The sequence below is a fragment of the Arachidicoccus ginsenosidivorans genome (genome assembly GCF_007971385.1).
Taxonomy (GTDB): Bacteria; Bacteroidota; Bacteroidia; order Chitinophagales; family Chitinophagaceae; genus Arachidicoccus; species Arachidicoccus ginsenosidivorans.
The window spans coordinates 5,594,131-5,651,801 of the sequence record NZ_CP042434.1 but is presented as its reverse complement, the minus strand read 5'-3'; the positions used below and the strand labels follow the sequence as shown (position 1 = coordinate 5,651,801).

Genomic DNA, 57,671 nt, shown 5'->3' with positions numbered 1-57,671 from the left:
TAGCATTAACTAATTTTAGATTTTTGCCTTTTCTTTCCAACTCGTCCAAAAACTCATTGATGATTGTATCGTCTTTGTGTGCCTTTTCATAACTTGTTACAATAATAAATGTTAATGGAATATCTGCATTTAAATAGGCAGCTATACTATTATGATAACTGCCACCTCTTCTTATGTCATTATGGTTTTCCCCGGAAGTTTCTAAAAAAGTTAAGTTAATGGGAGGGATCTTTTTTGACTTATTGTTAGGCTCAAATAAGAAATCGAGTCGGGTAACCTGATCTCGGGTGGTTCTATTTGGTAAGATTCCTTGACGGATATTTTCAAAAAAGTCTGATAGCAAGACCTGGGCTTCTTTTGTATTCGGGGTTCCTTGTTTTGGCCGTAAGACGCCAACTTGTGAACTCAAATAATAGAGCATTGATGATAGAATGACTGATTTGCCTGAGTCAGCTGTGCCAAAAAAGAAAATAAAGTTACTTTCCTTATTTTTAATTTCTGGCGTGCTTAATTGAGAAATTGGGATATAATTATCCTCATTGTCCTTATGGTTAGGTTCGAAGGCCAATGGTTTTAATTGTTCTTCTTCATTTTCAAATGAAAGGGGTTTTAATTCTTCATTATCTATGTTCATATGCTTAAAATTAATTATTAGGGATTAGTGTCTTGCCCCTGCGCTTGTTATTAAATACGCTGCCATTATTATTACTGTTTTGGTCAACAGGCATTAGTAATATAATCAACATAATACCAAAATCTAATAGGATACAGCCAATTAATACCACAAATTGATACATGCCGAAATTGGCAATTGCATGATCAAAGGCATACCCAATTTTACCAATCTCCTGTGTCTGTGAGATGGCTGGTTCAAATTTTAATTTTTGATCACCTAAAATAGTATGCGCTCTTAAGCCTAATTTGTTGTATGCTGTTAGAGATTCATCAATTAACCCTTGTGCCGTAGCATCTTTATCCTTATTTGGAAGGAGTAAGAATGCCTGAATCTGTTTATTCCATTTTACAACCTCCTTACTGAGGTCAGTTTTTAACTGGGATTCTTCTGGCGATAGATTTTCCATCATTTGGGTTATCTGCTGGGCATATCTGTCCGCTAAATCACTATAGCCATTTGCGTCTTTACTTATAGGCGTTAGTGGGGTTATTTTTTTGCCCAGTGATTTTTCTAATCTCCCGATTATTTGGTTGGCATATTGGCCTCTCCCCTGATTTTTTGGATCTGTGATTTGGATTTTTAATTGATTGATATCTCTTGATATATCTTGTCTAGTTTTTGGATCTGCCACCTCATAATTCAAATTTGCATCTACATTTGTTTCCAGATTATTAAATTTTTTGTTGATATCTCTTAGTTCTGTATTATAGATGTCTGTTTTCATAAACCTGGTATACAAGGCATTGAAATTGGCAATAAAACAAAATGCTGCGAAGAAGAGATATATGGCGCTTAGGGCGGTTGCTGATTTACCTGCTTTCTTGGCCATTCTGATTTGCCACAGCAGAAATAATAGTACTAAAGCCAATACCAGTGCAATTATTAAGGCACTGGTCCCGAAAATCTGTTCTAAGCCTATCCATGTTTGGTAGAAGCTAACACTAACCAGTAATATTGCTAGTATTGCAAGAAACAGGTCAGTTGGTGTGATCTGATTTTTCATAAAAAATCTTTGTTTGGGAAGTAAAATAGTAAAAAATGATGAATTCTAAATAAGTGTCCTTTAATTAATTTTTATACAGATGGGCAATAAAAAATTATTCTATAGTTCCTGTTTGCTTTACGAAAATGGATTTGCAGGCATCTTACACTTTATGACCATTTATTTTCAGGTTGAATTTTGAATTATTTTTCTGGTTTATTTTGGAAATTCATTATGTCAAATTGGTTAAATGTTTAATGTTTTTTAATTTACTTACGCTATTGAATAGTCCCTGTTTTATAAAGATAGGGCTTTGTATAATATTGTTTTGAAATTTTTCTCCTAGTTAAAGAATCTTTAGTGAAGGATATATGCAATTAGAGTTAACCTTTTTTGGTATATAATTATCGCTTTTTGGAATATGATAGCGTGTGTTAGTTGTTTTATTGTTTGAAAATCAGATAATTGTATTAGAGGTGGCGAAAGGTAGGATCGTTGAATTCAATCTACCACGTTTATATTTAGCAATTATTGTATAGATTATATTGATTGCACGTTAAATTTAGGCAAGACGTTTAATAATTGCTCCTGGGAAATATTGCGGTAATGATATGTTCTAATAATTTTAATCCTTGGTTGAAGTTTGGAATGAATTATTTTCAAGCGCATCGCACTCATAATTGTTTCATAAACACCCAATTCACGAATGAATACTATTTCTATATTCGCTGGGCTGCATGCCTTTCATTTTTTTAAACAAACGGTTAAATAGGGTAATGTTGTTAAATCCGCTTTCATAACAAATCTCCTTAATACTTTTCTTACCTTCTGATAAAAGCTTACAAGCATGTCCGATCCTTAATTCATTAATGAATTGAGAGTAGCTTTTGCGGGTACAGGATTTAAAATAACGGCAAAATGAATTCTCCGTCAGATTCGTTTTGTCGGCAATGTCTTTAATATAGATTTTGGATCTATAATGCTCAAGGGTATAGTTGTAGATGGTGTTTAACCTTTCAGACTGGGTGAATAAGTTGTCACTATGATAGGCTGAGGAAATACTGCAAGATGGTTTGATTTCTGCTATACTGGTCAGTAGCTCCAAAAGCATATAATCCGCCTGGTTCCCGTTGCTTCAATTAATGCGGATAATAGTTTTTTTGCTTCTGCGGATTGCTTACCATTGAATACTAATCCCTTTTTACACTTCTCTAATAAGAAAGCTAATTTTTGGTTCTCTGGAATGCTCAAAAATCCTTACCCCAGAAATCCTCCCTGAACTGTGTTAGTTCAATATAAGATTTTGCCGTTGGTTCTTGAATATATTGCTGATCAAATTTCCAATAATGTGGTAGATAACTACCGATACAAATGAGATCTCCTCCTTTGAAATGATGGATTCCATCGCCAGCGAACAGCATCCCTGCACCTTCAATTACATGGATAAATTCAAACTCCGGATGATAGTGCCAGCTATTGTGTTTATAAGAATAATGGTCGGATCTTGCACTAAATGAGATGGCAGGACCGGCTGTTATTTTAAGTAGGACAGGTTTCATAAAGTGATTATTTATTCTTTGTTTCGATAAAAATATGTAATATTTGATAGAATAGTGTATGTATTGGAAGAAATTAGCGCTTTTTTACCCGTAACAATTCTTTTTCTTTGTTAGCATTAAATCGAACATTATGCTACTTTCTGACAAAGTGATCGTCATTACAGGGGGCGCCAGTGGTATTGGATATGCTTGTGTCAAGGCATATATCAAGGCAGGGGCGCAAGTTGTGGTTTTGGATATTCAACAAGGAGCAATGGATCGACTAATTGCGGAGATCGGCCCTGATCATTTGGCCATAGACTGTGACGTAACAAAAGAGTCATCCGTTAAATTAGCCATTGAGCAGGTCAAAGACCGATATGGTCGAATTGACGCTATACATAACAATGCAGGAATCGCGACGCCTTCAAAATCACTAGATTTAACCACGCCTGGTGAGTGGCAAACCATCATGAATGTCAATCTATTCAGTATTTATCTGACCACAAAATTTGGCTTGCCCTATTTAAAGCAGTCTGCAGGTTGCATCCTGAATACCAGTAGTATGGTGGCGAGTATCGGTCAACTGAACCATGCGGCCTATGTAGCATCAAAAGGTGCTGTCGATGCCCTCACTAAAGCAATGGCACTGGACTACGCGCCTTATAAAATTCGGGTTAATGCAGTGGCCCCGGCAGGCGTCTGGACGCCTACTTTGGAAAAATGGGCAGCAGAGCAGCCTGATAAGGAAAGCATTGAGCAGTATCTGGACGATATTCATGTATTAGGATATTGCCCTAAGGGGGACGTTGTGGCGGACGGCTGTACTTTTTTATTGTCAGATAAGGCGAGGTTTATTACCGGTCACATAATGCCGATAGGCGGTGGTGCGGAGTTAGGTTATCGGCGTTAGGCAATCAAATTCATTTTAAAAAATAGAAAATACAAAATGATCCGGGAAATAAGGATTAAAGATAAGCGGTTTCCACTTAAAGGAGGGGCTGGCAGTGACGCCGTCCACCAGAATCCCGTATATTCTTACGCTGTAGTTGAGTTGGTGGATGATAGTGGCCTAGTAGGTTCTGGTTTTGCTTTTACTTTAGGGGCTGGTAACGAACTTGTTTGCCAGGCAGCTGCTTTTTATAGTCAGACCTTAAAAGGCAAAGATATAGAAGATGTAATGGTAGATTTTGGAGGGTTGTTCAATAGGTTGTCTAATGAGCAGCAATTCAGATGGTTAGGGCCACATAAAGGCGTCGTACATTTGGCCCTGGCCGCCGTAACCAATGCTTGTTTTGATCTTTGGGCCAAAAAAAGAGGCGTACCACTTTGGAAATTACTAATTGAACTTTCTCCAGCAGAGATCATAAGCACCTTGGATCTTAGTTATTTAGAAGATGTCCTGACCAGACAGGAGGCTTTAGCCATTTTGACGGGCCAGCAATTGTCAGCATCTTTAAGAATGCCCATACTAAAGGTAGGCTATCCTGGATATGACACTTCGATTGGTTGGTTTAATTACAGCGATGATAAAATCAGAGAATCTTGTAAAAAGGCCATGGATGAGGGCTTTTCTGCTGTTAAATTAAAGGTGGGATCTACAGACACACAAAGAGATATCCGCAGGGCTAGTATTATACGGGAAATCGTAGGCAGTGACATCAAAGTAATGCTGGATGCGAATCAAAAGTGGACCTTGCCCGAAGCTTTAGAGGTATGCCAAGCGCTAAAATCTATGAACCCATATTGGATTGAAGAACCTACGCATCCCGATGATATTTTTGCCCATCAAGTGCTGGCAAAAGCCATTCAACCTGTAAAGCTCGCTCTGGGAGAACATGTGCCAAACCGAATTGTATTTAAAAATTACCTGCAATCAGGTGCGGCTAGTTTTTTACAGGTTGATGCCGTGAGAGTGGGCGGGGTGAGTGAATTTATTACCATAAGCCTAATGGCCAAGAAATTTGGTGTGCCGGTAGTGCCGCATGTGGGTGATATGGGGCAATTACACCAGCACCTGGTTCTTTTTAATCATATTTGCCTGGGACATGAGGCCTTGTTTTTAGAGCATATCCCGCATTTAAAGGATCATTTTATACATCCCGTTCTAATTGATAATGGTGTATATAAAATACCACAACAGCCAGGAAGCTCCTGTGAACTAAAAGATTAAGGATAGGTATTGGAAGTCTACATCAACTTAAAACCTAGAACATTATGAAACGCTTTTGTCTAACGCTGGATTTAAAAAATGATCCAGAATTAATCGCAGCCTACGAATTTTACCACGCTAAAGAAAATATCTGGCCCGAGATCGCTAATGGGATTAAGGCTTGTGGTATTCTGACAATGGAAATATACCGGGTAGCAACAAGACTTATGATGATCCTTGAAACAGAAGATAATTTTGAATTGAAAACTGGATTTGATAAAATGCTTCAGAAGCCTCGTCAAAAAGAGTGGGCAGCGTTAATGGAAAAGTTTCAACAACGACTTGCATTTGCAAAACCAGGCGAATTGTGGGTGGAGATGAAAAGCATTTTCCAATTGAATTAAAGGGCTTCAATTTACTTAACTTAAAGCAAAAGCTGTGGACAGTATAAAACATAAAGCCAGGCAATACCTGGTTCCTTTACTGGTCGTAATGAGCCTTATGTTTCTATGGAATATGAGTCGCAATATTAATGATATATTGATACCTCATCTAAAGAGAGCTTGCCAGTTGACCGATTTTCAATCTTCATTGGTTCAGTCGGCATTTTTTGGTGCTTATTTTTTGATGGCCTTGCCAGCAGGCTTATATATTCACCGAAAAGGTTACCGCGCTGGGATGATTACCGGTTTATTGGTCGCAGCTTTAGGTGCAGCTCTATTTTTTCCAGCAGCAGAAATCCGGTCCTATCCATTATTTTTACTTGGACTTTTTATAATGGCCGCTGGTTTTACCTTTCTGGAAGTAACTGCGACGCCCTATATTGCCATACTGGGTGATCCCAAAGAGGCTTCCAGTCGATTAAGCCTGTCTGCAGCGATAGGGTCTGTGGGGTCAACCGTTGCCCCTTATATCGGTTCTCTTTTACTGATGCATAAGGAAGATATACCTGAAAAGGTGATTCAGGGCTATTCAAGTACGCAGTTACAGACTTTTTTGTCCGGTGAAGCAAATATGGTCAAACTCCCTTATTTGACACTTGCTCTATTATTTCTGGTCATGTCCATTGTTGTCTTGCTTATAAAAATGCCCGTTATAAAAGAAACTTCTGACCCGTCTGCAAATAAATATTCCTTTAAAAACGTTTTTAAATTCCCTCATACGATGTTGGGCGTGTTAGCAGTATTTAGTTATTTAGGCGCCGAAGTAGGCATTGTCAGTTTTATGATCCGGTATGCCCAATCCTTGCATATCCCCGGTCTGAGTGGCCAAAAGGCCGCTTTATTTATTTCGCTTTATATGGGCCTGGTGCTGGCCGGTCGCCTGGCAGGAGCCTTGCTACTTAAAAAGATAAAACCCTCGAATGTTTTGTTGATTTCATCGGTGGGGGCAATTGTATTGGTTGTGCTGGCAATTCTGACTACAGGTTATTTTTCCTTGTTTTCCCTAGCCTTGGTTGGGTTATTCACTTCAGTGATGTATCCTGTTATATTTACCCTAAGTATCAAAGGATTGGGTGATTATACTAAAACGGCTTCTTCCTTACTCATTATGGGGGTGGTTGGAGGGGCAGTCATACCACCACTGATGGGGCTTGTGTCTGATCAGGGGGGTATCCGGCTGGCCTATGTATTGCCGGTTATATGTTATATATATGTCACGTATTATGCTATAAAAGGCTTTAAAATAAAAAACAAACTATGAAAAAGTTGATTCTTTTGACGGCCATTTCTTTTTTGATGGTCTCTTTTACCCAGGCCCAAAATACTGTAAATGGAACCGTAAATACAACTGTCCAAAAGACGAGTCCACAAATACTTCAAGATTTTATGGATCTTCGTTTTGGCATGTTTATCCATTTTGGGCCAGTGACACTCAGAGGAACAGAAATAGGTTGGTCCAGAAACAACCAAGTAACTCAAGACGACTATGATAGCTTGTATAAAGAGTTTGATCCGGTGCTTTTTAATGCAGACGACTGGGTAAAAACCGCCAAGGCGGCAGGCATGAAGTACCTGACGATTACAGCAAAGCACCATGATGGATTTTGCCTCTGGCCCACTAAATACACTGATTATAATATTAGCAACAGCCCATTCAAAAAAGACATCGTTGGGGCGCTTGCTATGTCGTGTAAAAAATACGATGTCAAATTTTGTATTTACTATACAGTACTGGACTGGTATGACAAAAGATATCCCTTACATAATGATGGGAAAGGGCCTGATCCTGCAGCCAATATGCCTGCATTTGTGCAGTACATGAAAAACCAGCTCAGGGAATTAGTGACAAATTATCATCCTTATATGCTGTGGTTTGATGGAAATTGGGAAAAGCCCTGGACACTGGAAGATGGCAAAGAGATATACCGTTATCTCAAAAGCCTGGATCCGGACCTTATTGTAAATAACCGGCTGGGTAAGGGGGAACATCCGGCCCTTAGTAGTGAAACAGTCGGTGATTATGCAACACCTGAACAAAAGGTAGGCACCATGAATATGGATTATCCCTGGGAATCCTGCATAACGCTTTGCTCCCAATGGGCCTGGAAACCTAATGATAAGATGAAATCCTTAAAAGAGTGCTTACAGACACTAGCCAGTACGGCAGGAGGGAATGGCAATCTCTTATTTAATGTAGGACCCATGCTAGACGGCAGAATTGAAATGCGGCAACAAAAACGACTTCGGGAAATCGGGAACTGGCTTAAAACCTATGGGGAGTCTATTTATAACACAAAGGGCGGTATTTATACCCCCACCAAATCTATGGTCTCGACAAGAAAGGGGCAAAAGATCTACCTACATCTTTTTAAAAGCCCTGGCAGTAAATTGGTTTTACCTGCAGTGCCTGGTTGTCACATCAAGGCTGCCGCCTTCTTAAAAGGAAAGGAAATTCAGTTTCAGCAAAAGGATCAGCGGGTAATCTTAAATCTTCCAGACACACTGCCAGACGAGAATGATGCGGTTATTGAGCTGCAAATGGATAAAAATGTAGAGAATTTACCAGTTATTGACCTTAATGAAAGTTACGAAGACGTTTGAGTGTATATGCATAATAACAATTGAAATTGTCCTGTAATTATAGATTACAACTACACTGAATCAATTAATTAACGAAATTTGGCAACACTTTTTCGAAGCTTTGCATTGCCAAATTCTCGAAATTGAGTATTTGGCTTTTTAAAAACTGAGCAATTTTGTAGATTGCTGATGGAGCCTTGTTTGATGGGCTGAAGCTTCTTAAATTAATCAATTTTATCAAAGCGGTTAATAACATTATCTACATATGTTTAAATGGGAAGGCATTCATGTTTCTTAAGGGTAGTCCTTAAGGAGCCTTTTTACTAATTTAAAAATAGTAGTGCTTGATTCCTCATTTGCAGGATTAGAATGATCAAGTCTATTATAAATTTTTTCTGCCCTAATAATGGCCAGATCCCGATGAATTTTATTTGTCTTGGGCTCTTTGGATTCTAAGACATCAAATAACTCTGTAGTTACTATTTTTGAACTGTTTCCGTCATATTTACAGTTAAATGGCTTTAAACTCTTATTTAGCTTTGTGTTATACTCTGTTCGAGGAAATTTTCCTCCTTGATGATCTAGAAAGTGAAGGATAAGCCAATATTCAAAAGCCTGATTGGAGTATGCTACCTCAATTTTTTCCTTTTTTGCTAATTGGATTGCCTTATTGAAATTTTGTGCAGTATGGCCAGTTTTGTTAGACGTGGCCGGATCCCTATCAAAAACACACCATATTTCATCATAAGGCTTATTAAGATGTATCGCCTTATCACGAAGTTACATTGCTCGCTCAATGAGTGACAATGTATTATGACCTTCGCCAAAACTTTTAACATCTGTATTTGACAAGGCAAATTGATTGAAATAAGAAGGTTCTGTATTTTCTCCTTCGCAATAAATTAAAATTCGCTTTCTTCTAGGTTTTTCAGGTTTCGCTCTTTCTAAATTAGGCTCAATTTTGTGCTTTTTTTTTGCTGCATTCTTTTGAGCTTTATGAGAAGCTCTGGCCGCAGCTTCCTTTTCTTTTTTATTCTGCATTTTCATTGGAAGAAGTGGATTTAATTAGTTGCTCAAAATTACCCAAATATGGTATGCCCCCATAATTTCCTTGCAAATAGTTTTTTTCTAAATTTTCATTTTTCCGAGGACTATAATCATTTAGAGAGTACAAAATACTGGCTCCATATCGATCTTTTTCAGTAAACCAAATCTGATCACGGCGAAGGAGACCTACATTTAGCAAATTAGTATCATGTGTGTTAAAGATTAATTGTGCAGACATAGGATTGTGCAATTTTGAATTGAATAATTCAATAATTTTACAAACTAAATTGGGATGTAACCTTGCATCTAGCTCATCAACGATCAAAATACTGCCATTTGCCAGTACGTCTAATACTGGGCCAGAAAGGGCTAAGTATTTTCTAGTTCCAGCAGATTCATGTTGATCAATTTTAAAATCTTTGTTTGCAACTCGATTCCCATTCTTGTCATAACGACGGTAGGTGGCGATGTCTTCAACTAAATAACCTTCTTCATTAATAATTTCTTGAATAATACGTTCACGAATTTCATTGGACAATTGATCTGGCAGATCTTCTATTCCAAGATTGACTATGGAGATTTCTTCAAGTCCGATACTTGCTGCTCGTACGAAGTTTGTGATGGCACCACGCATTTTACCCGTTTTGATCTGATTTAATGTGTATGCCATGTATGATCGATCATTGAGCCCAGAAAGAATATGTAATTTTTGAAACCACTTAATAATAAATTTTGAGAGGTCATCATTCCATTTTGCTGCAGCGGTTAGCCATAGTGTCGTACTTTTTACCATTTGGTCTTTTGCGACCTTTCTGCCGATTTTAAATTCAGGAATACGCCCGTGAAATTCAAATTCTTGTTTGGTTCTATAAAAAAGTTCGATTTCAGTATCTTTTTCCTTTTTGAAAAGCCACTCTGCGACAATAAGTTGGGGTAGAATTTCGAAGCCATAGCGATAACGGATGCCATCTCGAATAAAGATAACTTCAAATTCACTACTTTCTGATTCACTATAAGTGTCGAGTAGAAATGGTTCAACCTTAATCTTGTCATTTGGTTGCTCGTCAGCTGATGATCTGACAAATTGTTTCATGAAGTATAATGCCTCCACAAGCTTCGTTTTTCCACTTGCATTTGCACCATAAATAACTGCACTCTTTAGCAACCGTAATTCCTTGGTTGAGTGGGACAGAGAGGTTACATTTTCAATTTCTCTTGTTGTTTTATCATAACCAGAGGCAACTAAACTTAAGGTTGCCTTTTCTCTAAATGATTTAAAATTACGTACTGAAAATTGAATAAGCATAATAAAAGCCTTTTTTGCAAAAAAAATGCATATAAGTGATATAATATGCAAAATGTGAAAATTTAATAGGAAAAATTGATTTTTATGGTTTTTGTGTTCATGACTTAAATTAATCTTTTCCGATCTGCCTTTGAAGGTATGTCATACATTTTTTTTGAAAGAAAGTGTTATCAAATTAATACTTCACATATTATAAGGATGCGCTTACGGGTTAGATTGAAATTGCGCATTTAGACAATAAAAACCAGCAGGATGGCTAATCGCAGTGGGCATTAATTTGCGAAAATATACGGGTCGTGCCTGGGCCTCATTAACTCTATGTTTATGTTTTGGCGTTTATCAAAAAAAGTAATTGTTATTTATGTAAAATATTCGCATGGGCTAATAATGTTTATTATCAATAGTTTGCGAAGGTATGAATTCGTTGTGAAAATAAGGTAAGACTCTGTTTTATGCAGTTTAATCTTTTATTAATGTAAATATCATTAAGTGCATTCAATTTTGTGGGTAATCATATATCTGTAGTATCAATTCTTTGCTTTCGAGCCGGGAGCGAACATGTTATTACTGTAATTAATGTCTTTATTGGATTCAAGAGAATTGACAGCTAAAGGTTTACGTTTAAAATATTTAATAGTTTGGCATAAATGCAAATTCAATAGGAAATCAGGCAACCCTGTTTAATGAAATTTGCCAGTTAATTTAAAAATGAATAAGCGTAAATTTGATAAACGAAGACCAATAATTTCCAAAATAGTTTAATAATGAAAAAATGAATCGGTGGTTAAAACCTGACAGATTGTAATTGTTTTTTATAATCACTAGGAGATATGCCCGTTAATTTTTTGAAGGTATTAGAAAAGTAAGACAGGTGCTCAAATCCTGTTTGATCGCAGATTTCAGATAGACTCATCCTGCTAGTGGCCATCAAATACTGAGCTCGTTCAATGCGTTTTTCATTGATATAAGCAATGGGTCTTAAGCCTGTATACAGTTTAAATTGCCTTGAAAAATAATCTACATTTTGGTGGACCATGGTGGCAAGTTTAGACACAGAAAGGGGCAGTTGAAGGTTAGCTAGAATATAATTCAGGGATTCTATTATCTTAATTGGTATGACATGTTCATTGGGTGATGCACTTGTGTCCAATTGAAGGAATCTGGAGACCAACTGCATCAAAATTCCCTGGGTTTCAATATAAATGGCTAAGCTTTGTTTATTATTCAGCTGCTGATATTCGTCATAATATATTTCTTTCTCGTATACTTTAGGATTATCGGAACGGTTGATGCCTCTACCGGGATTAATTTCCAGGAGTCGTTTAAATAACTGAACATCTACATCGGATGCCTTAAGTCTTAAAACAGCTCGTTTATTGGCAAACATGGAAATACCATGTGAAGATTGTTCAAAAAATTGAACAAAATATTGCCCCAGGACGTTTTTGCAACAAAGATTGCACATGGTAAAGCTAGGGATAATATAAAGATACCCAGGTTCCAATTTTACGGTTCTGTTGAAATCAGAAATTTCCCCCTGACCTTCATTGATGTAGTAAATTCTATAGTAAGGGCTTAGGACATTGCGGTAGTTCCAACTAGAGGTCAATTGAACGTAGTCCACATTCAAAAGAGAAAAGCTATATTGTAATACCCGTTTAACCATATAATCAAATATAAGATAAAAGAAGCAAAATGTTCTAATCAAAAGTCGGATTTGTATAAGAAAAGGTCTATTTAATTTAAAATATGACGCCTTATTTATTATAATTTTGATATGAAATGGTTAGTGAAGATTTACTAGGTTTATTCGAACACCTGCTCCTAATGGGTAGTCCTTTAAGGAGCAACCTTAGATGCGCTAAAAGGCTTAAAAATTGCGCAGTGATATTGGATTAGTATATATTAATAAAGTGGAAGATAAATATCCTTTTGTTTAACATTAAATTTAAATTCCTTGCAAAGAAGAACTGTCCTTAAAACCCTGGCAGCTGTACTTCCTGGGCTTTATATTAAAAAGGTGAGCCAACCTTTTAACCTATTTTCCTCCCTTGGACAAGAGCTAACAGAAAACGGTCCATTCAAGCCCACCTGGGGTTCACTAGGGAATTATCAGGTTCCTGATTGGTTTCGGGATGCCAAATTTGGGATATGGGCGCACTGGGGGCCACAATGTGAGCCAGAACGAGGCGATTGGTATGCCCGAGGCATGTATGAGGAAGGCTCAGATCAATACAAATACCACTGTGAAAAATATGGACATCCTTCCAAATTTGGCTTTAAGGATGTCATCAATATATGGAAAGCTGAAAACTGGAATCCAGAAGCGCTGGTTGCCTTATACAAAAAGGCAGGCGCCAAATATTTTATGGCACTCGCCAATCACCATGACAATTTTGACTTATTTGATAGTAGCTATCAATCCTGGAATTCGACTAGGATTGGTCCCAAAAAGGACCTTATCGCTGGGTGGGCCAAGGCAGCAAAAAATAACAATCTGCATTTTGGTGTAAGTGTTCACGCCGCCCATGCATGGAGTTGGTATGAAACGGCGCAACGCGCCGATACCAGGGGACCATTAAAAGGTGTTCCTTATGATGGAAAGGTAAATAAGCGGGAAGGTGTCGGAAAATGGTGGGAAGGGTATGACCCTCAAATGGATCTTTATGCTCAAAATCACCCACTTAGTAAAGATAGTCTGAATAACGGCTCCATCCATCGCCAGTGGAACTGGGGCAATGGGGTAACCCCACCTTCAGCCCCTTACACAGAGAAGTTTTATAAGAGAACGATTGAATTAATTAACAAGTACCACCCTGAACTGGTGTATTTTGACGATACCGTACTGCCTTATTATCCTATTAACGATGTCGGGGTACGTATTGCTGCTCATCTATATAATAAAACGATTAAAGATAATGGTCAGCTGACAGGGGTGGTTACTGGCAAAATATTGGATGCACAACAACGCAAATGTATGATATGGGATATTGAAAGAGGTCAGAGTAATGAAATTGTTCCCAGCCCCTGGCAGACAGATACCTGCATCGGTAATTGGCACTATGATCGCCGTTTATTTGATAATGATGGTTACAAATCTGCCAAAACTGTCATTCATACTTTAATTGATGTGGTCAGTAAAAATGGCAACCTAATGCTCAATATTCCTGTACGTGGGGACGGCACAATTGACGACAAGGAAAGAGCTATAGTTGAATCAATAGGGGAATGGATGAAAATAAATGGGGAAGCTATTTATGCCACCCGTCCCTGGATTAGTTTTGGAGAAGGACCGGCCTTAGTGTCTGCGTCACCTTTAAGGGCACAGGGTTTTAATGAAGGTAAAGGCAAACCACTCGGCCCAAAGGATTATCGCTTTACCTGCAAAGGTCCTATACTTTATGCCTTTATGTTTGGCTGGCCGGACGATGCTACTGCCTTTATAAAAAAACTAGCCAAAGGGCCCTTAGTAGGTGAGATTAAATCCATTCGGTTATTGGGGAGCAATCAAACCATTCAATTTGAACAAAAGGATACTGGTTTAAAAATTAATTTACCCCAACAAGAAGCCTTATTAAATGCGTTTGTTTTTAAAATTGAAGGAGCTATTGTTTAAAAGGGTCATGATTTATTCAACCCTTAAAAAACGCCGGCTAAATCATTTGTAGGAGATTTTGAAAACGGTAAAGGGCAATCGGGCCAATATATTTTTATAATAAGCGCTTTAAAAGGAAAACCAGTAACCATCAAAAATATAAAAAGCACCAAATAAAATGAATGCATTAGAAATTCCGGAAGTAATATTTGGAACAAGTGGACTCGGCAACCTTTATGTCGCGCTGTCAGCGCAGCATAAAGCAAACATTATACAGCAATGTGTTAAATACGGGTCACATCCCACTGTATTTGACAGCGCAGGTAAATACGGAGCCGGACTGGCCCTTGAATCATTGGGGAATGGTCTTCGTCAGGCAGGAATTGATCCCAAAGATGTTATTATCAGCAATAAGCTAGGATGGAAGCGTACGGCGCTTAAAACCAAAGAGCCTACGTTTGAACCGGGCGTCTGGAAAGAACTAAAACATGATGCTGAGCAACAAATTAGTGGGGAAGGAATCCTTGATTGCTATGAACAGGGTAATGCACTGTTAAATGGATATGAAGCAAAATGGGTATCCGTACATGATCCGGATGAGTATTTAGCAGCGGCAAAAGGAGAACCGGATTATCGGAATCGATTTAAGGATATACTGGCAGCTTATGAAGCGCTGGCGGACTTAAAGCGCCAAGGTAGGGTACAAGCTGTGGGAATTGGCGCCAAAGACTGGAAAGTTACCAGGGAGATTATTCAGTATATCCCGCTGGATTGGGTCATGATTGCCAATAGTATGACAATTCACAGTCATCCAGAGGAGTTGCTTGATTTTATGCAACAGCTTCGGAGCCAAGGAGTAAAAATTATTAACTCCGCCATTTTTAACGGCGGTTTTTTGACTGGAGGTGATTTTTATAATTATAAACCAGTATCGCCAGCACTTAATCCAGATCTTTATCATTGGAGAGCTGCATTTTATGCAGCTTGCGAATCCTTTAAGATTCGGCCAGAGGCGGCTTGTGCGGTATTTGCAAGACACGCCCCCGGCGTAAATGGCGTTGCCTTAAGTACCACCAATCTAGACCGGGTTAAATCTAATGTTGAAATTACCAGGTCGACCATTCCAATTGATTTTTGGCAGTCGCTCGTGACAAAACAATTGATCAGTGGGATTTATGCAGAAAATTATTTATACGAATAATCGAAAATATGAAAAGATTATGTTATGCCTTGGATCTGAAAGATGACCCGGAATTAATAGCGAAATACGAATTTTGGCATAAGAGTGAAAATGGTTGGCCGGAAATTAGAAAAAGCATCATAGGGGCTGGTGTCATTGATATGCAGATTTATAGAACAGGCAATAGGTTGTTTATGATTATGGAAACCGAAGATGGCTTTCGTCCGGAAGAAAAGAAAGCCATGGATGCCACCAATCCTAAAGTTAAAGAGTGGGAACGGTTGATGGCACGATTTCAAAAGCCATTGCCCTGGGCAAAAAGAAATGAAAAATGGGTATTGATGGAACAGATTTATGGGCTTTGGTAGAAGAATAATTATGACTAGGCCGTTAAAAGTGGATCCAATTAGAAAATGGATTAAAATCGGCACAAATAGGCAGTAGCGATGGATGATTATTTTTATTTCTCCTAATCGCTACTGCCCTGTTATGCTGGATAATATATTAAGTGACTACTGCGTTATCTAAGTAGTTTGTTTACGATTAATAGGTAGGGTGGCCGATTTGGTATCACTTAGCCGTTACATTTTGTGCTGGGCTCGTTGAAATTAAATCAGATGGAATCACGCCAATTTGCATCAAAACGCCCAATCTGTCCCCTTGTAACCAGGCGTTGATTACTTTTCCTTCCGCCAACTGATATATGACAATGGCGCTGTCTGTTACCTTATTATTGCTGGCTGGAATACCCCTAAAATTCCCGGTATTCGTACCCGTCCAAGTCCATCTAACAACCACTTTATCACCTTCCGCCATCAGGTCAATAATATGCCACTGAATATCTGGAAATGCATTTATGACGGCTTGAACTGTTTCTAAAAATGAGGTTACACCCTTTTTTTCACCGTTGCCTATGCCTATATAGTCTGGAGAAATAACGCTGTCCAATAAGTCATACTTTCTGTTGTTTAGGATGTTCTCATAAAGGTTTTGGATAATTTTTTTGTTGATTAGTTCCTCCGCTGTCCATGTTTTGGTTGCTGGTCTAGGCTGCACTTCCCTGACTTCAACAATGCCTTCTTGTTCTAAAATCGGACATTTTTGGGCTAATTGTATTGCTTCTTTAAAATCTGAAGCCCTTATAATAATCGTGCTGATTACTTTAAGTTCATTGGAAACAATGTCTTTTTGGGTAACGCTGTCTTTACTAGCTACGATATAACTTTCACCTGGGAAAACAAAACTGCTAACAAAGATGCCGTTTGCCTTCCACTGGTCAGTGAGCGCTGTCCACTTTTCCCTTACTGCTGAAGCCTGAACTGCTCCATAGCTCAATGGCAAGTGGATTAATAGCATGTACTCTTTCATTTTTTTTGAGTTTAATGGGTAAATAAAATGGTCTGTCCTTTGTTGAGCAAATAAGGAGTAGGAGAACGACAAAACCATTAGAACAAGTCCAGTCCTTGTTTTATATTGCTCAATAAATGGATTTTTAAGTTTCATAAAGCAAAGTTGATGCTTTGTCCCTTCTGAAACTTGTAAAAAATCATTGATTTACCAGAATTTGCCAGATTTGAAAAATTCCTTTGGAGTTTGGCCAGTAAAAACCTTGAAGTCTTTGTTGAAGTGTGGTTGGTCGTAATAACCATTTTCATGGACAATATCCATAAATGAGGTATCTGATGGGTTTTGGCGAATAAGGGCGTTCAATTTTACAATATGCGCAAATTGCTTTGGCGTGGCGCCTGTTAATTTTCTGAACCTTTTTTCAAAGGCGTCCTGACTGATGTATAGACTATTGGCCAGACCTTTTATTTTGAGGTTTCCATTAACGGCATGGATATTAGCAATCGCTTCTGTGATGAGCGGGTCAGTTTTTGAATAACTGATTTTAGACAGTAAGAACGCTTCAATGAGGGCAATCGTTTCAGCGGTATTTTTGGTTTCTGCCAGGTGCTGCTCCAATAAAGAGATTTCGGCAATTGGAAAGAAATTAGCTAATGGGACGCTCTGTTCAAATAAAAGTTGAGGTGGGGTTGGGAAAAAAGCTGCAACACCCGTTTCCTTGAACAGAACAATAATAGCTGCCGAGTTAGCTTCATAATTAATGAGCCTGGCAGATTTTTTTAACCCTGTAAAAGTGGTCCTTGGTAATAAGCTGGTGTGACTATTATGGATATAGGATATTTGACCTCGCAGACGAAATGCCAGGGCAAAAGAGGTCGTCGGCAAAATCCTGTTTGTTACTGTTTGCTCACTTTCTATAAAAGTGTAGGATTTTACAAATGGTTGAAGCGCCTCAGAGGGAATATAAGTTGCAAAATTCATCAGCTATTGTTCACTTAAAATCTAACGAAGACTTAGCTCCATTGGATTTTCCTCCAACTAATTTATTTATAAATCAAATATACTTTATTTGTACAATGTAATTGTTTTTTTGGTTGAAAGGTATAATTAGGGCTTCAACGGCAGTTTTTAGTTTGTGAATAAATTCGAGGATATTGCTATAAATACAAAGCAGCGTTGTTGATTCTTTTTTATAGTAGGCAAAAAGTAGTGCTAAATAGTAAATTTAACCTTGCAGCTGCTTGAAATCATCCAGTTATCGCCAAAGAAGGTGGGGTAAAAAGCCGGCAGTTTTACAACACATGGACTGTTACTAAGCAAGTTTGCTTGCATGTTTAGTGTCAAATAAATAAATTTCCCAGTGATATTAAATGTATATGTTCAGCAAGTTAACCGTATTTTTCCGGGGTAGCGTATGCAATGTGTGGGATTTTACACATACTTCTCTGGATTTTTTTTGTCCAATTAATCTAAAATTACATTAGATTTGGCTAGCTTTTTTTATAAAATAGCTTAAGGTGGTTTTTTTGTGATCATTTTCTAAAACTGTAATTATTGTAGTCACTTATATGTTACCACAGGGGGATGTCATATTGGTGGAAAGATTAAAAAACAAAGACTTTAGTGCTTTTGATGAACTTTATCTTAAGTACTTCAAATTGCTGTGCACCAGTGCCTATTTTTTCTTAAAAATGAAAGTGACGCTAAAGACGTGGTGCAGAATCTGTTTGTAGATATATGGGAGAAAAAATTGTACAATAATTTCCATAATGATGTAAAAGGCTACTTATTTTTGGCTGTTAAGAATCGGTGCCTGAATAGGATAAAAAGCCAGGCAGTACAAGACAAGCGAAATGAAATAGCCATGTCAGTTGGAGCAGCCTTGGAGCAGGAGCAAGATCCGCTGCCCCAGCCAGATGTTGAAGCAGCATTAAGGGAGATGTTACATACCATGAAGGGGCAAAAACTGACAGCCGTCAAAATGGTTTATCTGGAAGGGAAAAAGTATAAGGACGCAGCCAATGAAATGGGCATTAGCGTCAATTCATTAAAAACACATTTAAAAAGTGCATTGAAAATGTTAAGGTTAGGCCTGAAAGAGAAAAATCATTAACCTATTTTGACATTTTACTGTTACCTATTATGATGGTGATTGATTACGATAAAATATTGATGCTGTATTTAGAACGCTTAACTGGGACCATCAGCCCGGAAGAGGATGCGTGGCTCACTGGACGACTGTTGGCTGATCCAGAGGTTCAACAGATTTGGGCACAAATAGAAAGGGAGGGGCATGCTATTGATTTACAGCTATTTACTGAGAGTTTATCTGCTAGTCAAAGTCTAAACTTACTCAAAGAAAGCATAAAGACGGCAGAACCAGAGGTACGGCGTTTTCAAAAAATCACCTGGAAAAAACGCTGGGCTGCTAAACTCTCTATTGCCGCCTCCATCTTATTGCTGTTTGGTTATGGTTGGTTTTATTATAATCATCATAAAAAGATCACAGATACGAATGCAATTGTCTCACTAATCACCAGCGGACAGCAGCCCGTGAGCCTGCAATTAAGTACTGGTAAGAAAGTCTATTTAAATAATAAGACACCACAAAAAATTGCTGTAGGGAAGACCGTACTTGCGGCCAGCGATCAAAATTTAGCATTTTCCCCTGGCCAAGATACCAGCAGTAATTTACTTGTCATTCCCAAAGGGGAAAATTATCAAATTACCTTATCTGATGGCACCGAGGTTATATTAAATGCCTCCTCCTCGCTAAAATTCCCCTTCCATTTTGGCCGAGCCACCCGGGATGTATATTTAACAGGAGAGGCCTACTTTAAGGTAGCCAAAGACAAACAACATCCCTTTATCGTCCACACACCGCTCACCCAAGTGCAGGTAGTAGGAACGCAGTTTAATATCAATAGCTATGAAACCAATAGGGTGACTACAGCCCTGATTGAAGGAAAAGTCTTGACCAGTACCAAAGGGGAGTCGCCAGTGGATTTAAATCCCGGCCACGCAGCCGTATATACAACCACTAGGGGCTTCACGGTTAAACCAGTGGACACACAGGACGTCATCTCCTGGATCAAAGGGGTTTACTATTTTCATGACCTTACATTGCAAACGCTAGCTGGCAATATGAGTCGGATCTATAACGTGGAAATTACCATTGACAATGCATCGATAGCCGCCAAATCAGTATCCGGAATATTAGACCGGTCAAACCTACCTGCATTATTAGAAGATCTTAAAACCACTATGGGCATACAGTATTATTATAGCCAGGATAAACTGCATATAAAGTAAAGCATATAAAGTCCTTTAAACAACTGAGTATTCATAATGCATGTAGTCTGTGTAGTATGTTGAATATAAGGTAATTGGGTGGCCTGTGAGCCTGCTTAGTGCAACCCGTTTATGGCGCTGCAGACCAGAATTTTATTGACAGCTTCTATTTTTACTTTCGGCCGAAAAAAATAATTTCATTTTGCTTCACCCTTTTTCGCAGATGGGTTGCCCTAGTAAGAAATAGGCTAAGACCAAATGAATATTCAGTTAAAAAATTTTGGCGGCGCAATTGATATATTCACCGATTTATCTTTAAATTGTGTGGCAAACGATAATATTGATCAGTATATCGATATGCCGCAGCAAACATCATCACAGGCAGCTACTTTTGAGCAGGAGTTCAAAATGCATTATAGTTTTCTATGCACCATCGCTTACAGCATCGTGGAAGATCAAAATGCATCAATGGATATTGTTCAGGAGTTTTTCCTTTACTGCTGGAAAAAAAGAGACGTTATTGAAATTACCCATACATTTAAAAGCTATGCCGTCAGAGCCATTCGCAATGCTTCTTTGAACTATATTAAAAAACAAAATAGAGTAAAACTGGCACAGATAAATGACCTGGAATTGAAGGCAGATATAGCCGATACAGAAATAGATCTGAACGATGAAGGCAAAAATGCCGCCTTATGGAAAGCCGTGGGCCAATTGCCTGAGAAACGCAAGCAGATTTTTCTTTTAAGTAATATTGAAGGCCTAAAATATCAGGAAATTGCTGATAAACAAGGCGTTTCTATAAATACCGTTAAGACCCAAATCCGGTTAGCCTTACAGTATTTACGAACAGAGTGCAGCTGGATGATCAACTGCCTGCTGTTAATAATTTCCATTGAATTTTCAATTTTATTCACCCTATTTTAAAGTTACGTTGCCTTTTGTATAAGTAATAAAGATGGAAAATAAAGACAACCATATTGATTGGGACAAACTACTTGACCTCATGGAGCGCGAGATAACCCAGCCCGCCTCGCTTACTAAGGACGAGAAAGCACTACTGGATAACGCCCGGGAAATGCGCCTGCGCCTAAATATGGATCGCTTCCCGACAGATCAGGGGTGGGAGCGGTTTGTAGCCACTACCAAGCAAGAGGCAATACACACCAAAAGGCGCAAACTATATTTTTGGCGCTGGGCAGCCGCAGCAGCCGTACTACTTAGCGTTGGTGTCAGCCTTTGGTGGCTAAATACAAAAAAACAGGCGGCGCAAAAAATCGCAAAACAAAACACAAACCAGATAATGCTCAGGCGCGCTACAGGAGCAATAGTTGTGTTGGGGAAAAATACCCAAACAATTACAGACAGCACAGTCCATATTCAGGCAGACATACACGGCGCAGTTTATACCGCATCAGCAAAAAATAGCAAAATTGCACAGGGCGTGCTCAATATTTTTGATACCCTGGAAGTTCCCAGAGGAAAAACCTATGCATTACAGCTGCCAGACGGTTCCAAAGTGACCTTAAATGCAGCATCCAAACTTATTTTTCCAGAGGCCTTTGAGGGAAACAAAAGACAAGTTTATGTTGTGGGAGAGGCCTATTTTGACATAAAACACGATCCGAGTAAACCCTTTGTCGTCCATGCCGCTCAGGCTGAGATGACCGTGCTTGGAACCACTTTCGACATCAATACCTTTAATAAGGGTTTGAAAACCACGCTGGTAAGTGGTAAATTAATGGTGAGTACCGCTACAAGTAAAGTCCTGTTAGCTCCTGGCGATCAGGCTATTTGTGATGAAGCAGGTAGTATTAGCACCCAAAAGGTGGATGCCAGATTAAGCACCGCCTGGTATCATGGAGACCTGTTTTTTGACAACGAAACTCTAGGCACTATCACCAGAGCGCTGGGTCGAACTTATAATTATGATTTTGAATTTAAGGACGCTGACTTAGAGGGGATTAGGTTGACCCTTGATATGGCTAGACCCAGCTCCATTGAAGAAGTATTAAAGCAGATAAGATTGACCGGTACAAAGTTAAAAATAAATATTAATGGTCGTACGGTAACTGTTCAGGACGATCACTAGCCACAAAGCTTAAATAAGACAAACTATTGTATTAAAAAATACACATGACAAGCCGCGTATTTGACTGGGTATAAAGTCAAATAAGAAGGGCAGCCATTCAAAAATCCTATTGATTATACGTATGCAACAAAAATTATTACGACCATCCATTACAGAGGGTTCAGGAGGCGGTGTGTTTAAAGTGCTGATCTGGATCTGCCTTGGCTTATCTTGCTTTGGGACGCTTAAAGCCCAGCAAACGGATACCAAGCAAATATTAAGTGAGAAGATCACCTACCAAGCAGACCATACACCACTGGAAACCGTATTAAAGGAACTCAGAGCTGAGACCAATCTGCGTTTTACATTTAATACCGCCCTTGTCCGTAAACAACGCAGCGTAACCGTCCGAGTAAAGCAAGTAACACTAAGTTCTCTGCTCAAACAAATCCTTGCAGGTACGGGGCTTAGTTTTGCCGAGTCCATGGGGGCGTGGTAATTTTTGAGGCACCCAAAAATAGTGAACAGAATCAGGAAGAAAAGGATTCAAAAGCGTCCTCTGACAGCAAGGTTAGCATCATTTTAAAAGGCCAGTTGGTGTCTCTGACCGGAGAAACCCTGTCAGGAGTCACCATCACTGCCCCTGAATCCCATTATATGGCCATTACTTCTTCCAACGGCTTATTTGAGTTAGCCGCGAGACCTGGAGAAAATGTACATTTTAGCATGGTCGGGATGAAAACCCTAAATTACAGGGTAACACAGACCGATAACAATACATTTTTGAAATTGAAAATGGACAGCAGTGTTCATGAAATAGCGGATGTCGTGATCAACGGCTATCAGGCCATGGACAAAAGAATGGTCGTTGGATCCACCACTGTTTTAAATGCAGATGAGTTTTTACAAACAGGGGTTGCTTCATTGGATCAGATGTTACAAGGTAAGGTGCCAGGACTTATGGCTATTAATAATTCCGGGAGCCCAACCGCTTCTCCCAAACTCAGAATAAGAGGGACCTCAACCATTATTGGGAATGCGTCACCTATTTGGGTGGTGGACGGCGTTGTTCGCCAGGATCCGGTAAACCTAACACCCCTTCAGATCAATGCGGCCCTGGAAAACACAACCAGTGCAAATTTAAATATCGTAGGCAATGCCATCTCCGGCATTAATCCATATGATATAGAAAGCCTGACATTTTTAAAAGACGCCTCTGCTACTGCCATTTATGGGGTAAAAGCTGCCAATGGCGTCATCGTCGTAAAAACAAAAAAAGGAAAGGCGGGGCCTGCTGTTGTGCATTACAACACACAATTAGGCCTCACAGGCCGGCCAACCTATAGTAGAATTGATGCCATGAATTCTGCTCAGCGTATTGACGTTTCCAGAGAAGCCATTTCTAAAGGCATCTATTATGCTTCCATGTCTACTCCAGCTTCCTATGAAGGATTGTTGCAGCAACTTTTTAACCGGCAAATCACTCAGGAAGTCTTTAGTGATAAAGTCAGCCAACTTGAATCCATGAACACAGACTGGCTTAAAATCCTTGCCCGTAACCAGTTTAATCAGGGGCATACACTCAGCGTATCAGGAGGTGCCGGCAAAAGTACTTATTATGTTTCCGGTGGTTACCAAAACTTGAGTGGCACTTATACCGGCGACAACGTTAAATTATATACCATGATGGCTAATGTGCAGGGTGATATCAGCAAAAGACTGAGTTATCGTGTGGGTATAAATGCCTCGCTAAGAGAGGCAAATGGTTTTTTTAACTCTGTCAATCCTAGCGATTATGCACTAAAGACTAGTAGAGCTATATCTGCAGATTCACCCTATGTTAAAACGTACTCGAAGCAAAATGCTGTCATGGGCGTTTATCCGTTCCACTATTCAATATTAAACGAACTGGCGCAGACCGGTAATAATAATGAAACACAAAACTTTCAGGGGACCGTTAGCTTAAGTTATAAAATTTTGCCTGGTCTGACATACCAAGGCCTCTTTAGTGGATCTATGAGTGGTAAGCGGTCCTTTCAGTTTGCGGCTGATGGAAGTTATTTTGCTTCCGTATATAGAGGGTACGATATTGATGAGCCTGTAACTAGTGCGATACAGGCAGCCTCGAGCCTTCCTTTTGGGGGCATCGCTTATCCTGCAAATACAAGTGTGGTCTCTTACACGTTACGCAACACACTTGGGTACATTAGAAGTCTTTTTGGTAATCGGGATCAACTGTCGCTAACAGTAATCCAGGAATTATCTTCTACCAAAACAAAAGGCAATAGCTCATTGGAGCTTGGTTATTACCCAGATCGAGGCGAGACTTACTTCTCCTTGTATTACGAAGCCGACCGAGACGCGATAACTAATTTGTACCATACTGTTAGTCAAACGAATACCTTAATCAATACAATAAGTTATATTGGGACTGCTGCATATATGATTAATAATAAGTATGTTTTTAATGCCAATGTTCGAACAGATGGCAGCAACCGTTTTGGTCAATATGCAAATCAGCGTTTTTTGCCAAACTGGAGTGTAGGGTTTCTATGGCATGTAGGAGACGAGGCATGGTTTGATAAGACCAATATTGTGAACCAGTTGGACTTAAGAGCAGACTATGGCACCCAGGGTAATGTTGTGACAGCAGTTGGTCCTGAATTAATAGCCACTTATCCTAGTGTACCGCTCACCAGGGTCTCCAATGAATATTATTTAACTCTGGGTTCCTTGCCTTATCCTGATTTGCGTTGGGAGAAAACGGCTAGTTGGGATCTGGGCATTGATATGACGCTCTTCAAAGGCCGTTTAATGATCGCAGCCGATGCCTATCATAAAAAAAGTTCCAATCTGCTCATTACAAAAAATATTCCCGAAGAATATGGGATTGTGTCCATGTATCAAAACTTCGGCAAAATGAAAAACTACGGCTGGGAAGGGACTTTGACGGTAAAGCCAATAAAAACAAAAAAGTTCACGTGGACACAACAGTTTGTGTATAGTCAAGTACTTAATGCTGTAGGACAATCTGATTTAAAATATACTTATAAAGATTATGTAAGAGGAAATGCGATTGTTCAGGGTAAACCACTTGGCTCTTTTTATTCTTTTAAATTTAAAGGACTCAATCATGATTATGGGTTTCCTGTGTATGATTTAAATGGTGCTGATAATCATCCTGTTTCTAGCCCCGCTGATTTTTTAGTGTATTCTGGAAGACAGGATCCTGCGTTTAGTATTGGGACCTCAACCTCGCTTCAATATAAAAATTTTATACTGACCGCCAATTTTTATCTTGCATTTGGCAATTATCATCGACTTAATCCTATTTATGATGGCTATTCCAATAATTTTGGTACAAAAGCGAATCCAGGCATACCAAAAGCCGATGAAAATCTGCCCAGAGAGCTGGCCAATAGATGGCGTGTTCCAGGAGATGAGTTAAAGACAAATATCCCGTCGAATACAAACTGGTCTGATCAGGGCGGATATGTAAGTTTTTATGCATCGGGTGGTGGCAGTGACAATGGCGCAGCTATTCTTAATAATGTATCACCCTATTCCATTTATGATTTATCCAACATTAGGGTGGTTAATGCCAGTTATTTACGGTGCCAGTCCCTTATGTTGAATTATATACTGCCAGCATCCTTTTATAAAACTTTGGGTATTAAAGGCGGCAATCTCGCTTTTACAGTAAATAATCCCTTTGTTATTAAAAGTAAAAAGATGCTTTGGCAAGACCCTGAAAATGCAGGTATTGGCACGGGGTCTATGCCAACCATCGCTTCCTATTATTTAACCATGGGCATCACGTTTTGATCAAAATAAATGATGATAAAATGAATTATAGAAATTTAACCAAAGACCGCATTATAACAAGCACAAGTAGCCTCCGTAAGAACATGGATTTAGGGGTGCTTTTTATGTTGGGTATCATTTGTTTATTAAATTTTAGTTGCAAAAAGTTTTTAAAGGAGTCCAGTCAAAGTGAATTTACCCCTAAAACAACAAAGGCCTTTAGCGAATTGTTAATGGGGTCGGGGTATCCGCTGCTTAATGCTGATGCACTTAATATCGCTGTTTGTTTTTTCGATGACGATATCCAACAGTATTCTTCTCCTATCATTAGTTCAATCCCTGATGTTATATCGACTAGATGTTTACCAGCTTATAGTTGGCAACCAGATTTTTTCGAAGGACTAAAATCCAGCGGGTTTGATGCTGCCGGAACCTCTATTGATGGATATAGAAATTATTATAAGCATATTATCGGAACCAATATTGCCATCCAATATGGAGAAGGTTCTAATGGTACTCAGAAAGATAAAGATTTTTTATTGGGGCAGGCCTATGCCTTAAGGGCTTATTATTATTTTCAATTGGTCAATTTATATGGCAGACCCTATAATGATTCCACGACCACGCCGGAAAAGAGTCTTGGGGTGCCCTTAATATTGTCAGCCAACGTATCAGACAGCATGCCTAAAAGAAACACGGTAGCTGAAGTGTATAAACAAATTGTCAGTGACCTAAATAATGCATTTGAAAAACTGGATCAGGAGAAAAGATCAGATGATATTCATCGCATTGATCATGTAGCGGCACATTTTCTAGCCAGCAGGGTGGCACTTTATATGGGGAAATGGGATAGCGTGATAAGTGATGCGAGTTATGTCATCCAATATCACCCTGCTTTAATGGATTTAAATGATTGGTTTCCAAGAGTATTACAGCCTAATGGCCAATATCGATTTTTGCCTATTGTCGGCGATGACAATGTCGAATCCATTTGGGTGTATGGTAATGTTCAGGAAACCTTTCCGTTTGGCAACGAGACCCAGTATAACATGTCGCAAAGCTTAATACAGGCATTTGATGAAAAAGATTTAAGGGCGCAGATTTATTATACGAAAGTGCCCGACATTATTTTGCCTTTTGTTACAACACCTGCGCAAGCAAAAAAATGGACGTCGATTAATGGAGGTTCAAGGGATGCTTTCGGCTGTGCATTTAGAAGTTCCGAGGCTTATTTGAATAGGGCAGAAGCCTATGCTGAGAAATTTATAATGACTGGCGAAACGACCTTTGAGCAAAAGGCACTGGACGACTTAAATGCGCTTCGTGTCAAACGCTTTAAACCAGAAGATTATGTACCACTAGGGCCAATGCCTCCAGACTCACTTTTGCAATTTTGTAGAAATGAACGTAGAAGAGAGCTCTTTATGGAAGGCCAGCGCTGGTTTGATTTAAGACGATATGGGATGCCAGCAATAACCCATACTTATAGTGCCATTAAGGGGCAATCAGTAACTTATATACTAAATAAACACGATCCTCAGTATACCTTACAGATACCACAAACAGCCACAGATTTAAATCAAAATTTGAGTCAAAATGAAGCTGGCCCTAAAAGGGAGCCTCAATAGGGAGGCAAATCATAAGGGAAGTTTGTAGTACACTGATTATTAAATTGATTAAAAATTGAGTTTATGCATCATAAGTTTTTATTAAAATATTATTTGCTTGTGCTTTTTATGGTAGGGCTTTTTGCCTGTCATAAGGAAGAGCCACTAGTAGTGTCAAAGCCCGGTACTAATTTATTGTACAGTTTACCGCAAGGTGATCATCCATATGATAACGATATTGTTCAGTTTTATCATAAATATAACTGTTTTATTTTATATAAATTTGACAGCGTGGATTATAATTACAATATGACAGGCATTGTAAGAAGTAAATTATCTATAACGCCTGCTGATTCAAATTATATCGCTCAGGCATTAACCTTCATGCATAAGAATTTATTTGATGTGTATCCGGAAAGTTTTTTACAGAAAACCATGCCTTTTTCTATTTTACTCTCCTCTGAGATCATGATTGACACTTCACAGGTGTTTACTCAAAGGTATTATTTTGATGCATATTGCAGTCAGCGTGGAATAAGCTTTGGACTCGTCAATGATTCGTTTCCAGAATTGACTACTCAACAACTTAATCAGGCCAGAGGGTGGCTAAATATGGTGTATTGGCAAGCGGCTTTGGCAAATGGTCATTTATCCTACCCGGATGGGTTTACAGCGTTATCTGTTCCGAATAATCAGTATGATTTGGTGCTGGCAAATCAGCATAAATATGGAGTTCTGTCATCATTTTTTAGTCATTATTTTGGTCCTTATGATTATACGGCGGATTTTTTAAGTTATATTATAGAAATCACTTCCACTGATTCTACCACCTTTGCTAATACGTGGTTAACTCCCCAGGTGGATATTAATGGACTATACAAGAAAAAATACGAGCTAATTATTAATTATTATAAAACGAATTATGGCATTAATCTTCAGGCTATTGGGGATTTAAAAAATTAATGGTTCTCTGAGTAAATATCCTGTTTAACCAGGACGCGATATTGTTGCGGTGTTGTGGGGTGCAATTTTTATGTAGGTTTTATTTTTTTCTTTGAAAGGATCGAAAAAATACCTACACAAAAATTCACCCTTTTTTTATTTTGATTGCCTTATTGATATAACGACATAATATTTCTTCCATTTAACTTCTGAATTAAGTATGACTCTTCCGCATAAAAATAATAATTTCACCAATGGCACCCTTCCAAGGCGCCTGCCCCGTTTATTGACTCATTTAGGGCTAAGGCTATTGTCAGGCCGTTTGCCGCGTTTAAGTTTGACGCTGTTCCTAAGTTTATTTTTGGGCCTATTAAGCAGTGTGCATGCTCAGGCGGTTGTGCCAGACAGTACAGTCAGCTATCAGGACGCCATTATTCAAGCCACCATCAATAGAATCGATAAATTACATTATCACCCCAGAGCGCTTGATAGTACGTATAGTGCACGCGTATGGTCAAATTATTTAAATCAACTTGATCCAGAGCATAGCCTATTTATGCAGGCGGATATAACCACTTTTACCCCTTATAAGTATATTATCGGCCGGGAACTAATGCAAGGTTCTTCCAAGTTTTTCAATGTTGTATATGCTGTATATTATAAGAGAATAAAAGAAGCAGAAAATGTTTTTAAAAATATTATTAGTCGCCCCATTACCTTTAATGAGCAAACAACCTTTACAGTCAATAGAAAGAAATTACCTTTTCCAAATAGTAATGAAAGGCGAGCTGAGGTGTGGAAACAGGTGATTAAATATGCTGTTCTGAAACACTATATGGAAGCAGATTCAACAGGAAGTTCGCTGACTAAAAAGCAGCTGGGTCTGGATCCGGCACTAAAAGCTGCCTCCATTGATTTTGTCAACAAATGGTATAGTGATTATTTTAGAAACGCCATTTTGGGAAGTGCCATCAGCAATAAGTTCGCTCTTTATCTAAACACTGCTGTCAGTGAAATTGATCCCCACACGGCATATGTAGCTCCAAGGGATAAATCCTTTGAAGCACTGATTACAAAGCGGTTTTATGGGATTGGCGTGGAACTGGGACAAAAAGGGGTAGATCTATATATAAAAAGAGTGATGCAGGGCGGGCCAGCTTATAAAAGTGGCCAGATTTTAGAAAATGATGTTATTGTTGCTGTAGCCAACCAAAAAGGTGAATTGCAACCCATTAGTGGGATGGCGCCTACGCAGGTAGCCAATATGATCAGAGGAGAAAAAGGAACATCTATCAGCCTTCAGGTGGCGCAACCAGGGGAGTCACCCAGAACGGTTAATTTACAAAGAGGTGAGGTGATTGATACCCATAACAAAGCCAAAAGTGCTATTATAGATATAAATGGCCAAAAACTGGGCTACGTATATCTGCCTTTATTCTACCTGGATCCTAAAAATGATGGCAAGGGTGGGGCAGGATTTGATGTCGCCATGGAAGTCATGAAATTACAGGAAAACCAAGTAGATGGTATTATAGTGGATTTAAGAAATAATCTGGGTGGCTCTTTGCCGGACGTGGTTAAAATGTGTGGCACGTTTTTGCCACCAGAACCAGCCGTTACCTATTTAAAAGATAAGGATACGCTCAGTGGCATGGGATTTACCCAAAATGGCCTGGTTTATTATACAGGACCGCTGGTGGTACTCGTAAATGAAAACACCGCCTCAGCCTCAGAAATATTTAGTGCAGCCATGCAGGATTTTCACAGAGCCATTATTGTGGGAACGACCTCCACCTTTGGTAAGGGTACCGCTCAGACGGTCTTAAACATGGGCAAACTAGGAGATCCGGAAAAGGGAATCCAAAATATCAATTACGGATCTATGCGACTAACAGAAAAGAAATTTTATCGGGTAACTGGTGTGTCAACACAGTTAGCAGGGGTAAAGCCAGATATTGTCCTGATCGATGAAATGTTGATAAATGCGCCCCGGGAAAAAAACTATTATTCAGCCTTGAAATCTGACAGTATAAAATTGCCTAACTATACACCACTAAAAAACAATTATAATTACAAATATGTGGTAGCGAATGCTGAAAAAAGGATAAGTCAGAATCCTGCCTTCAATATAATCACCCGTGATTTGAAGAGCATTGGCGAATTAAGCAAACTGCCGCAGTCCTTAAATGCAGCCACCTTTAAAACGCAGTATTTAAAATTGAAGGCCATTAATGACAAATTTAAAAAAGACAACCAGCTGCCCCAAAATGAATACTTAACGATTCAAGGGGCACAGTATCAAAGCATACGTCCTGATCAATTCAAACCAGATCCAAGAGATGCGAAAGACTATCAAACGTGGATCGACGGATTAAGTAAGGATGTATACCTAAAAGAAACCGTAAATGTTCTATTGGATGTTATTAAAAGTTCAAATCACTAATCTCTTTAAAATATTAAGTTATGATTAAAAGACTGTTGTTTTTGTTTGTTGGTTCTGTGGCCATGCGTGCGATGGGACAAAATGTTGGTCGGGTAAGTAGAGTCAATCCTCAGACTGTTATAGAGGGGACACTTGAGGAAATGCCCAATGATACTTCAATCCGGGTCTTGGATATGTTAAGCCAGTCGTGGGATACCACTACGATTGTCAACCATCAATTTAAATTTGAACTGCCCATGACCTATGGTGGTGCTATATATCTTTTGCAAGTTGGCTCAATCAAAAAAGGTGAAAATCCGATTGAAAAAGGAACCGCAATGGCCATGTATTTAGATTCAGGTCATGTGAAAATTACCGGAAATAACTTTTTGGATGCAAAAATTACCGGATCTTCCTTTGTAAAAGATTGGCAGGAAGTATATAAAATGACCCATTCCAATCCGGATGACGAGTATGAACAATTGAGAAAGAAATATAGTGAAGCAGTGGCAATTGGCGATGAGGATGCAAAAGAGGTTTATTTAAAAAGGGCCAATGAAATTCTGGCGGTCAAGCAAAAGGAGTTTAGAGGATGGATTAAACAACATCCTGATTCCAGAGTAGCCGGTTATCTGATTACCTGTTTTTTAAACCAAAACTTAAAAGAAGAAGATTCTTTATTTAATACATTGACCCCCAGCGCGAGGCAGTCCTTACTCTATAGAAACTATGTTGAGCCTAATAAATGGGGCGTTATTCCAAAATTCACCTATGACACGTCTGGTGTGCATAATATTCCTGGACGCCCTAAAGTGGGGAGTATGGCCAAGAATATACAGGGAAATGATGTGAATGGTAATAAAATAGCCCTGAATGATTTTAAAGGTAAATATGTGCTGATTGATTTTTGGGCCAGCTGGTGTGCGCCATGCAGGGCTGCCATGCCTGCACTCAAAGAAAGCTATAATAAGGTGAAAGACCATAAAAACTTTGTTTTATTAGGTGTTTCCTTAGATACGAAAAAGGAAGGTTGGGTGAAGGCCATCAATAAAGACGGTATTCCATGGCTGAATATATCGAATTTAAAAGGCTGGGGTGAACCTGCGTCCATGGTGTTTGGTATAACAGCCATACCAGCTAATGTGTTAATCGGACCCGATGGCAGTATTGTTGCCTATGATCTGTTTGGCGAAGCATTGGATAAAAAATTAAATGAAGTATTGAAATAGTGATAGGCAGGCTTATTATGCAAAACCATATAGAAAGGCAGGTTTTGAACACCTGCTTTTCTATACGATAAATAAGTTGCACAAATGTCACTTTATAAATTCAGATTTCAAAACATTACTTTTAAAATTAAGTGCTATGAAAGTATGGATTAAACCTTTAATTAGCTTGCTTTGTGTACTGCCCAGCCTTGTTTTTGCCGCTAACGGCTTTATGATCACGGGCAAAATCACCGGCGTTAAAAATGGCACGGTTGCCATCGTTGACTTTATGGATGGCGCCCAGAGCGGGTTAAAAGCGGTACATGCGCAAAGTGTTCGCATAAGTGATGGCCAGTTTGTATTTAAAGGAACCCTTGATCATCCTGGAATGGTAAAATTGAAAATAAGCACCAAGTTTATCTCTGTATTTTTAGACAACCAGGACTATAAGATTGAAGGCGCTTTTAATGCCCTGACCACAAACTCCTTGGTGGGTGGACAGAGCAATGCTGATTTTATAAAATTCAATAAATCAGGCCAGTCCATGACCGAGTTTATTAAAGCAAACCCCAAAAGCATGCTATCAGCCTATTTAGCCTTTATAAGCTCCGCTGAATCAGCTGTATTAGCAAAAAATTGCTACGCGTGGTTAGCCAACCCCATCAAGCAATCATGGTATGGCAAACGACTTAAAGCGGTTATTGATCAATACAACCGGTCAGCTGCCTTAATTGATTTTCCTATACTAGGATTAAAAAACCTGGATAATCAGCCAATTGATTTAAATAAGTTTAAAGGTAGTGTTGTTGTTTTGGATTTTTGGGCCAGCTGGTGTGGCCCGTGTAGAGCATTTATCCCAAAAATGAAAGCACTCTATGAACAGTATCAACATAAAGCAGTGCGCTTTGTTAGTATATCTGCGGATGATGATCGCTCTAATTGGCAATTTGCAGTGGCTAAAGAACAGATGCCCTGGATGCAGGTACTGGCAGATGGTGGATTTACGGAAGCAGGTGGCATAAAAAGCCTTTTAAGCATTTATCATATACCCTATGTTATTATCCTGGATAAAAATGGCAAAATTGCCTCGCGTTTAGACTTTGATCATAAAGGGGAAATAAAGTCGGTGGTCGACCGATTATTATAATCGTTTATTTAATGGCGTTTGGGAGAGAAATAATCCCTATTAGACTTATAGGCGGCTATCGCTGCGAAGTAACAGCGCTGTATGGGTTAGTATAATCTTTTGTTTCATGTTGGTTTCTAGTTAGTTAAATTGCCCACTACCTTGTTTGGTGTATACTACCATAAGCATCATAGTTGGGCAATTTTGATGTTGCCGCTATATGAACCTTTTTAAATAAGAATTCAAGGGAAGCGTTCATTTATCTTCATACGATAGCAAAAGTAGTAGGCCTTTTACTTATTTTTCGCCGATGTTTTACATCCCCCTTCGTAAATGTTTTTTAATTACGTTTAACGCTCCTTTGCCAGTTAATTGCCAGTTTGTTGCCAGTTCCTTGCTCCAATAATACTAAAACGAGCCATGGCATAATTTTATGTCAAGGTGTTTTTAAGTTTGCTGCTTGTATTTTAAATCATGCAAAGGATTATTAGATGCCTATTTGAAGGCTGATAAATTGGCTGAACGATAGGGCGATTTGGTCAATTTTACAGCTAGCTTTTCCTTATCAAAAAAATAATCAAAAGTTTTTTTTAAAACACTTCACCCAAAAATAACATTTGGTTGTTATTATAATTGAAAGCTATTTTTTATCCGGTTTCATAAATTATTTTATTGTTTTTATGAGAAAATTAAATTTCGGTAAAATCCGGGGTAGACAACTATTACTACTAGCCCTGCTAACGGCTTGTATGTTGCCTTTAAGTATAAGGACGTTTGCCCAGGATACAGCTGGCAACAAACTGATAACGATTCAGCGAAAAGCAGTGACATTGTATCAAGTCTTTCAAACCATCCGCAAACAGACAGGTTACGTATTGTTTTATAGCAATACGCTGCTCAATGACAAAGATGAGGTGGATGTGGATTTTGTCAAGGCCAAACTCTCCAATGTTCTTGATTACCTATTGAAAAATAAAGAGATAGATTATCAGATTAAAGGCTACAAAATATTATTAAGCAAAAAAAGCGCCGCGCAGCCAATACATCCGAGCAGCAGAAAAGAGCGACCTGTTCCCACGAAGCAAGATACTGGTTTTGTAAAAGGAAATGTCATGCAGATGGATGGAAAGCCAATTGCTGGGGTGTCTATTCAATTTAAGAACAACCCTGGTGTAGGGACAGTTACAGATGATCAGGGTTTTTTTATCCTAAAAGCCGAACCAGGACAATTAATAACAGTATCCATGGTGGGCATGCAAGAGCAGGAAATCCAGGTACCTGGCAGCACCAAACCCTTAAAACTTACCCTGCTTCCTAAACCAGATGAAATGAAAGACGTCGTTATCGTTGGGTATGGCAAACAATCAAAAATAACCGTTACGGGTGCCGTATCCTCAGTTAATATGGCCGATATGCATACCCCGGTACCCAATCTGGAAAATGCACTGGCAGGAAAAGTAGCCGGTATCATATCCACGCAATCCAGTGGAGAGCCTGGCTATGACAATGCTAATTTTACGATTAGAGGTATAGGTACCTTTACCGGTATTGCCAATACAGCCCCACTTATTATCGTGGATGGCGTTCAAAGGGCAGATATCAATAGCACCTATGGGGGCGCCTTCAATAATATAGACCCAGAAGATATTGCCAGTATCACCTTACTTAAGGATGCGTCCGCTACAGCCATGTATGGCGCACAAGGCGCTAATGGGGTGCTAATTATTACGACAAAAAGAGGTATTGCCGGCAAACCAGATATATCAGCCAAAGTAGAAACCGGTATAACTGGTTTTACTAAAATGCCCAAAATGCTCAATGGTATTCAGTACATGGAACTGTTAAACGAAGCACGGGAAAACATGGGAGAATCTCCAGTTTATACTCAAAGCCAGATCGATATGACCAAAAGCGGACTGGATCCGTATTTATATCCAAATGTTGATTGGATGCAGGCGGTCTATAAAGATTACGCTTCCATGGCCAATGCCAATGTCAATATATCAGGCGGTGGCCAGGCGGTACGTTATTTTGTTTCCGGCTCTTTTTATAACCAAAACGGCCCTTATAACGTCAAAACATTAAATGGCTACAACCCGAATTTGAATTTTAAACGCTATGATTTCAGGTCCAATATAGACGTAAATATTACGCACACAACCTTATTGCAGTTAAACCTGGATGCTATGTTGGTGAACCTTCATTTTCCAGGCATTTCAGCTGCCAATATCTGGAATTTGACCTACACCGCCTCACCTGTCATTGCACCCATTGAGTATCCCAATGGCTACTGGTCAGGACCCTCCACTTACGTACAAGCCAATCCGGTCAGTATGGTGCAAAACAGTGGTTATCACACCGAGTTTCATCCAACCGTACAATCCGTATTTACCCTGACACAAAATCTGGATGGCATTACAAAAGGACTGGCCGCATATGGCAGGTTTTCCTTTGACAGTTATGGAGAGTTTGATAACCAGCGAAACGGTAAGCCCGATCTTTATTACGCCACTGGCAGAGACGCCAATGGAAACCTAATATATGAGCAAACACAATTTGGGCAACAGTTTCTTAGTTATGGTCAATCCTCCACAGGAGAGCGCACAATGTATCTGGAAGCAAATATCAATTATGACCGCAACTTTGGAGATCACCATATAGGCGGCATGGTCCTATATAATATGAGAAACAGGATCGTCAGTACCGCTGGAGATGTTATTAGTTCAATTCCCTATAGAAATTTAAGTGTAGCCGGCAGACTCAATTACGGTTATAAGAATAAATATCTACTTGAGTTTGATGCAGGGTATACTGGTTCAGAAAACTTTGCACCAGGGGCCAGGTTTGGACTTTTTCCATCCGTTTCCGGAGGTTGGGTAATTTCAAGAGAAGACTTCTTTAAACCCCTTAAAAATACCTTTACCCTTTTTAAAATAAGAGGATCCTATGGCATCGTAGGTAACGATCAAGTAGGAGCAGGGGCCAGATTTCCTTACCTTACCCAGACCACCGGTGGTGGCGCTTATGGCTTTGGACTGAACGGTAATGGTGTCTCCTCCATTACCGAGGGGCTATTGGGGGTACAGGATTTAACCTGGGAGCGCTCCCATAAAACAGATATCGGTTTAGAAATCGGGCTTTGGAGCAAATTAAACTTTGTCGGAGATTATTTTGTGGATAGACGTACCGATATTTTAATACAGCGCCAAACTGTCTCTTCTATTGCAGGCTACGGCGCGGTGCCCAATGTTTTTGCCAATATGGGAGAAGCTAAAAATCAAGGCTTTGATGCTACACTGGAATATAATGACAAAATCGGCAATGTAGGCCTTAGGGTTTTTGGTAATGTGACCTACGCGTCCAATAAGATCATTTTTAATGACGAGCCTGATAGAGTCAATGCCTATCAAAAAGGCACCGGCCATATGTGGGGAGAATATACAGGTTACATTGCTGAAGGACTTTTTACCAGCCAGGAGGATATTGACAATAGTCCGGTCCAAAAATTTGGCACCGTTGCCCCGGGGACATCAAATATAAAGATCTGAATAACGACGGCCAGATTGATGCTGGCGACTGGACCTATCTGGGTAAGTCCTCTTTTCCAAAATGGATGTATGGAACAGGCTTTAGCCTGAGTTATCACGGATTTGATATCTCTACATTATTCCAGGGAATTGCAGGGGTTGGCCTTATGGTCAATGGCTCTCAGATACCCGCTTATATGGGTGCCCCTGGCGCAGGTGTGATTCCATTTGCCGGCATAGGTTATCCCTATAACGTAATGAGTATTGCTGAAGACAGATGGACTGCTGACAACCCAAGACAAGATGCCTATTATCCTAGACTTACCGTTGCCACTACTTCAGATAACAATTATCTCAACAGTTCCAGATGGCTAAAAGACGGCGCCTTTATTCGATTAAAACAACTTTCCCTGGGATACAGTATCGTCGCAGACAAAATCAAAAAAATGGGCCTTAACTCATTATATGTGTATATCTCTGGTACCAATTTACTGACCTTTTCAAAATTTAAACTCTGGGATCCGGAGCTAGGCTCCAATGGCGCCTTGTATCCGATTACCAGAACCGGAACCTTGGGTATACGTATTAAATTTTAAAATCATCTATTTAATCCATGTATATTATGCATAAAAATATTCAACGCTGTCTCATTTTAGGCGCTTTTGTGCTGGGCGTCTGCAGTTGCTCCAAATACATCAATGAAGAGCCAGACAGCCTGCTGACCACCAGTATGATCTGGCAGACCGCGTCCACCGCAGAACAGTACCTTAATCAGGTTTACAGCAATATAACGGTTGCCCCAGATGACGCCTTTCATCTGGGAGGGTGCGATGAGTCCTCCTGTCCCATTGTTTCTGGTGTAGCCGTCAGGCAGATGATATCGGGAAACTGGAGTGCACAAAATAATTATGATTATTATTGGCCCACCTGGTGGCAGGGCATCCGGCAATCCCTGGTATTTGAAGCAAGTATTGGCAGTGTACCTGCTGACTTAATGAGTGATTCACTAAAAGCGCAACATGTTGCTGAGTCAGAATTTTTAAGAGGCTGGTTTTACTGGAATCTGCTTAGGCAATACGGCCCATTTCCAATACTCAGGACGACCTTAAGCACCAGCCAAAGCTATAATGATTTCACGCAGGCGCCTTTTGATTCCTGCGTGGCAGAGATTAACCGCTTAATGGATTTAGCCGCCGCCGGGCTGCCTACCCACTGGCAAAGCTCCGCCAATTATGGCAGGCCCACAAAAGGCGCCTGTCTTTCCATAAAGGCGCAGGTAGCCTTATGGGCCGCCAGCCCCTTTGGAACGGCAATCCTATGTTTAGCAATTTTAAAAATAAAAATGGGGTAGCGTTGGCACCAGCGGCTTATGACGCTGGTAAGTGGAAGACGGCCGCAGCTGCTGCCAAGGCCGTTATAGATCTAGGCGTTTATAAACTGCATTACAATACAGATGACGGCGATGCAACCTTTGATCCATTACTTTCTTACCGCAATACCTTTTTAAGCAATTGGAATAGTGAAATCATATTTGCCACTGCGGCAAGTGTCAATAACTGGATATGGGGAGAAGAAATAAGATCCGCCCCACAGCCAGCAGGATTTAATATGCAAAATGCCACCCAGAATATAGTGGACTCTTTTTATATGCGTAATGGCCTGTCTATTGAAGATCCAGGGTCTGGATACAGCGAAGCGGGCTTTGCCCAGCAAGACGATCCTCAGCAGTGGGGAAAACAAGAAGATGGGGTAAACAGAGGGTATATCGCTGGAAACAGCAATATGTATGTCGGCAGGGAAGCTAGATTTTATGCCTGTATTCAATATAATGGCAAACCCATTACACCCGCCACTACGGTGGACGACAGAAACTATTTCTCCTCCTCCCAGAATGCAGATGGGAGAGGAAGAGTAGAGTTCTATTATAGTGGAAAGGCCGGAGCAGGTACCAACTCCCAGCCAGATATGACAGGGTATGATGTGCTGAAATTCTCCAGCCCAGCCTCTAATATCCGCTATAGCCAGGTGCCCTACAGACCTTATATCCATCTGCGCTATGCCGAGATCCTGCTGGATTACGCAGAAGCACTCAATGAAACAGATCCCACCAATCCGGATATCATCACCTATCTGGACGCCATCCGTAAGAGAGCCGGTCTGCCGGGTTATGAAAGTGTATATCCAACCCGCAAAGGGAACCAGGCCGCCATGCGAAACGCCATAATCCGGGAAAGACAACTGGAATTATGCTTCGAAGGAGATCGGTATTACACTTTAGTACGCAGACTAATGATGGGAGATACAAAACACCTGAAGATTTACCGCATGAATGTCGGACAAGATGACAACGGACAGGGATTTGGTTTTGCAGATTATTATAAAAAACAATTGTTTCAGACCAGGGTATGGGAAGATAAAATGTATTTATTTCCCATTTATCAAAATGATTTAGAAACAACACAAGGGTTGGTTCAAAATCCCGGGTGGTAAGTGAGTGAAATAACAATATCCCCCTCCCAAAAAAATAAAATATCAGGATATCAAAAATATTTAAAAAAGACAAAACGCATGTTTTTTATAAAAACTATTGTTATGCAAAAGAAATTTAAAGGGATCTTGCTGCCACTACTGCTGGTTGCATTTTTTGCGCTGCTTTTAATAAATAGCTGTAAAAAAGACCAGGCACCTGTTACTAGTAGCGATCAGGTGCATATAGAGAACTTTACACCGACCAAAGGCGCAATGACAACAGAGGTATTAATTAATGGTTCCGGGTTTATAGCAGATACCTCCAGGCTTCAAGTGGCCATTAACGGGGTAAAACTCGCCATTGTGGGTGCCAGTGCCAGCCAGATTATGGTTGTTGTCCCTCCAAAACTTCGCTCCGGCCCGATTGAAGTGACGATTGACGGTCATTTAACTGCCACCAGCGATAGTATTTTTAATTATATCGCCTCCTACTCAGTCAGTACACTGGCTGGCAGCGGCGTGCAAGGCTATAGTGGTGGTCAGGGAACCGCTGCGCAGTTTTTCTTTACCGATACAACAAATCCCTGGATCAGACCTACTGGCATCGTAGTAAACAATACGACCAAAGCTATTTATGTAGCAGATGCGAATAACTATTGTGTTCGTAAAATTGATGCTTTGGGCAATACCTCCATCGTGGCAGGTAATCCCAATGGAGCCGGATCTAATGACGCCACCGGTATGAACGCCACCTTCTCTATCCCTTATGGATTAACCATTGATCCGGCAGGGAATCTTTATCTGGCAGATGTAGGCAATGGAAATATCCGTAAAATCACACCAGATGGAACCACCAGCACGATTCATACACCAACAGCCCCCTGGGGGATCGCCCTGGATAGCATTAACAATGTAATTTATTATACGGCCACAGGGAGCAGTGAAATTTATAGAATGCCTTTAAGCGGCACAGACGCATTCCAGAGCCAGGTGATTTGCTCAAATTTGTTATGGCCCGTAGGGATAACCGTCGATAAAAATGGCAATGTATACAGCGCTATCAGCGGCGCAAATGAAATTGTAAAACTGGCAAAGGACAGTTGGGCTCAAACAGTGGTGGCCGGCACCTCTGTAGCCGGTTATGCCAATGGTCCTGCCACCACCGCTCAGTTTAATAATCCATGGGGCCTGGCCATTGATCAATATGGCAACCTGTATACCGCCGGTAACGGTTCTATCATACCCAAAAATAATAGCGCAAACAATGGACAGGACAATGCCATTCGCATCATTGATGCTGAGACGAGCATTGTTTCCACCATTGCTGGAAGTACTTCCACGGGATTTACCAACGGACTGGGGGCAATCGCCACATTTTCTAATCCGGCAGGCGTAGCCGTTGATAACCAGGGCAATTTATATGTACTGGATAAGATGAATAATGCAGTACGCAAAATTACAGTTGAATAGCCCGTACAAACAACTGGTCTATAAATTGTGGAGATAATTAAAAAAATGGTAAAATTAATCACTGTGTTGCTATTAATGCCACTGATTTCGATGGGTCAGGTTTTCTATGCAGGTACCAAACCTGGCACTGCAAGAAGTAAAGAGGTTAAAAAAGATAGTTTTAGCCTCTGGAATAATGTATTGCAAGCAAATTATACCCTCAAAAACGGGCATTTACAAGAAGCCAGTTTTTTAAATCGACAAACCGCAAAACAGTATCGTTTTGACGGCGCATATCTTTTTAATTTAGGCCTGAGGGAAGGAGGGGTGCTTACAGCGAAGTCGTTTCTGTTGGAAGGCAGTCCCCAAATAAAATACCTAAAAGGCAATCCAGCAGCCACAAGACGCTCCGAAAAAGAAAATGGCCGGCAATTGCGGTTGATCCTTTATAACGAGCAGTATCATATCCAGATTCAATGGTCAGCCACATTACGAGACAGCAGTAATTATGTAATCAGCCAGTTTTCAATTAAAGACCCTGATAGGTGGATCAACACCTTATATTTGGTTAATTTACCGAAATCAGCTGATCTGGTAAAAACTGGCAGCGTAGACGGCACACCAATAGTGGACAAAGAGAACTTTTTTGCAGTAGAAAATCCAATGGCAAAAATAGATACCACTGGTCATCTTATCCGTATAAAGCTGGAGCGGGCAGCCGCCTTACATCAAAAGGATGATCGTTTTATAAGTTCTGTGGCCTTTGGCGTGACACCTAAAGGTCAGCTCCGCAGAGGATTTCTATATTATTTGCAGCAGCAAAGAGCCAGGCCTTATCATCCCTTTGTTCATTATAATTCCTGGTTTGATATCTCCTGGAATGGGCTCAGATTACATGAATCAGACTGCCTGGACAGAATCCAGATGTGGAGCGATAGTCTGACAAAAAAGCGTGGGGTCAGGCTGGACGGTTACTTATGGGATGACGGTTGGGACAATACCAATAGCCTGTGGGCTTTTAATCAATACCTGCCAGATGGTTTTTCTCGCCTGTATGCCCTTTCTAAACAGTATGGTGCCTCTATGGGCGCATGGATTTCCCCCTGGGGTGGATATGAGCAGGCAAAGCAAAACAGACTCGCCTTTGGCAGGAAGCATATACCCGCCTATGAAACCAATGAAAACGGGTTCTCTCTGGCCGGTAAAAATTACTTTGCTTATTTTAAAAGCTTAGTAGAGCAATTTATCACTAAAGAACATGTGGCCATTTTTAAATTTGATGGCATTGGGGCAGGCGCATTTGCTACAGGCGCCGGTGCAGCTTATCAAGGGGATATTCAAGCCTTATTGCAATTATTAACAGAAATTAGAAAACAAAAGCCGGATATCTATGTAAGTCTGACTGCCGGAACCTGGGCCTCGCCATTTTTTTGTTGTATGGTGATAATATTTGGCATGGCGGTGGCGACTATGACTTTATGGGGGCAGGCGATAAAAGACAAAGATGGTTAAATTACCGGGATGATGCCACTTACCAAAATGTTGTCAAAAGATCCAGCCTCTATCCATTAAATGCGGTAATGGTACACGGTATTATTGATGCTGCCAATGGATGGGTCGCAACCACGGATACCACAGCCGAGGATATGACACAAGATATCTGGGCCTTTTTTGGGAATGGCACCAGTTTGCAGGAGCTCTATATCAACCCCCATTACCTAAGTAGTCAACAGTGGGATGTATTGGCAAAAGCTATTCGCTGGTCCAGGGCCCATCAGGACGTGCTGTCTGACGTCCATTGGGTAGGGGGTAGTCCTAAAAAAGAGGAAGTATATGGATTTGCCAGCTGGAACCCTAAACATGGTACTTTGATGCTGCGCAATCCGGCGTCAATCATCCAGACCTATCAATGCACCCTGGACGATGTCCTGGAGTTACCAACAAAATATAAAAGAAAATACAGTTTATATAACGTAGTGAAAGATACCTATTTTGGTTTATTTGCTTCCGGGGAAAGGCTAACCATCACCTTACAGCCATTCGAAGTAAAGGTCTTTAATGTCCAATAACTCCCTATTAAAAAAATACTTATCAAAAATTATTAAATGCGGTTTAAACAACGAATTAAACAACGAAATTATAGAAAAATCCGACTAATCCCCTTCACTAGCTGTATCAGCTGCATTATATGCTGTTTTGGTATGGTTGTGAGCGCCTATGGACAGCCATTTAAATCCGTAGAACAGCTGGCTGAAAGACGTGTTCCCTGGCTGGCACCTCACCTTGATTTTAAGACACTGGCTGTATCAAACAGCCATAATGATCAACCAAGTGAAAAGGTTCAAGACGGTTTTGAACTATCTTCAAAGAACGGTCGCATTGTTATTAGTGCCAGTTCGGCCAGTGCCGCTGCCATGGGGCTGAACTGGTACCTTAAATATTATTGCCATAGAAGTATGTCCCATCTGGGCGATAATCTCAGCCCCGTTAAAACATTACCGATGATTCAAAAGGTAGTAAAGGTGAACAGTCCATTTAAAGTCAGATATGCCTTAAATTACTGCACCCTAAATTATACCATGAGTTTTTATAATTGGAAGGATTGGCAGAGAGAGCTGGATTGGATAGCACTCAATGGTTTTAATGTGATGCTTATGCCAGTCGGCATCGAGTCTGTTTGGCAAAAGACCCTGCAAAAGAGCGGTTTTACTGAAAAAGAAATTACAGCCTTTATTCCCGGGCCCGCCTTTACCGCCTGGTGGCTAATGGGGAATTTAGAAGGTTGGGGCGGACCTATGTCTAAGGCAATGATAGCCGGCCAGGCAAACCTTGCTAAAAAGATCATAGCGCGCATGCACACCCTAGGCATTCAGCCCGCAATACAGGGGTTTTATGGCATGGTGCCCACCAGTCTGAAAGAAAAGTGGCCGGCAGCCAGGGTAAAAGTGCAGGGAAGCTGGGCAGGTGGCTTTACTAGACCCGACATACTGCTGCCCCAGGATTCTTTATTTGGGCAGATGGCCGCTATTTATTATAGCGAGTTAAAAAAATTATACGGTAGCGATATCCATTATTTTGCCGGAGACCTTTTTCATGAAGGTGGTACTGCCCAGGGCATTGATTTAGCGAAGACTGCTAGGCTGGTACAAAGAACCCTGGATAAATATTTTCCGGGGGCAACCTGGGTACTGCAGGCCTGGCAATCCAATCCCAAAAAAGAACTATTACAGGGGTTAGATAAAAAACATGTCCTTATTTTGGAATTGCTCGGCGAACATACCACTGGATGGGACACACGCAAAGGTTTTGAAGGGACACCTTTTGCTTTATGCCCTGTCAGCAATTTTGGAGAAAAAGCAGGTAATTTTGGCCGTCTCGGATACTTTGCCAAAGAGATTTATATGGCACAACATAGTGCATACCACAAATTAATGCAAGGAATCGGCATTATGCCAGAGGGGATAGACAATAATCCAGTCGTATACGATATGGTCGCAGAGACGGCCTGGCGTCAAAACCAGGTGGATCCCAAATCTTGGATTTCTGGTTATATTCAATATAGATATGGTGTAACCAGCCCCGATTTGGAACAAGCGTGGCAAATTTTTTTGCAAACAGTTTACGACAGTGCCCGGGTAAGCCCTGACGGTCCACCGGAATCTATTTTCTGTTCAAGACCAGATACCTCTATAAACATTCCTTCAACTTATGGCTCGCTCAAGCGCCATTATGATACGGCCTTATTTGCCCGGGGCGTAGCATTATTTGCTAAAGCAGAAAACCTCAGCTCCGACCTTAAGTATTCTCAGACCTACCAGACAGATAAAATAGATTTTATTCGCCAGAAAAATGCCAATACAGGTTTGGTGTTATTTGCAAAGATGTTAAGCGACCTGCGACACAAAGATATAGCCCAGTTTAAAGAAAGTTATGCTCGTTTTAGAAAGGCGCTGCTCAGTCAAAATGCTTTATTAGCGAAAAGCAAGTTTTTTAGACTCTCCAGATGGATTCGTCAGGCCTCCAATTTTGGGGAAAATGCAGCCGATAAAGCATTAGCCATAAAAAATGCCAAACAGCAGATCAGCTATTGGGGGCCCGATAATAATCCTAAGACGGATTTACATGACTATGCCAATAAGGAATGGGCCGGATTATTATCCAGCTTATATCTTCAAAGATGGGACGGCTTTTATAAATATCAACTAGCCAGGTTGGAAGGGAATGCGATTCAAAAGAAACCTGACTATTATCAGATGGAAGTCAATTGGGCAAATGGTAAACCAATTGGTGGCCACGAGTAAAATAGCACAAGATAATAATGAATAGTAAACATACTATGTAGCAATAAATCTATAAAGCAGCAAGTAGGGTTGCTACAGTAGTACATTAGCCAAGCCAATAGGGCCCGAATTAAGGTGGAGTAGGAGTAGGTGGACCAGTTACAACCTCGTTCAAATGGAAGATTTGAACGAGGTTTTCTATAGGTAAATAAAGGCTGCAACTGAAACTGCAGCCTTTATGGCTTCGGTTTCCAATTGGGTCAATGCCTATATGAAATTTTATGATCTATGCTTCTAAATGCCTCCCTACCTGCTTGCTATAATTTAATTGAATGCTTTTTAGGGTAGCCACATTGAACCGACGGCAATAAACAAAGGGTGTATTTGTACGAAAATTTATAGTGAAATGCAGGGTTGTAGATCTTATAAAATTTGTTTTGTTAGGGTAGTGCTGAGGGAAATTATTTGATAGGAGGGATGTTTATATCTATTTTGCGCATAATCAAGTAGTTAATTGCTAAAAAATATTCCCTTTATCATTTGCCAGATGATTTTTTGCCATCCATTTGTATCTTTTTTTTGGCAATTGGGAGGATTGAATGGTCGTATGGCAAATCGAAAATATGGATCAGATTTTATGCAATTTGAAACCTAGACTTTCAAATTGCATGATTTTGATGGTAAAATCGTGTAATTTGAAAGTTTAACTTGCAGATTACACGATTTTGCATGTATTTGTGGTCGATTTTCACTACTTTATTTTAGATGCTTTATTATAATAAAAGACATATTACTGGGGATTAAATTAAAATGCGCTTCGTCATGTTCCTGTTGTAGCACTTTTGCGACCTAGACAGGTTGGTAAGACGCCCCTTGCTTTAGAAATGGCTGGACATTTTAAAGATAAACATACCGCTTAGCTAGATTTGGAATTGGATTCTGATCTTAACAAATTAAGAGGCCCTGAAAGTTTTTTGCGACGTCAGCAAAAGCGTCTTTTGATCATTGACGAAGTACAGCGAAAGCCTGAGCTTTTTAAGATATTAAGAGGATTAATTGATATCCATAAAAGGGCAGGGGAGAGTTCTGGGCAATTCCTTTTATTAGGCTCTGCTTCTAGAGATTTATTGCAACAATCATCTGAAACCTTGGCAGGGAGAATAAGATATATGGAATTATGTCCATTTTCTGCAGCAGAAATATATAATTCAGATCCATTAGGTTACAATAATGATAAGTTATGGTTTAGAGGAGGATTTCCTGGAAGCTATTTAGCTGAAAATGATAATGAAAGTTGGCAATGGCGGGCGGATTTTATTTCTACTTACGTAGAAAGAGATATCCCATTGATGGGGCCAAAAGTGTCTGCTATGAGACTTAAGCGATTTTGGACGATGTTAGCACACTACCAAGGACAGCAAGTTGTGACCTCTGATTTGGGGAAAAGCTTGGGCGTTAGCCATACCACCATCAAATCATATATGGATATTCTGACTGATTTTTATATGATCCGGCAGATTCAACCCTGGTCAGGTAATTCAAAAAAAGATTGGTTAAGACCCCTAAAACATATTTACGCGACACTGGACTTTTGCATAGCCTGCTTAATATTTCAAATTTTGAAAGTCTTTTGGGGCATCCAATTATAGGCGTAAGTTGGGAAGGATTTGTGATAGAGAATATAATTTCAAAATTATCGAATAAGTGGCGGTATAGCTATTACAGGACAACAGGAAAAACAGAAGTTGATTTAGTGCTGGAAACGCCAAACAATGAGTTATGGGCTATTGAGATTAAGAGATCTTCGGCACCTACAGTTGGCAGTGGGTATTATAATGCTTGTGAAGACATGGGTGCGACTCACAAATTTGTAATTTATCCTGGAACTGATCATTATCCACTAGGTGACGAAGTAGAAGTTATGGGACTAATTGAACTTGTAGAAAGGATAGTGAGTGTAGATGGTTAGCCCGTCAACATTGATTTTTCTAAATCCTATGCAATGGTTATTCATAAGAGTTTTACGCGTTTCTCCCATAACTTTCTCCTGGGATGAAATCAAATCCTTTGTATGATATTTCGCAAGTTGGACGATAGTTGTATTGTTATAAACTTCCCTTTTGACATGAGTAGACTGATTGAATCAATATTACTGAGAATTCCACTGCCACCTTTTTACTTCGATGCATCTGATGATAATAAATGGTTAGTTGTTGAAGGGTTACAGAGATTATGGTCCATTAGGAACTTTATTATAAATTCTGAAAGAAAGAATGAAAATGGTATTGAGGCGCCATTGGAATTGAATGGGCAGGAAATTCTGACTGAATACAACAATAAACATATCACTTTTGATATGCTCAACAAAACCATGCAAAGACGTATTCTTGAAACCCAATCACGGTTTACCTTATTTTACCGGGGACGCCTAAAGTTGTTAAATATAATGTTTTTAAACGAATCAATACTGGAGGACTGGGCCTGAATACTATGGAAATACGCAATGCGTTAAATCAAGGCACCCCCTCCTTATTTTTAAAAAGTTTATCTGAGGATTTAAAATTAAGGTCCATTTTGAGGTTGGCAGATAATAGAATGGAAGATCGAGAATTATATTTACGTGCATACGCTTTTATCAATACAAAATATTTATATTACGAAAAGCCGTTAACAACTTTTCTTGATAAAGCTATGGAAAGTATTTATAAAAAGACTAAGGAAGGACTAGAGGAAATTTCTAGAAAAATTATTGATGCAATTGTTATACAATCTGAATTGTTTGGAAGGCATATTTTCAGTAAATCAATTTTAGGCAACACCAACAAAATAATTTTAAATAGTGCATTATTTGAGGTATGGGTTTCTCTAGTCTATTTCCTGGATGGAAATGAAAAAAGAGCATTATTATCTAATAGTGATATACTGATAAAAGAATATAAAATATTACTTAGAAATGAAGCGTTTGTTAAATCTATTACCACTTCCACAGCCAGTAATGAGGCTGTTAGAACACGGTTTGAAGGCGTGAAAAAATAATTGATAAATTTAAAAAATGATAACGAGAATAAGATTACAAAATTTCAAAGCATTTAAAGATGCCGAGATAAATCTTACAAATTTAAATCTTTTTACGGGGTTAAATGGGATGGGTAAATTTTCATTCTTGCAATCCTTGTTATTACTTAGGCAATCTGAACCTAATTTCATTCCAGCAATTAAAGGACTTGTATTAAAGGGAGAAATAATCGATTTGGGCAAAGGGAAAGATATTTATCATATAAATGCTGAGAATGATTTTATAAAATTTGAATTGACTTTTTGCTTTTTTACTTTTTGTTGCCATTTGCCGCAAAAATAAGCGATAAAAACTTATTTGACAGTTGACAGATTGTTATTATGGCTTTACAGGAAAAGAGACATTATTTGGAGAATCCATTGATTATCTGCCTAAAGCTGTTTTTACATTTACATTTTGGGGGAGATGTGTGTGTACACACACACTGGTTTGATTTTGGCGCAATTAGGCTGGTTTTGGCAAGATTAAGAAGAGGGGCAAACTGTCAAGGCAGCCGCAGGTTTTCAGGTTTATTCTGCCCACTGTTTTAATCGGGCCGAGTCTTTTATTATTCTGATTTTTTACAAATAACCATCGCATCCTTCCCTCTTTTTTTGGCTTATTCAATGAAGGGGCTACTTTTTCCTTTCTGTTGCCATGCTACAATGAAGAAATGATAAAATAAATGTAAAACGCCAATGCTCACAAGTCGTAGATACATTCAGCTTGACCTAATGGCTTAAATGCAGCGTGCTATTCAAAATTGAATAGCACGCTTTGTTGTACCCTATGTTGAATGATTGCAAATGCTACAATCTACCTAGTTTTACCGAAACCTCAATCGGCATCATATGCGATATCTCCCTCAGTTGTATACAGTAGCGTGCCCAATTGACCTATGACACTTGCAGGAACATTTAGTGACTGTGCAGCCTGAGCAACATCTCCGACAAATACATCAAAATCTTGCTTATTGCTTGTCGGATGGTCCGCCGAACCAAATCTTGCGAAAGTGGCATGGTTATGAACTGTTTTCATATCCGGTCCCTTATAGACATCCTGTTTACTGACAGCTGTCTGGACAAAGTCAGTAAAGGAATTCAATAAATGCGCTAGACCAGTCGTATTGCCGTCGCCCACTTCTGCTAAAAGCGTTGGAAAGTAGACCGCCAGACGGTTGTCAGAAGCGATAATGCCTAAGGCTTTGTTGACGACCGTTCTGATCGCCAGTCGGCCGGCCTGAATTTTTTGTCCATCATTATCCGGATCCGCTATCATCTTTGTGCCCTGGCCGGCTACCTGGCCTGTGGCCCCTTGAATAAACCAACCTAAGGTATCATAAAGTGGCGTTGTTGGAATGACTGTCATATCATCCTTATCATTATTGTGACAAGAACTAAGACAAAGTAAAATACAGGTGAAAGGAATTAAAATAAGGCCAATTTTTGAGCTGGTTTTCATAATTCTGATTTTATTTATTTGAAAATTTTTTGAGAAGATTAATTAATCGCTTTGGAAATAACCGAAGTTAATTTGCCATAAAAAGAATGGTTATTCATAACAGGACATCCACTCTCTAAGTCTTTGGCAGATACCGTATAAGGCTTAGCTTTTATATGCATTTCATTGATCGCATTTTGGTAGATGCTACTTGCTGAATTTTCCCGGTTATCAAAGCTATAAACCACGTTATGATCCTTAGTATTCAGATAAATACTCTTTATGCCTTTTTGTGCGCCTAGATTGGATTTCAATTGTGCAATCTGTTTACTATCAAGTGGTGACAGAAAATCAGTTCTGGCCATTTGAATATGTTCAAAAGGCAAAGGCCCTTTATGGTAGACCATTACACCGATATGAATAACCAGTGTCAGAAATAATAAAAATGCCAAACCAACCAGGCCGATTAAAGTCCATTTGATTTTTTGCCAAAGTTTCATTGTCATAGATTTTGCTTTTACACCTTGGTGAAATTGAATATTTTTTACCGTATCAATTCCTGTAGAAAATCTTCGGTATAATATATATACGGAGAATGAAGGTGGTTGGATTTAAAAAAAAGATTTTTTTTTAAAATTTATTCTAAAAAGCCCGCTACATTGGGTTAGGTCAGGAGATAATTCTGCAAAATAAATTAACAATCAACAAGTTAGTGTTTTTGATGGACAAGGCGAAGCTGGTTGCTTTAATGATTGAATATACGCATACTCGTTTTAGAGATTAAAGGCAGAAAACTTTCGGCAGAACAAGTTCTTGCAATACGGATGCTTTTAATCGAGAAGGCCAATGAGCAAGAGGATGTTTACCATTCAATGAAGGCGGCGACATGGGAGAAGACAGTAGAGGAAGTTCTGTTGGCATGCCATACCATATCGTACCATACAATATATCACACCATACCATACAATACAATACAATACAATAAATCGCTTTTAGAAGCCAAGTTGATAATTACAGGTATTTAAGGGAGTCATTTTTTATGAAACCCCGCCCATGACATACATCTGATCCATGGTGGGGGTAGGGTTACCACCCGCTTTTTCCAGTGTAATAGCAAATGCCTGGACCTGTCCAGCACTTACTTTTTTCATCTGAACGGGCAGATTTGCTTTTTTGGAGTATACAGCCCTAAATCAACAGGTTTGCCATCAACAATCGCCCAAAGTTGATAGACCTTACCAGTAGGAAGGGTAGGCAAGTCTGATTTCCCTAAATAAACAGTTTGGTCGTTTGTATTCCAGTAAACAGTTACATTAAATGCAGGATGCTGTTTTACCCCTTTCATGACTACCGGACGAATGTCCGGATTGGCAAGCAAGGTCACCTGCTTTTGAATCTGAGACAAACTGTCATTTAATAGGGTCGTATTCTTACTTAACTGCTTGTTTTGTAGTGCTAATCGCGTGGCCAGTTGCGATGCCCTATGCTTTTGGGAGCTGAGATATATATTAAAGCCGATACTAACCATTAAAATAATGGTGCCAGCAATGGCCAGTTTGCGCCAGATACTTATCTGATCACGCAACACCTTTGGACTAACCAATTGCGCTGGGCTAGTAGTAAGTGCAGGCTTGTCTTCTTTTGCCTCGTCCTTAACCTTTAGATCCCTGATTTGGTTCATTATTAAGGATTTGAGTTCACTTGGTGGTTCAACAGTATACAGGCGTCCGTATGTTTCCAGACTTTCTTCCAGAGAACGAACGTGGCTGGCTACTTCATAATGGCGTTCCATCATGGCCATAACTTCCCTATTCTCTTTTTCAGAGAGTAGTCCAAGAACATAGTTCTCAAGGACACCGGATGATATGTATTTTTCCAAATCCAAAATTCGCTATACGATATTTAATAATTTTCTTAATTGAATAAGTGCCTTACGCACTTGTGTCTTAACGGTGCCAATAGGCATCCCCATTTCCTCGGCAATTTCATTTTGCGTGTAGCCGTGGAAATAGGCTAGGTCGATCACCTTTTTGTGCGTTTCATCTAAGGACACCAGGACTTTATCCATTCCAATATGATCCACACTAGGGGTTGTCGTTCCATTATCCGCATCTCCCGCATTTTTTTCGTCAAATGCGTGTATATGCCGATTTTCTTTATAATTTTTTGACCTGATTTTATCGATGGTCGTATTATGTGCCACTCGAATTAGCCAGGTGTATAAATGTCCTTTTTGTTCATCATATTGCCCTATTTTCTGAAAAACCTTTATAAAGACATCTTGCAATAAATCTTTAGCCAGTTCAGTATCTGAGGTCATTTGAAGGATATAACCATAAATAGCAGCACCATAATGATCATACAAATAACTATAGGCTGATTCATCCCCTTTTTTTAAGGCGATGACCAGATCCTTTTCATTATTTAGCGTTTCATTTGTCAATGCTGCTGCTGATTTACTTTCGCAAAGTAGTTTTTTATTTTCAAAAAGATGAAAATTTTAATGATTAAGCTCATATTAAAACTTAAACCACTATAATTGGTATATTTATTTCCAAAAGAACTTTCTTAGGAGGATATACCTGGTCATTTGGGAGAAAACTAACCAAATTAGCAAAGACTGGGCGTGTTTAGTCATCTGGCTGGCATTGATTGCATCATCCCATAAGCCAAAGATAGATTAAGTGATATTGAAATCCTAAATTGGAGGATAAGTATTATCTGGTGAACTGGCTGATCCGCATTGTATTGGATAATGACACCTTACATGTCTCCAAAAATTACACTGGCCAATCTAAAAATAAAATTAACCCGCTTCGTTTTGTTATTACGCTGAAGCATGGATCTGATTTTGATATGATAGAAATGGTTTTTAACCTAGCCATGAGTTGTGTCTTGTATCACCATAGCATAATTAGTGGATGATAAAAATACTTGAAAATATGCGCATCAATTGATCTTTAGAAACAGACTTGTGGCGTTTGGACTACAAAATATTTTTAAAGCTAAAAATCCTTATGGTTAATTTTTATATTTTCGTGCGGGTTTAGAAAAAAGTAAAAGTTTAAACTTATAGTTCGATTAAAATAACCATTCAATAAACAAAAACAAATAAATAAAACCGCATGAAAAAGACCTTTACACTAATGATTACTGTATTAGTATGCTTTGTAACAGCAAACAATACCAATGCACAAAACACCATTTCAAAGGATTCATTGAAAACCTTGAAGTTCAATAAAAATCTATTGAAACAAAAGACAAAATTGAACGAACAAAAATTAATCTTGGCTAATTATCAAAAGGATTTGACAGACTATCAAAGTGATTTGGAAGAGGCAAACGAGAAAGCAAAAGAAACTGCTGCTGATAGCAAAACCGCAGCTGCAAAAATGGCTCGAAATGCAGGTGATAACAAATTGGCAAAGAAAGCGAAGAAAGCCGCAGGTAAAGCATCTTCCGCCAATAAAAAGGCTTTAAAATTGACATCCAAAATAACAAAAATTCAAAGTAAAATAGATAAAACCAATAGAGAAATAACTGGATTAACAGCAGATATTGAGAAGCAAGAAGAAACGCAGCATTAAATAGGAGTGTTGACAATGAATCATTTTTTTGGGATGATTCCCATGGTGTAAATGCTGTTTTAATAATGGATAATTGACATTGCTAATTCTATAAATTACTCAATGGGGTAATCTATTGCTTATAATTGGCATAATTAAGTCATTTTTGGCGAATGAATGGCACTCTCTACTATTAAGGCTTGGCTTGGCGGCCTTTTTTTGGAAGAATTCAAAGGATCTCTGCTTTCGCCTGGTTAGCATAATTCTGGATATTCATTGTCTCTTTTCTTGGGTTGAAACCACCGCCTTTTAGGCGGAAGGCTTAAGCTCAAGAATTGCCTTGAAAAATAATTGTAGTTTTTTGTGCTAATTATTTGTGTATACTAAAATAATTATCTATCTTTGTCAAAGATATGGTAGTTGTAGCACAAATAAAGTTAGTTCCAGATCGGGAGCAATTTGGTCTGTTAATGGAAACATTAACGGCAATGAACCTTGCCTGCAACCAAATATCAGCGGTGGCTTTTGATAACCAGTGTTTTAATAGAATAAGGTTGCATAAGCTAACTTACTACGCTATACGGGAGGATTTTGGACTTAAATCCCAAATGACCATCCGGGCTATTGGTAAGGTTGCTGATGCATACAAGGTTAAAGCCAAAAAGGCTACCGGTCCAATTGATACCCAAGGAACCTTCAGATTAAAAGGGGCGGTGGCATTTGACTGTCGTATGATCAGCTTTGCTCTCTCCAGTGATAGCCTAAGCATACTTACGCTTGAAGGAAGACAAGTAATGAAATTTGAGGTTGGAGATAATGCCCGTAATTTGTTGGCATTTCAAAAGGGAGAATCAGATTTGTTTTTTCGTAACGGTCACTTTTTTTAAATGTCAGTTGTGATATCCCGGAACCCGAATTAATAGTTCACGAAAATGTGATCGGTGTTGATTTGGGCATCAATCAGTTAGCGACCTTATCTACTGGGGAGTCTTTTGATGGTCAGCAGACTGAAAAGGTACATAAAAAAAACAAGCCAAAAGAACTGGTCTTCAAAAAAAGAAGACGCGTTCTGCAAAAAGAAAATTGAAAAAAAACTCTGGAAAAGAGAAAAGGTTTAAAAGGAATGAGAACCACATGTGCGTCCAGCGAAGGTGGATGTGTTCAATGGGAGATAGACCCATCAAGGCAAAAGTCAACAGCCTAGTAGCTAAACAGCAGGTGTGGAAGTAATGAAGCATCTGAAGCCTGTGGATAAAGCCATGTTTTGCATGGTGAGCGAGTTTGCGGGCCGTAACGAAAGTGAACGCATAGGTAGCCTCGTTACTTTAAACCAATGGCCGAGTTTTTATGTGATGTGCGAAGGCAGCATTCAGATCCTATATTGCGAAATTGACTGGTACGAGATCTGAACATTGGCGGGGTTGTAGCGACAGCACGTAAACACAGGACACATCCGCAACTGGAGAGACCCGCTCCACCCTGGGAAGAAAGGACCAGAGCAAGGTAAGCCCTATAACCGCAAAACGGGAAATGGGAAGAAAGGTGAGCGGGAGTCGGAGGGGCTCATATTAGTAATGAAACCGGGGAGAGCCGGTGGAGCGAAGGAGCCCTACTAGCAATCATTCTTTCAACAAAAAGAGAGGCAAAGGTAAAAATGATAAAAATACCTATCAAACTGCAGGATCTGCGAAGAAAGATATATATCAAGGCGAAGGCTGAACCCAGTCATCGCTTCTGGGGACTTTATGTCCATGTATGTAAATTTGAAACACTGGAAGAAGCTTACAAACTAGTCAAGGCCAATGGTGGTTCTCCTGGAATCGACCAAATAAGCTTTGCGCAAGTTGAAAAATCTAACAGAGGCAAATTTCTTTGGGAAATAGAGACCGCATTAAAGGACGGCACGTACAGACCGATGCCTAACAGAATTGTAGAGATACCAAAGGCTGCCTGTACGACCCGAACCCTAGGGATCGCCACAATTCGGGATCGGGTCGTACAGGCAGCTGTAAAATTGATCCTGGAACCTATATTCGAGTCAGACTTTCAAGAAGGATCCTTTGGATATCGACCCATGAGAACAGCACATGAGGCCACAGCGCGAGTAGGAAAGGCGGTCATATCACAGAAAACCCGTGTCATAGACCTAGATCTGAAAGGCTACTTTGATACCATAAGCCACAGCATCCTACTGGAGAAGATCGCCAAGCGGGTCAATGATGACCAACTGATGCGCCTAATCAAAATGATGCTAAAGGCAAATGGTAAAGTCGGCGTACCTCAGGGTTCTGTGTGTTCGCCACTGTTCAGTAATCTGTACCTCACCGAGTTAGATAAAATGCTAGAGAAGGCAAAGGAAGTATCTAAACAAGGGCAGTATTCTCAATTAGAATATGCTCGTTTCGCAGACGACCTAGTCATTTTAGTAAGCTATCACCGGAGTGCGGACAAACTCTGGGAACAGGTAAACAGGAGACTTCGGGAAGAACTGGCAAAGCTAAAAGTCCAGATCAATGAAGAGAAAACCAAATATCTTGACCTCAACAAAGGAGATAAGTTTGACTTTCTAGGCTTTGAATTTAGGAAAATAAAGACAAAGACTGGCAAAATGGGTGTCTTACAACTACCCAAGAAAGCGTCCAAACAAAAACTCAAGGACAAGTTAAAAGCAGCCTTCAAAAACAACGTATCACAGCCACTAACCAGAGTTCGGGATATTATCAATCCCATAATAAAAGGTTGGGTGAATCACTTTAAATACGGTAATTCCTCTAAGTTTTTTGGGGAACTCAAATACTGGCTAAACAAAAAGATACGACGTCATTTAATGCGAGCCATGAAGCGAAAGGGTTACGGTTGGAAGCGGTGGAGTACAAAAGGACTCTTCGCAATCTATAATATATTTTGTGATTTTAAGGTAGTCCGTTGGAAAGTCAATCCCAAACGACAGGCCGAAAACCCTTGGTATGAAATTGTGAAGTGAGCGTAGTGCTGGAAATCGGCACGCTACGTTCGTCGAGGCAGGTGCTGGAAACACTATCTGAGAGATCAAACAAGTGCGCCAGCGCTTGACCCTACCAAAAAGTACATTTAATACACTTTTAATTCCGGAAGTCAAAAAGGAATTAATTGTTATCGAAAGTTTGTTAACCAATTTTAGGAAGAAAACTAAGGAAGCTTTGATTACTTTATCAAACATACATAAGATTGAAATTTCTGACTATTTAATTCTAAAAGATGAATATGAAAGTACTTATTCAGAAGAAAAGGACTCCATACTCAAAGAGTATTACAAAGCGGCTTTTTATTTAGGCTCTATTCTGTCAAAAGAAGATTATAAAACAATATTTTACAACTTATAGATTATGCAAGCATCCATAGCAAATATATTTCTTTTTAAAGATACTGGGGAATTTCGAAAATTGGAATTTGATGAAGGATTAAATATAATTTCTGGTGATTCTAAAACAGGTAAAAGTGCAATCGTTGAAATTATAGACTACTGTTTGTTTGCAAGCAGATCTACTATACCAAAAGGAATTATAACAGACTGGACGGATATTTATTGTATAATTTTTAAATTTAGAAAAAAATATCTGATTTTAGGAAGAAGAAAAAACTGTAATCAAATGTATTTTGGGGTTGAAATAAGTTCGGAGTTTCTGATTGACTTTTCCATAGAATATTTCAGCGACATGAAACTTACTGATTTAGATGAATCCAAACGTGAATTTGAAAAACATATAGGAATTTCTGTTTTAGATACAAGAATTGACGAAGAAGAAGATAAAAGAAAATCTGGTGGAAAAGTTACAATGCGCAGCTTTGTGCCATTCTTATTTCAACACCAAAACCTAATTGCGAATAAACATAGTCTTTTTTATAGATTCGATGATTTTTATAAGAGAAGAAAAACCATTGATGATTATCCCATACTAATGGGATGGGGAAATGCAGAATTTTTTGATTTACAGAGAAATCTTGAAAGCAAACAAAAAGAATTAAATCAAAAGAAAAAGTTAGATGAAAAATTAAAAATCAGTAATGGTCAATTAAGGGAGGATCTTTATGGTATAGTATCATTTTATTATACTTCTATTGGTAAAGAATTGTCTGATGATATTACTTTATCCGATCTTAAAAAACTTGTCAAAGATTTGCCCAATGCTAATATTAACTCATTTGGCGACCAGAATCTTAATGAGGAATTGAAGAAAGTTGATAATTTAATTTTCAAGAAGAAAAAGGAATTAGAAATCGTATTAGATCTATTATCTACAATTAAATCTAATAATGATATTTCTATAAACTATTCCCAAAACATTAATCGCTTAAAATCCTTAGCCTCTATCGAGACAAATGTTAGTGAAGTTCATTGTCCTCTTTGTAACCAAGAGGTAGCAGCGATAAATGATAAAATTTCTTTAATCAAAGAATCTAATGAAATATTAGAGGATGAATTTGAAAAAATAGGTACCTATGTAAATGATACTTCATTTCAAAATTCATCGCTTCGAAAAGAAAGAGATTTTCTGAAAAAAGAGTTGAAGGAGCTAAATGTTAAAGCT

At 39.4% G+C, this 57,671-nt stretch carries 52 protein-coding genes and 1 pseudogene (2 of these 53 only partly in view); 38 read left to right on the top strand and 15 right to left on the bottom strand.

Annotation, left to right across the window (positions count from 1 at the left end):
• From FSB73_RS22665 to FSB73_RS22650, 4 genes are all read right to left on the bottom strand, one after another.
• Positions 1–634, bottom strand: partial view of a hypothetical protein gene (locus FSB73_RS22665; RefSeq protein ID WP_146787670.1) — the 5' portion only. Its footprint begins 302 nt before the window's first position; 634 of the gene's 936 nt are visible here — the first part of the coding sequence; the start codon lies at positions 632–634; its stop codon lies off the left edge, out of view.
• Between the two features lie 10 nt (positions 635–644).
• On the bottom strand, positions 645–1,679 hold the full coding sequence (locus FSB73_RS22660) for a hypothetical protein (RefSeq protein ID WP_146787666.1): 1,035 nt from the start codon (positions 1,677–1,679) through the stop codon (positions 645–647).
• Between the two features lie 679 nt (positions 1,680–2,358).
• A complete protein-coding gene (locus FSB73_RS22655) occupies positions 2,359–2,769 on the bottom strand; it encodes a helix-turn-helix domain-containing protein (RefSeq protein WP_146787664.1) in 411 nt (136 codons plus the stop codon).
• A 136-nt stretch (positions 2,770–2,905) separates the two neighbouring features.
• On the bottom strand, positions 2,906–3,217 hold the full coding sequence (locus tag FSB73_RS22650; protein ID WP_146787661.1) for an AraC family ligand binding domain-containing protein: 312 nt from the start codon (positions 3,215–3,217) through the stop codon (positions 2,906–2,908).
• 130 nt (positions 3,218–3,347) lie between these two features.
• Here FSB73_RS22650 and FSB73_RS22645 point away from each other — a divergent pair, with 130 nt between their 5' ends.
• From FSB73_RS22645 to FSB73_RS22625, 5 genes are read left to right on the top strand one after another with little or no spacing between them, the layout of a single operon-like run.
• The gene (locus FSB73_RS22645) at positions 3,348–4,109 is read left to right on the top strand and encodes an SDR family NAD(P)-dependent oxidoreductase (protein WP_146787658.1); all 762 of its coding nucleotides are present in this window, start codon (positions 3,348–3,350) and stop codon (positions 4,107–4,109) included.
• 36 nt (positions 4,110–4,145) lie between these two features.
• Positions 4,146–5,369, top strand: a complete 1,224-nt coding sequence (locus tag FSB73_RS22640; RefSeq protein WP_146787655.1) for an enolase C-terminal domain-like protein — start codon at positions 4,146–4,148, stop codon at positions 5,367–5,369.
• Positions 5,370–5,413: 44 nt separating this feature from the next.
• Positions 5,414–5,752, top strand: a complete 339-nt coding sequence (locus tag FSB73_RS22635) for an L-rhamnose mutarotase (RefSeq protein WP_146787652.1) — start codon at positions 5,414–5,416, stop codon at positions 5,750–5,752.
• A gap of 34 nt (positions 5,753–5,786) precedes the next feature.
• Complete coding sequence (gene fucP / locus FSB73_RS22630; RefSeq protein WP_192904081.1) at positions 5,787–7,052, top strand: L-fucose:H+ symporter permease; 1,266 nt, start codon at positions 5,787–5,789, stop codon at positions 7,050–7,052.
• On the top strand, positions 7,049–8,392 hold the full coding sequence (locus tag FSB73_RS22625) for an alpha-L-fucosidase (protein WP_146787649.1): 1,344 nt from the start codon (positions 7,049–7,051) through the stop codon (positions 8,390–8,392). Before fucP ends, FSB73_RS22625 begins: the two co-directional genes overlap by 4 nt.
• Positions 8,393–8,665: 273 nt before the next feature.
• On the opposite strand, the gene FSB73_RS27865 is transcribed toward FSB73_RS22625, so the two are convergent.
• The 4 genes from FSB73_RS27865 to FSB73_RS22610 form a co-directional block, all read right to left on the bottom strand.
• Entirely contained in the window at positions 8,666–9,136 is a 471-nt protein-coding gene (locus tag FSB73_RS27865; RefSeq protein ID WP_225974898.1) for an RloB family protein, read from the bottom strand.
• Positions 9,137–9,151: 15 nt separating this feature from the next.
• Positions 9,152–9,418 carry an RloB family protein gene (locus FSB73_RS26010; RefSeq protein ID WP_225974294.1) on the bottom strand — a complete coding sequence of 89 codons (267 nt, stop codon included), beginning with the start codon at positions 9,416–9,418 and terminating at the stop codon, positions 9,152–9,154.
• On the bottom strand, positions 9,402–10,724 hold the full coding sequence (locus tag FSB73_RS22615) for an AAA family ATPase (protein WP_146787645.1): 1,323 nt from the start codon (positions 10,722–10,724) through the stop codon (positions 9,402–9,404). The genes FSB73_RS26010 and FSB73_RS22615 overlap by 17 nt, the downstream gene beginning before the upstream one ends.
• 784 nt (positions 10,725–11,508) lie before the next feature.
• Positions 11,509–12,390 (bottom strand): helix-turn-helix domain-containing protein, encoded by an 882-nt coding sequence (locus FSB73_RS22610; RefSeq protein WP_146787642.1) that lies wholly within the window; start codon positions 12,388–12,390, stop codon positions 11,509–11,511.
• A 291-nt stretch (positions 12,391–12,681) separates the two neighbouring features.
• Between FSB73_RS22610 and FSB73_RS22605 the strand changes: the two genes are divergently transcribed.
• The 3 genes from FSB73_RS22605 to FSB73_RS22595 all read left to right on the top strand — a co-directional run bounded on the left by FSB73_RS22605 (position 12,682) and on the right by FSB73_RS22595 (position 15,867).
• Positions 12,682–14,340, top strand: coding sequence for an alpha-L-fucosidase (locus FSB73_RS22605; protein WP_146787639.1), 1,659 nt, complete (start codon positions 12,682–12,684; stop codon positions 14,338–14,340).
• Positions 14,341–14,497: 157 nt separating this feature from the next.
• Positions 14,498–15,520: an aldo/keto reductase gene (locus FSB73_RS22600; protein ID WP_146787636.1), complete on the top strand. Its 1,023-nt coding sequence runs from the start codon at positions 14,498–14,500 to the stop codon at positions 15,518–15,520.
• An 8-nt stretch (positions 15,521–15,528) separates the two neighbouring features.
• Positions 15,529–15,867, top strand: coding sequence for an L-rhamnose mutarotase (locus FSB73_RS22595; protein ID WP_146787634.1), 339 nt, complete (start codon positions 15,529–15,531; stop codon positions 15,865–15,867).
• A gap of 202 nt (positions 15,868–16,069) precedes the next feature.
• On the opposite strand, the gene FSB73_RS22590 is transcribed toward FSB73_RS22595, so the two are convergent.
• Together FSB73_RS22590 and FSB73_RS22585 are read right to left on the bottom strand one after the other, a co-directional pair.
• Positions 16,070–16,867 carry an ester cyclase gene (locus FSB73_RS22590; RefSeq protein ID WP_158639683.1) on the bottom strand — a complete coding sequence of 266 codons (798 nt, stop codon included), beginning with the start codon at positions 16,865–16,867 and terminating at the stop codon, positions 16,070–16,072.
• A 186-nt stretch (positions 16,868–17,053) separates the two neighbouring features.
• Entirely contained in the window at positions 17,054–17,827 is a 774-nt protein-coding gene (locus tag FSB73_RS22585) for a helix-turn-helix transcriptional regulator (protein ID WP_146787628.1), read from the bottom strand.
• A 682-nt stretch (positions 17,828–18,509) separates the two neighbouring features.
• On the opposite strand from FSB73_RS22585, the gene FSB73_RS22580 reads away from it, so the two are divergent.
• The 23 genes and pseudogenes from FSB73_RS22580 (at position 18,510) to FSB73_RS22480 (ending at position 48,400) form a co-directional block, all read left to right on the top strand.
• Positions 18,510–18,959: a sigma-70 family RNA polymerase sigma factor gene (locus tag FSB73_RS22580; RefSeq protein WP_158639682.1), complete on the top strand. Its 450-nt coding sequence runs from the start codon at positions 18,510–18,512 to the stop codon at positions 18,957–18,959.
• 29 nt (positions 18,960–18,988) lie between these two features.
• Positions 18,989–20,158 (top strand): FecR family protein, encoded by a 1,170-nt coding sequence (locus FSB73_RS22575; protein ID WP_146787622.1) that lies wholly within the window; start codon positions 18,989–18,991, stop codon positions 20,156–20,158.
• A gap of 303 nt (positions 20,159–20,461) precedes the next feature.
• On the top strand, positions 20,462–21,064 hold the full coding sequence (locus FSB73_RS22570) for an RNA polymerase sigma-70 factor (RefSeq protein WP_158639681.1): 603 nt from the start codon (positions 20,462–20,464) through the stop codon (positions 21,062–21,064).
• 31 nt (positions 21,065–21,095) lie between these two features.
• Positions 21,096–22,229, top strand: a complete 1,134-nt coding sequence (locus FSB73_RS22565) for a FecR family protein (RefSeq protein WP_146787617.1) — start codon at positions 21,096–21,098, stop codon at positions 22,227–22,229.
• Positions 22,230–22,350: 121 nt separating this feature from the next.
• The gene (locus FSB73_RS22560) at positions 22,351–22,707 is read left to right on the top strand and encodes an STN domain-containing protein (protein ID WP_146787614.1); all 357 of its coding nucleotides are present in this window, start codon (positions 22,351–22,353) and stop codon (positions 22,705–22,707) included.
• Positions 22,701–26,033, top strand: a complete 3,333-nt coding sequence (locus FSB73_RS22555; RefSeq protein WP_146787611.1) for a SusC/RagA family TonB-linked outer membrane protein — start codon at positions 22,701–22,703, stop codon at positions 26,031–26,033. Before FSB73_RS22560 ends, FSB73_RS22555 begins: the two co-directional genes overlap by 7 nt.
• Before the next feature lie 20 nt (positions 26,034–26,053).
• Complete coding sequence (locus FSB73_RS22550; protein ID WP_146787608.1) at positions 26,054–27,640, top strand: RagB/SusD family nutrient uptake outer membrane protein; 1,587 nt, start codon at positions 26,054–26,056, stop codon at positions 27,638–27,640.
• 63 nt (positions 27,641–27,703) lie between these two features.
• Positions 27,704–28,582 (top strand): hypothetical protein, encoded by an 879-nt coding sequence (locus FSB73_RS22545; protein ID WP_146787605.1) that lies wholly within the window; start codon positions 27,704–27,706, stop codon positions 28,580–28,582.
• A gap of 199 nt (positions 28,583–28,781) precedes the next feature.
• Positions 28,782–31,004, top strand: coding sequence for a carboxy terminal-processing peptidase (locus FSB73_RS22540; protein WP_146787602.1), 2,223 nt, complete (start codon positions 28,782–28,784; stop codon positions 31,002–31,004).
• A 20-nt stretch (positions 31,005–31,024) separates the two neighbouring features.
• Positions 31,025–32,212 carry a TlpA disulfide reductase family protein gene (locus FSB73_RS22535; protein ID WP_146787599.1) on the top strand — a complete coding sequence of 396 codons (1,188 nt, stop codon included), beginning with the start codon at positions 31,025–31,027 and terminating at the stop codon, positions 32,210–32,212.
• 136 nt (positions 32,213–32,348) lie between these two features.
• Complete coding sequence (locus tag FSB73_RS22530) at positions 32,349–33,338, top strand: TlpA disulfide reductase family protein (RefSeq protein WP_146787596.1); 990 nt, start codon at positions 32,349–32,351, stop codon at positions 33,336–33,338.
• A gap of 659 nt (positions 33,339–33,997) precedes the next feature.
• Positions 33,998–36,865 carry a TonB-dependent receptor gene (locus tag FSB73_RS22525; protein WP_225974293.1) on the top strand — a complete coding sequence of 956 codons (2,868 nt, stop codon included), beginning with the start codon at positions 33,998–34,000 and terminating at the stop codon, positions 36,863–36,865.
• A gap of 65 nt (positions 36,866–36,930) precedes the next feature.
• Positions 36,931–37,440 carry a hypothetical protein gene (locus FSB73_RS26005; RefSeq protein ID WP_225974292.1) on the top strand — a complete coding sequence of 170 codons (510 nt, stop codon included), beginning with the start codon at positions 36,931–36,933 and terminating at the stop codon, positions 37,438–37,440.
• A 26-nt stretch (positions 37,441–37,466) separates the two neighbouring features.
• The gene (locus FSB73_RS26000) at positions 37,467–38,195 is read left to right on the top strand and encodes a RagB/SusD family nutrient uptake outer membrane protein (RefSeq protein ID WP_225974291.1); all 729 of its coding nucleotides are present in this window, start codon (positions 37,467–37,469) and stop codon (positions 38,193–38,195) included.
• On the top strand, positions 38,129–39,334 hold the full coding sequence (locus FSB73_RS25995; RefSeq protein WP_225974290.1) for a RagB/SusD family nutrient uptake outer membrane protein: 1,206 nt from the start codon (positions 38,129–38,131) through the stop codon (positions 39,332–39,334). The genes FSB73_RS26000 and FSB73_RS25995 overlap by 67 nt, the downstream gene beginning before the upstream one ends.
• Before the next feature lie 102 nt (positions 39,335–39,436).
• Positions 39,437–40,783 (top strand): IPT/TIG domain-containing protein, encoded by a 1,347-nt coding sequence (locus FSB73_RS22515; RefSeq protein WP_158639680.1) that lies wholly within the window; start codon positions 39,437–39,439, stop codon positions 40,781–40,783.
• 45 nt (positions 40,784–40,828) lie between these two features.
• A complete protein-coding gene (locus FSB73_RS22510; RefSeq protein ID WP_146787590.1) occupies positions 40,829–42,274 on the top strand; it encodes an alpha-amylase family protein in 1,446 nt (481 codons plus the stop codon).
• Entirely contained in the window at positions 42,241–42,831 is a 591-nt protein-coding gene (locus FSB73_RS22505; protein ID WP_146787587.1) for a hypothetical protein, read from the top strand. The genes FSB73_RS22510 and FSB73_RS22505 overlap by 34 nt, the downstream gene beginning before the upstream one ends.
• 36 nt (positions 42,832–42,867) lie before the next feature.
• Positions 42,868–45,063: an alpha-N-acetylglucosaminidase gene (locus FSB73_RS22500; protein WP_146787585.1), complete on the top strand. Its 2,196-nt coding sequence runs from the start codon at positions 42,868–42,870 to the stop codon at positions 45,061–45,063.
• A 905-nt stretch (positions 45,064–45,968) separates the two neighbouring features.
• Positions 45,969–47,011 (top strand): annotated as a pseudogene (locus FSB73_RS25990) (ATP-binding protein).
• 156 nt (positions 47,012–47,167) lie between these two features.
• A complete protein-coding gene (locus FSB73_RS22490) occupies positions 47,168–47,527 on the top strand; it encodes a DUF262 domain-containing protein (RefSeq protein WP_158639679.1) in 360 nt (119 codons plus the stop codon).
• 5 nt (positions 47,528–47,532) lie between these two features.
• Entirely contained in the window at positions 47,533–48,078 is a 546-nt protein-coding gene (locus FSB73_RS22485) for a hypothetical protein (RefSeq protein ID WP_146787579.1), read from the top strand.
• A gap of 16 nt (positions 48,079–48,094) precedes the next feature.
• On the top strand, positions 48,095–48,400 hold the full coding sequence (locus FSB73_RS22480) for an AAA family ATPase (RefSeq protein ID WP_146787576.1): 306 nt from the start codon (positions 48,095–48,097) through the stop codon (positions 48,398–48,400).
• Positions 48,401–48,934: 534 nt separating this feature from the next.
• On the opposite strand, the gene FSB73_RS22475 is transcribed toward FSB73_RS22480, so the two are convergent.
• The 5 genes from FSB73_RS22475 to FSB73_RS22460 form a co-directional block, all read right to left on the bottom strand.
• Positions 48,935–49,558 (bottom strand): globin family protein, encoded by a 624-nt coding sequence (locus FSB73_RS22475; RefSeq protein WP_146787573.1) that lies wholly within the window; start codon positions 49,556–49,558, stop codon positions 48,935–48,937.
• Between the two features lie 38 nt (positions 49,559–49,596).
• On the bottom strand, positions 49,597–50,043 hold the full coding sequence (locus FSB73_RS22470; RefSeq protein WP_146787570.1) for a hypothetical protein: 447 nt from the start codon (positions 50,041–50,043) through the stop codon (positions 49,597–49,599).
• Positions 50,044–50,574: 531 nt separating this feature from the next.
• Positions 50,575–50,688 carry an anti-sigma factor gene (locus tag FSB73_RS25980; RefSeq protein ID WP_225974287.1) on the bottom strand — a complete coding sequence of 38 codons (114 nt, stop codon included), beginning with the start codon at positions 50,686–50,688 and terminating at the stop codon, positions 50,575–50,577.
• Positions 50,685–51,422: an anti-sigma factor gene (locus tag FSB73_RS22465; protein WP_158639678.1), complete on the bottom strand. Its 738-nt coding sequence runs from the start codon at positions 51,420–51,422 to the stop codon at positions 50,685–50,687. The genes FSB73_RS25980 and FSB73_RS22465 overlap by 4 nt, the downstream gene beginning before the upstream one ends.
• Positions 51,423–51,428: 6 nt before the next feature.
• Positions 51,429–51,980, bottom strand: a complete 552-nt coding sequence (locus FSB73_RS22460; protein WP_146787565.1) for an RNA polymerase sigma factor — start codon at positions 51,978–51,980, stop codon at positions 51,429–51,431.
• A gap of 260 nt (positions 51,981–52,240) precedes the next feature.
• Between FSB73_RS22460 and FSB73_RS22455 the strand changes: the two genes are divergently transcribed.
• The 7 genes from FSB73_RS22455 to FSB73_RS22430 form a co-directional block, all read left to right on the top strand.
• Positions 52,241–52,462: a hypothetical protein gene (locus FSB73_RS22455; protein ID WP_146787562.1), complete on the top strand. Its 222-nt coding sequence runs from the start codon at positions 52,241–52,243 to the stop codon at positions 52,460–52,462.
• A gap of 200 nt (positions 52,463–52,662) precedes the next feature.
• Positions 52,663–53,124, top strand: coding sequence for a hypothetical protein (locus tag FSB73_RS22450; protein WP_146787559.1), 462 nt, complete (start codon positions 52,663–52,665; stop codon positions 53,122–53,124).
• A gap of 449 nt (positions 53,125–53,573) precedes the next feature.
• Positions 53,574–53,990: a hypothetical protein gene (locus FSB73_RS22445; protein WP_146787556.1), complete on the top strand. Its 417-nt coding sequence runs from the start codon at positions 53,574–53,576 to the stop codon at positions 53,988–53,990.
• Positions 53,991–54,037: 47 nt separating this feature from the next.
• Positions 54,038–54,190, top strand: coding sequence for a hypothetical protein (locus tag FSB73_RS23440; protein ID WP_158639677.1), 153 nt, complete (start codon positions 54,038–54,040; stop codon positions 54,188–54,190).
• 567 nt (positions 54,191–54,757) lie between these two features.
• Positions 54,758–56,086, top strand: a complete 1,329-nt coding sequence (gene ltrA, locus FSB73_RS22440; RefSeq protein WP_146787553.1) for a group II intron reverse transcriptase/maturase — start codon at positions 54,758–54,760, stop codon at positions 56,084–56,086.
• 85 nt (positions 56,087–56,171) lie between these two features.
• Entirely contained in the window at positions 56,172–56,465 is a 294-nt protein-coding gene (locus tag FSB73_RS22435; RefSeq protein WP_158639676.1) for a three component ABC system middle component, read from the top strand.
• A gap of 3 nt (positions 56,466–56,468) precedes the next feature.
• A protein-coding gene (locus FSB73_RS22430) for a DUF3732 domain-containing protein (RefSeq protein WP_146787544.1) crosses the window boundary here: on the top strand, positions 56,469–57,671 show its 5' portion. 741 nt of this gene lie beyond the right edge of the window; only the first 1,203 of its 1,944 coding nucleotides appear in the window; the start codon lies at positions 56,469–56,471; its stop codon lies off the right edge, out of view.

Excerpts from the sequence above, each read along its gene's own strand:
- FSB73_RS25980 (WP_225974287.1), bottom strand. The coding sequence starts at position 50,688 with ATGAAAAAAGTAAGTGCTGGACAGGTCCAGGCATTTGCTATTACACTG.
- FSB73_RS22450 (WP_146787559.1), top strand. The coding sequence starts at position 52,663 with ATGAAAAAGACCTTTACACTAATGATTACTGTATTAGTATGCTTTGTA.
- FSB73_RS22635 (WP_146787652.1), top strand. The coding sequence starts at position 5,414 with ATGAAACGCTTTTGTCTAACGCTGGATTTAAAAAATGATCCAGAATTA.
- FSB73_RS22480 (WP_146787576.1), top strand. The coding sequence starts at position 48,095 with ATGATAACGAGAATAAGATTACAAAATTTCAAAGCATTTAAAGATGCC.
- FSB73_RS22540 (WP_146787602.1), top strand. The coding sequence starts at position 28,782 with ATGACTCTTCCGCATAAAAATAATAATTTCACCAATGGCACCCTTCCA.
- FSB73_RS22445 (WP_146787556.1), top strand. The coding sequence starts at position 53,574 with ATGGAAACATTAACGGCAATGAACCTTGCCTGCAACCAAATATCAGCG.
- FSB73_RS22640 (WP_146787655.1), top strand. The coding sequence starts at position 4,146 with ATGATCCGGGAAATAAGGATTAAAGATAAGCGGTTTCCACTTAAAGGA.
- FSB73_RS22560 (WP_146787614.1), top strand. The coding sequence starts at position 22,351 with ATGCAACAAAAATTATTACGACCATCCATTACAGAGGGTTCAGGAGGC.
- ltrA (WP_146787553.1), top strand. The coding sequence starts at position 54,758 with ATGATAAAAATACCTATCAAACTGCAGGATCTGCGAAGAAAGATATAT.
- FSB73_RS22625 (WP_146787649.1), top strand. The coding sequence starts at position 7,049 with ATGAAAAAGTTGATTCTTTTGACGGCCATTTCTTTTTTGATGGTCTCT.
- FSB73_RS22535 (WP_146787599.1), top strand. The coding sequence starts at position 31,025 with ATGATTAAAAGACTGTTGTTTTTGTTTGTTGGTTCTGTGGCCATGCGT.
- FSB73_RS22505 (WP_146787587.1), top strand. The coding sequence starts at position 42,241 with ATGGGGGCAGGCGATAAAAGACAAAGATGGTTAAATTACCGGGATGAT.
- FSB73_RS22565 (WP_146787617.1), top strand. The coding sequence starts at position 21,096 with ATGGAAAATAAAGACAACCATATTGATTGGGACAAACTACTTGACCTC.
- FSB73_RS22600 (WP_146787636.1), top strand. The coding sequence starts at position 14,498 with ATGAATGCATTAGAAATTCCGGAAGTAATATTTGGAACAAGTGGACTC.
- FSB73_RS22655 (WP_146787664.1), bottom strand. The coding sequence starts at position 2,769 with ATGCTTTTGGAGCTACTGACCAGTATAGCAGAAATCAAACCATCTTGC.
- FSB73_RS22530 (WP_146787596.1), top strand. The coding sequence starts at position 32,349 with ATGAAAGTATGGATTAAACCTTTAATTAGCTTGCTTTGTGTACTGCCC.
- FSB73_RS22550 (WP_146787608.1), top strand. The coding sequence starts at position 26,054 with ATGAATTATAGAAATTTAACCAAAGACCGCATTATAACAAGCACAAGT.
- FSB73_RS22485 (WP_146787579.1), top strand. The coding sequence starts at position 47,533 with ATGGAAATACGCAATGCGTTAAATCAAGGCACCCCCTCCTTATTTTTA.
- FSB73_RS25995 (WP_225974290.1), top strand. The coding sequence starts at position 38,129 with ATGGGCCGCCAGCCCCTTTGGAACGGCAATCCTATGTTTAGCAATTTT.
- FSB73_RS22490 (WP_158639679.1), top strand. The coding sequence starts at position 47,168 with ATGAGTAGACTGATTGAATCAATATTACTGAGAATTCCACTGCCACCT.
- FSB73_RS22545 (WP_146787605.1), top strand. The coding sequence starts at position 27,704 with ATGCATCATAAGTTTTTATTAAAATATTATTTGCTTGTGCTTTTTATG.
- FSB73_RS22590 (WP_158639683.1), bottom strand. The coding sequence starts at position 16,867 with ATGAAAGAGTACATGCTATTAATCCACTTGCCATTGAGCTATGGAGCA.
- FSB73_RS22615 (WP_146787645.1), bottom strand. The coding sequence starts at position 10,724 with ATGCTTATTCAATTTTCAGTACGTAATTTTAAATCATTTAGAGAAAAG.
- FSB73_RS22500 (WP_146787585.1), top strand. The coding sequence starts at position 42,868 with ATGCGGTTTAAACAACGAATTAAACAACGAAATTATAGAAAAATCCGA.
- FSB73_RS26005 (WP_225974292.1), top strand. The coding sequence starts at position 36,931 with ATGTATGGAACAGGCTTTAGCCTGAGTTATCACGGATTTGATATCTCT.
- FSB73_RS22595 (WP_146787634.1), top strand. The coding sequence starts at position 15,529 with ATGAAAAGATTATGTTATGCCTTGGATCTGAAAGATGACCCGGAATTA.
- FSB73_RS22660 (WP_146787666.1), bottom strand. The coding sequence starts at position 1,679 with ATGAAAAATCAGATCACACCAACTGACCTGTTTCTTGCAATACTAGCA.
- FSB73_RS22475 (WP_146787573.1), bottom strand. The coding sequence starts at position 49,558 with ATGAAAACCAGCTCAAAAATTGGCCTTATTTTAATTCCTTTCACCTGT.
- FSB73_RS22470 (WP_146787570.1), bottom strand. The coding sequence starts at position 50,043 with ATGACAATGAAACTTTGGCAAAAAATCAAATGGACTTTAATCGGCCTG.
- FSB73_RS22585 (WP_146787628.1), bottom strand. The coding sequence starts at position 17,827 with ATGAATTTTGCAACTTATATTCCCTCTGAGGCGCTTCAACCATTTGTA.
- FSB73_RS22650 (WP_146787661.1), bottom strand. The coding sequence starts at position 3,217 with ATGAAACCTGTCCTACTTAAAATAACAGCCGGTCCTGCCATCTCATTT.
- FSB73_RS26010 (WP_225974294.1), bottom strand. The coding sequence starts at position 9,418 with ATGAAAATGCAGAATAAAAAAGAAAAGGAAGCTGCGGCCAGAGCTTCT.
- FSB73_RS26000 (WP_225974291.1), top strand. The coding sequence starts at position 37,467 with ATGCATAAAAATATTCAACGCTGTCTCATTTTAGGCGCTTTTGTGCTG.
- FSB73_RS22610 (WP_146787642.1), bottom strand. The coding sequence starts at position 12,390 with ATGGTTAAACGGGTATTACAATATAGCTTTTCTCTTTTGAATGTGGAC.
- FSB73_RS22510 (WP_146787590.1), top strand. The coding sequence starts at position 40,829 with ATGGTAAAATTAATCACTGTGTTGCTATTAATGCCACTGATTTCGATG.
- FSB73_RS22645 (WP_146787658.1), top strand. The coding sequence starts at position 3,348 with ATGCTACTTTCTGACAAAGTGATCGTCATTACAGGGGGCGCCAGTGGT.
- FSB73_RS22515 (WP_158639680.1), top strand. The coding sequence starts at position 39,437 with ATGCAAAAGAAATTTAAAGGGATCTTGCTGCCACTACTGCTGGTTGCA.
- FSB73_RS22575 (WP_146787622.1), top strand. The coding sequence starts at position 18,989 with ATGATGGTGATTGATTACGATAAAATATTGATGCTGTATTTAGAACGC.
- FSB73_RS22525 (WP_225974293.1), top strand. The coding sequence starts at position 33,998 with ATGAGAAAATTAAATTTCGGTAAAATCCGGGGTAGACAACTATTACTA.